The 57,123-nt window shown below is 67.7% G+C and carries 54 protein-coding genes (2 of these 54 running past the window's edge); 14 read left to right on the top strand and 40 right to left on the bottom strand.

The window, feature by feature from the left end:
* On the top strand, positions 1–5 hold the final stretch of the coding sequence (locus MYCSM_RS34795; RefSeq protein WP_015298238.1) for an RAMP superfamily CRISPR-associated protein. Its footprint begins 862 nt before the window's first position; 5 of the gene's 867 nt are visible here — the last part of the coding sequence; its start codon lies off the left edge, out of view; the stop codon is at positions 3–5.
* An 8-nt stretch (positions 6–13) separates the two neighbouring features.
* Positions 14–745 (top strand): hypothetical protein, encoded by a 732-nt coding sequence (locus tag MYCSM_RS34790; RefSeq protein ID WP_015298237.1) that lies wholly within the window; start codon positions 14–16, stop codon positions 743–745.
* Positions 746–797: 52 nt separating this feature from the next.
* Here MYCSM_RS34790 and MYCSM_RS34785 read toward each other — a convergent pair whose 3' ends face one another.
* The 5 genes from MYCSM_RS34785 to MYCSM_RS34765 are packed head-to-tail and all read right to left on the bottom strand — an operon-like array spanning position 798 to position 6,194.
* On the bottom strand, positions 798–1,226 hold the full coding sequence (locus MYCSM_RS34785) for a hypothetical protein (RefSeq protein WP_015298236.1): 429 nt from the start codon (positions 1,224–1,226) through the stop codon (positions 798–800).
* A gap of 9 nt (positions 1,227–1,235) precedes the next feature.
* Positions 1,236–1,901, bottom strand: a complete 666-nt coding sequence (locus MYCSM_RS34780; RefSeq protein ID WP_015298235.1) for a hypothetical protein — start codon at positions 1,899–1,901, stop codon at positions 1,236–1,238.
* Positions 1,898–2,617, bottom strand: a complete 720-nt coding sequence (locus MYCSM_RS34775; RefSeq protein WP_015298234.1) for a hypothetical protein — start codon at positions 2,615–2,617, stop codon at positions 1,898–1,900. Before MYCSM_RS34775 ends, MYCSM_RS34780 begins: the two co-directional genes overlap by 4 nt.
* Positions 2,617–5,802, bottom strand: a complete 3,186-nt coding sequence (locus tag MYCSM_RS34770; protein ID WP_015298233.1) for a hypothetical protein — start codon at positions 5,800–5,802, stop codon at positions 2,617–2,619. Before MYCSM_RS34770 ends, MYCSM_RS34775 begins: the two co-directional genes overlap by 1 nt.
* Positions 5,799–6,194 carry a hypothetical protein gene (locus MYCSM_RS34765; RefSeq protein WP_015298232.1) on the bottom strand — a complete coding sequence of 132 codons (396 nt, stop codon included), beginning with the start codon at positions 6,192–6,194 and terminating at the stop codon, positions 5,799–5,801. The genes MYCSM_RS34770 and MYCSM_RS34765 overlap by 4 nt, the downstream gene beginning before the upstream one ends.
* Before the next feature lie 464 nt (positions 6,195–6,658).
* Here MYCSM_RS34765 and MYCSM_RS34760 point away from each other — a divergent pair, with 464 nt between their 5' ends.
* Entirely contained in the window at positions 6,659–6,994 is a 336-nt protein-coding gene (locus MYCSM_RS34760) for a hypothetical protein (protein WP_015298231.1), read from the top strand.
* Between the two features lie 69 nt (positions 6,995–7,063).
* Here MYCSM_RS34760 and MYCSM_RS34755 read toward each other — a convergent pair whose 3' ends face one another.
* The 6 genes from MYCSM_RS34755 to MYCSM_RS34730 all read right to left on the bottom strand — a co-directional run bounded on the left by MYCSM_RS34755 (position 7,064) and on the right by MYCSM_RS34730 (position 13,390).
* Positions 7,064–8,629: a hypothetical protein gene (locus MYCSM_RS34755; RefSeq protein WP_015298230.1), complete on the bottom strand. Its 1,566-nt coding sequence runs from the start codon at positions 8,627–8,629 to the stop codon at positions 7,064–7,066.
* Positions 8,629–9,111: a hypothetical protein gene (locus MYCSM_RS34750; protein ID WP_015298229.1), complete on the bottom strand. Its 483-nt coding sequence runs from the start codon at positions 9,109–9,111 to the stop codon at positions 8,629–8,631. The genes MYCSM_RS34755 and MYCSM_RS34750 overlap by 1 nt, the downstream gene beginning before the upstream one ends.
* 28 nt (positions 9,112–9,139) lie before the next feature.
* Entirely contained in the window at positions 9,140–10,369 is a 1,230-nt protein-coding gene (locus tag MYCSM_RS34745; protein ID WP_015298228.1) for a hypothetical protein, read from the bottom strand.
* A gap of 110 nt (positions 10,370–10,479) precedes the next feature.
* Positions 10,480–10,734: a hypothetical protein gene (locus tag MYCSM_RS34740; protein ID WP_015298227.1), complete on the bottom strand. Its 255-nt coding sequence runs from the start codon at positions 10,732–10,734 to the stop codon at positions 10,480–10,482.
* Complete coding sequence (locus MYCSM_RS34735; protein ID WP_015298226.1) at positions 10,727–11,599, bottom strand: ParA family protein; 873 nt, start codon at positions 11,597–11,599, stop codon at positions 10,727–10,729. The genes MYCSM_RS34740 and MYCSM_RS34735 overlap by 8 nt, the downstream gene beginning before the upstream one ends.
* Before the next feature lie 126 nt (positions 11,600–11,725).
* Positions 11,726–13,390 carry a ParB/RepB/Spo0J family partition protein gene (locus MYCSM_RS34730; RefSeq protein WP_015298225.1) on the bottom strand — a complete coding sequence of 555 codons (1,665 nt, stop codon included), beginning with the start codon at positions 13,388–13,390 and terminating at the stop codon, positions 11,726–11,728.
* Between the two features lie 560 nt (positions 13,391–13,950).
* On the opposite strand from MYCSM_RS34730, the gene MYCSM_RS34725 reads away from it, so the two are divergent.
* The 6 genes from MYCSM_RS34725 to MYCSM_RS34700 are packed head-to-tail and all read left to right on the top strand — an operon-like array spanning position 13,951 to position 21,081.
* Positions 13,951–14,199, top strand: a complete 249-nt coding sequence (locus tag MYCSM_RS34725) for a hypothetical protein (protein ID WP_015298224.1) — start codon at positions 13,951–13,953, stop codon at positions 14,197–14,199.
* Positions 14,192–15,022, top strand: a complete 831-nt coding sequence (locus tag MYCSM_RS34720; protein ID WP_015298223.1) for an ESX secretion-associated protein EspG — start codon at positions 14,192–14,194, stop codon at positions 15,020–15,022. The genes MYCSM_RS34725 and MYCSM_RS34720 overlap by 8 nt, the downstream gene beginning before the upstream one ends.
* 30 nt (positions 15,023–15,052) lie before the next feature.
* Positions 15,053–16,663, top strand: coding sequence for an AAA family ATPase (locus tag MYCSM_RS34715; RefSeq protein ID WP_041316230.1), 1,611 nt, complete (start codon positions 15,053–15,055; stop codon positions 16,661–16,663).
* Between the two features lie 2 nt (positions 16,664–16,665).
* A complete protein-coding gene (gene eccD / locus MYCSM_RS34710) occupies positions 16,666–18,078 on the top strand; it encodes a type VII secretion integral membrane protein EccD (RefSeq protein ID WP_015298221.1) in 1,413 nt (470 codons plus the stop codon).
* Positions 18,078–19,481, top strand: a complete 1,404-nt coding sequence (gene mycP, locus MYCSM_RS34705) for a type VII secretion-associated serine protease mycosin (RefSeq protein ID WP_015298220.1) — start codon at positions 18,078–18,080, stop codon at positions 19,479–19,481. Before eccD ends, mycP begins: the two co-directional genes overlap by 1 nt.
* Positions 19,465–21,081 (top strand): Protein of unknown function (DUF2984), encoded by a 1,617-nt coding sequence (locus tag MYCSM_RS34700; RefSeq protein ID WP_015298219.1) that lies wholly within the window; start codon positions 19,465–19,467, stop codon positions 21,079–21,081. Before mycP ends, MYCSM_RS34700 begins: the two co-directional genes overlap by 17 nt.
* A 192-nt stretch (positions 21,082–21,273) precedes the next feature.
* On the opposite strand, the gene MYCSM_RS34695 is transcribed toward MYCSM_RS34700, so the two are convergent.
* From MYCSM_RS34695 to MYCSM_RS34555, 29 genes are all read right to left on the bottom strand, one after another.
* The gene (locus tag MYCSM_RS34695) at positions 21,274–21,927 is read right to left on the bottom strand and encodes a TetR family transcriptional regulator (protein WP_015298218.1); all 654 of its coding nucleotides are present in this window, start codon (positions 21,925–21,927) and stop codon (positions 21,274–21,276) included.
* A gap of 159 nt (positions 21,928–22,086) precedes the next feature.
* Positions 22,087–22,374, bottom strand: coding sequence for a WXG100 family type VII secretion target (locus tag MYCSM_RS34690; protein ID WP_015298217.1), 288 nt, complete (start codon positions 22,372–22,374; stop codon positions 22,087–22,089).
* A 47-nt stretch (positions 22,375–22,421) separates the two neighbouring features.
* Positions 22,422–22,751 (bottom strand): hypothetical protein, encoded by a 330-nt coding sequence (locus MYCSM_RS34685; protein ID WP_015298216.1) that lies wholly within the window; start codon positions 22,749–22,751, stop codon positions 22,422–22,424.
* Positions 22,752–22,850: 99 nt separating this feature from the next.
* Positions 22,851–24,215, bottom strand: a complete 1,365-nt coding sequence (locus MYCSM_RS34680; protein WP_015298215.1) for a PPE family protein — start codon at positions 24,213–24,215, stop codon at positions 22,851–22,853.
* A gap of 17 nt (positions 24,216–24,232) precedes the next feature.
* Positions 24,233–24,547: a PE family protein gene (locus MYCSM_RS34675; protein ID WP_015298214.1), complete on the bottom strand. Its 315-nt coding sequence runs from the start codon at positions 24,545–24,547 to the stop codon at positions 24,233–24,235.
* 180 nt (positions 24,548–24,727) lie between these two features.
* Positions 24,728–28,948 carry a type VII secretion protein EccC gene (locus MYCSM_RS34670; RefSeq protein ID WP_015298213.1) on the bottom strand — a complete coding sequence of 1,407 codons (4,221 nt, stop codon included), beginning with the start codon at positions 28,946–28,948 and terminating at the stop codon, positions 24,728–24,730.
* Between the two features lie 16 nt (positions 28,949–28,964).
* A complete protein-coding gene (gene eccB / locus MYCSM_RS34665; protein ID WP_015298212.1) occupies positions 28,965–30,479 on the bottom strand; it encodes a type VII secretion protein EccB in 1,515 nt (504 codons plus the stop codon).
* The gene (gene eccA / locus MYCSM_RS34660; protein WP_015298211.1) at positions 30,476–32,320 is read right to left on the bottom strand and encodes a type VII secretion AAA-ATPase EccA; all 1,845 of its coding nucleotides are present in this window, start codon (positions 32,318–32,320) and stop codon (positions 30,476–30,478) included. Before eccA ends, eccB begins: the two co-directional genes overlap by 4 nt.
* Entirely contained in the window at positions 32,317–32,625 is a 309-nt protein-coding gene (locus MYCSM_RS34655; RefSeq protein WP_015298210.1) for a hypothetical protein, read from the bottom strand. Before MYCSM_RS34655 ends, eccA begins: the two co-directional genes overlap by 4 nt.
* A gap of 152 nt (positions 32,626–32,777) precedes the next feature.
* Complete coding sequence (locus tag MYCSM_RS34650; RefSeq protein WP_015298209.1) at positions 32,778–34,394, bottom strand: hypothetical protein; 1,617 nt, start codon at positions 34,392–34,394, stop codon at positions 32,778–32,780.
* Positions 34,395–34,443: 49 nt separating this feature from the next.
* A complete protein-coding gene (locus tag MYCSM_RS34645; RefSeq protein WP_015298208.1) occupies positions 34,444–35,295 on the bottom strand; it encodes a type VII secretion target in 852 nt (283 codons plus the stop codon).
* Between the two features lie 233 nt (positions 35,296–35,528).
* Positions 35,529–35,972, bottom strand: coding sequence for a hypothetical protein (locus MYCSM_RS34640; protein WP_015298207.1), 444 nt, complete (start codon positions 35,970–35,972; stop codon positions 35,529–35,531).
* A gap of 168 nt (positions 35,973–36,140) precedes the next feature.
* On the bottom strand, positions 36,141–36,833 hold the full coding sequence (locus MYCSM_RS35625; protein WP_157681639.1) for a type VII secretion target: 693 nt from the start codon (positions 36,831–36,833) through the stop codon (positions 36,141–36,143).
* Positions 36,820–37,068, bottom strand: a complete 249-nt coding sequence (locus tag MYCSM_RS34630; RefSeq protein ID WP_015298205.1) for a hypothetical protein — start codon at positions 37,066–37,068, stop codon at positions 36,820–36,822. The genes MYCSM_RS35625 and MYCSM_RS34630 overlap by 14 nt, the downstream gene beginning before the upstream one ends.
* A gap of 12 nt (positions 37,069–37,080) precedes the next feature.
* Positions 37,081–39,060, bottom strand: coding sequence for a bacterial transcriptional activator domain-containing protein (locus tag MYCSM_RS34625; RefSeq protein WP_015298204.1), 1,980 nt, complete (start codon positions 39,058–39,060; stop codon positions 37,081–37,083).
* Between the two features lie 22 nt (positions 39,061–39,082).
* On the bottom strand, positions 39,083–40,021 hold the full coding sequence (locus MYCSM_RS34620) for a hypothetical protein (protein WP_015298203.1): 939 nt from the start codon (positions 40,019–40,021) through the stop codon (positions 39,083–39,085).
* Positions 40,018–40,215, bottom strand: coding sequence for a hypothetical protein (locus MYCSM_RS34615; protein WP_015298202.1), 198 nt, complete (start codon positions 40,213–40,215; stop codon positions 40,018–40,020). The genes MYCSM_RS34620 and MYCSM_RS34615 overlap by 4 nt, the downstream gene beginning before the upstream one ends.
* Position 40,216: 1 nt before the next feature.
* The gene (locus tag MYCSM_RS34610) at positions 40,217–40,609 is read right to left on the bottom strand and encodes a hypothetical protein (protein ID WP_015298201.1); all 393 of its coding nucleotides are present in this window, start codon (positions 40,607–40,609) and stop codon (positions 40,217–40,219) included.
* 15 nt (positions 40,610–40,624) lie between these two features.
* A complete protein-coding gene (locus tag MYCSM_RS34605) occupies positions 40,625–43,390 on the bottom strand; it encodes a type IV secretory system conjugative DNA transfer family protein (protein ID WP_015298200.1) in 2,766 nt (921 codons plus the stop codon).
* The gene (locus MYCSM_RS34600; RefSeq protein WP_015298199.1) at positions 43,390–44,055 is read right to left on the bottom strand and encodes a hypothetical protein; all 666 of its coding nucleotides are present in this window, start codon (positions 44,053–44,055) and stop codon (positions 43,390–43,392) included. Before MYCSM_RS34600 ends, MYCSM_RS34605 begins: the two co-directional genes overlap by 1 nt.
* Before the next feature lie 16 nt (positions 44,056–44,071).
* Entirely contained in the window at positions 44,072–45,220 is a 1,149-nt protein-coding gene (locus MYCSM_RS36645) for a C40 family peptidase (RefSeq protein WP_015298198.1), read from the bottom strand.
* Positions 45,221–45,279: 59 nt separating this feature from the next.
* Positions 45,280–45,909 carry a hypothetical protein gene (locus tag MYCSM_RS34590; RefSeq protein WP_015298197.1) on the bottom strand — a complete coding sequence of 210 codons (630 nt, stop codon included), beginning with the start codon at positions 45,907–45,909 and terminating at the stop codon, positions 45,280–45,282.
* Positions 45,910–45,980: 71 nt separating this feature from the next.
* Entirely contained in the window at positions 45,981–47,822 is a 1,842-nt protein-coding gene (locus tag MYCSM_RS34585) for a hypothetical protein (RefSeq protein ID WP_015298196.1), read from the bottom strand.
* Positions 47,819–48,448: a hypothetical protein gene (locus MYCSM_RS34580; RefSeq protein ID WP_232425906.1), complete on the bottom strand. Its 630-nt coding sequence runs from the start codon at positions 48,446–48,448 to the stop codon at positions 47,819–47,821. Before MYCSM_RS34580 ends, MYCSM_RS34585 begins: the two co-directional genes overlap by 4 nt.
* Positions 48,449–48,468: 20 nt before the next feature.
* The gene (locus MYCSM_RS34575) at positions 48,469–50,970 is read right to left on the bottom strand and encodes an ATP-binding protein (RefSeq protein WP_015298194.1); all 2,502 of its coding nucleotides are present in this window, start codon (positions 50,968–50,970) and stop codon (positions 48,469–48,471) included.
* A 32-nt stretch (positions 50,971–51,002) separates the two neighbouring features.
* A complete protein-coding gene (locus MYCSM_RS34570; protein ID WP_015298193.1) occupies positions 51,003–51,527 on the bottom strand; it encodes a hypothetical protein in 525 nt (174 codons plus the stop codon).
* A 48-nt stretch (positions 51,528–51,575) separates the two neighbouring features.
* Positions 51,576–51,893, bottom strand: coding sequence for a hypothetical protein (locus tag MYCSM_RS34565; protein WP_015298192.1), 318 nt, complete (start codon positions 51,891–51,893; stop codon positions 51,576–51,578).
* Positions 51,894–51,896: 3 nt separating this feature from the next.
* Positions 51,897–52,910 (bottom strand): conjugal transfer protein, encoded by a 1,014-nt coding sequence (locus tag MYCSM_RS34560; protein WP_015298191.1) that lies wholly within the window; start codon positions 52,908–52,910, stop codon positions 51,897–51,899.
* Positions 52,904–53,104, bottom strand: a complete 201-nt coding sequence (locus tag MYCSM_RS34555; RefSeq protein WP_015298190.1) for a hypothetical protein — start codon at positions 53,102–53,104, stop codon at positions 52,904–52,906. The genes MYCSM_RS34560 and MYCSM_RS34555 overlap by 7 nt, the downstream gene beginning before the upstream one ends.
* A gap of 591 nt (positions 53,105–53,695) precedes the next feature.
* On the opposite strand from MYCSM_RS34555, the gene MYCSM_RS34550 reads away from it, so the two are divergent.
* From MYCSM_RS34550 to MYCSM_RS34530, 5 genes are all read left to right on the top strand, one after another.
* Positions 53,696–54,412: a hypothetical protein gene (locus MYCSM_RS34550; protein WP_015298189.1), complete on the top strand. Its 717-nt coding sequence runs from the start codon at positions 53,696–53,698 to the stop codon at positions 54,410–54,412.
* The gene (locus tag MYCSM_RS34545) at positions 54,409–55,767 is read left to right on the top strand and encodes a cutinase family protein (RefSeq protein WP_015298188.1); all 1,359 of its coding nucleotides are present in this window, start codon (positions 54,409–54,411) and stop codon (positions 55,765–55,767) included. Before MYCSM_RS34550 ends, MYCSM_RS34545 begins: the two co-directional genes overlap by 4 nt.
* A 52-nt stretch (positions 55,768–55,819) precedes the next feature.
* Positions 55,820–56,131 (top strand): hypothetical protein, encoded by a 312-nt coding sequence (locus tag MYCSM_RS34540; RefSeq protein ID WP_015298187.1) that lies wholly within the window; start codon positions 55,820–55,822, stop codon positions 56,129–56,131.
* A 586-nt stretch (positions 56,132–56,717) separates the two neighbouring features.
* Positions 56,718–56,981, top strand: coding sequence for a type II toxin-antitoxin system Phd/YefM family antitoxin (locus tag MYCSM_RS34535; protein WP_041316263.1), 264 nt, complete (start codon positions 56,718–56,720; stop codon positions 56,979–56,981).
* On the top strand, positions 56,978–57,123 hold the start of the coding sequence (locus MYCSM_RS34530) for a PIN domain-containing protein (RefSeq protein WP_015298185.1). 259 nt of this gene lie beyond the right edge of the window; 146 of the gene's 405 nt are visible here — the first part of the coding sequence; the start codon lies at positions 56,978–56,980; its stop codon lies off the right edge, out of view. Before MYCSM_RS34535 ends, MYCSM_RS34530 begins: the two co-directional genes overlap by 4 nt.

Below are 57,123 nucleotides of genomic sequence, written 5' to 3'. Positions count from 1 at the left end.
GCTGAGCGCCAGCATGATCGCCCTCCAAATCACCGCCTACACCCCCCACGGCGTCGTGCTCTCGCGCCCGTGGGGCATGGCCCTCGACGGCCTGCTGGCCTCGGTGCTATGGCACCGCCGCAAGTGGGCCGCGCGAGCAGCCGGCGAAACCCTCACCTACCAACATGATCGCGACCCGGAGGTCTTAGAGCTTCCGCTGGCCCGCTGCGGCGACCCCGGCCGCGATCCCGACTGGCACTGGATGGCCACCTTCGCCGACCTACATCCCCATCGTGACGACAGCAGCGAAACCGACATCCGTTGGCGCACCTCAAGAACCGACCGCACACGGCTTCAACACCTCAGTCCGGTCATCGGCAGCCAGGCGGTGTCCGACAGCACCGGCCGCTACCAACGTCGCGTCGTTCCCGTCATGGCTCACCCCGCCACCATGCTGACCTGGCGCGCTGTCGGCGACCCCGATCGCATCCGCGATCTGCTCACCGACCTACCGTCGATCGGAAAGCACCGCGGCGTTGGCGAGGGCCTGGTGACGAGATGGTCGGTGACGGACACTCCAGATATCCCGCACTGGGTCGCGGGGCACGCGCACGAGCCGGGTGTGCTGGGTCGTACCGCGCCAGTGCGCTGCATCAACGACCCAGCATGTGGCCCAGTGAGCGCCGGTGCGGCGGGCGCAGCCACGGTACGCCCGCCCTACCTTCATCCGGCGAGCCGCACCGCGGCGTATTCCCCGGCCCGTTGACCACGGCCCGTGCAACTGGGAATTTTGCCCAGTTGCACACCTGGCGAAGGTTCTACCTGCGCTTACGTTGCCGCTGGTTGAGCCGCGCCCTCTTCGTTGTGTACTGCCACTGCGGCAACTGCCACGGCTCGACCTGCGGCGGCTCGGCAGCAACGCTGGGGTCCTCGGGTCGGGCTGCCGTGAGTGACGCTGGGGCGCCGAGCGGGGAAACATCGACCTCGGTCGGCGGCGATGGGATCTGGGGTTGAGGCGCGACGACGCGCGTCGATCCGCCGGCGTCATGACCCGGCCCGGCCGCGGGCGCTTCAGGTTTCGTGGGAGCGGGCGGTTGAGCGATCACCGGAGGCGGTGGCGGAACCGCACCGGGTGAACGCGCGTCGGGCGTGTCCGGTGCGACGAACATCCTCGCCAGTTCTTCGCGCAGCTCTTCGTGGTACCCAGGGGGCATCTTGAGCCTGCGGTTCCGCTTGAACAACCCCACGGCGTGAGCCTAACCAGCAGAGTCGCCGCTTGCGGCGGTTCTGAGCGAGGCCGCGGCCAGAGTTGCCAAGTCCACGGCGGGAGCATCATCCATCCAGACTTGTGTGCGTCCTGTTGCGAGGCGGTGAGCCGCGGGATGAACCCGCCAGGCCTGCTGACGCGCCATCACCGTGTGCGCGAGCACGATGGCGTGAAACCGCGTCGGCACCACCATGTTGTCGATAGTGGCGCCGCGTCGGTGCACCCAATTCAAAGCTCGTCGACTTCCGTTGGTGACGGCGACCTGATGCCACGGCCGGTGGTGAATGGCGAGCAGGACGACGCTGTGTTGGTCGAGCCAGCCTTGCTCTCGCCACACCGGAACGATCTTGGCCTCGTCGTCGATCGACGCCATCGCCGCCAGCGCATGCCGGTACTGCTGTTCATTGCGACGCTCGACTTCTTCTGGCCCGCACTGAAGTTGACGCAGCCGCAGTTTGGGGATCGCTACTCTGCGTGATCCCGATGACGGCTTGCCCAGCCAACGACGCACCGTCGAGGGCGACACGGCGGCGTAATGCGCCACCGCTGCGACGTCGACCGAGCCGCGCGGGGTTGGTCCGTAGCATTCCAGCAGCATCGCCACGAGCCGGCGACGCGTCCACTGCGGAGCGCGCGCCGGCCGTATCCCGCTCATCCGGGCGTACCGATCCCGAAGTCTTCGATGGTGACGAAATCCCAACCGGCCACGTACTTGTCGTCGAAGAAGCCCGTGAGCCAGTCCCGCAGCCCGTCGTCGCCTCCGTCCTCGTAGGCGCGCAGCATGGCTTCGATCTCGCTGGGGCTGATGTCGGTGGCCACTCTGCGGTCTCGGGCGTATCCCTGGTCGTAGCCGCCGACGCCCTGCTCTCCGCTGACCCAGATCTTGCTTCCCCCGCGCAGCGCTTGGCTGCCCTGGGTGCTGGCCCGGAAGTTCTCCGTGGCCGAGCGGCGGCCTCGTTTGGTGGTGGTGGCTTTGCGTGCCGCCCGCCGGATCGCCGAGAGCCGGTCAGGTGAGGGCTGCTGCGTGCCGGCTGCCCACCGCCGCACGGTTCCCGGTGAGACCCCGAGGGACTGCGCGGCGGCTCGGGCGTCGACGGCACCGCCGCGGGGGCCGCGACCGAACACAGCTTGCAGCATGCCGCGGGTGCTGCGTCCTTCGGTGGAGTCCGCCTCGGTCCGACCGGAGATCCGTCGGTAGAAGGTGTTCGTCTGCGCTGCCTCGGCGCGTCGAACGGCTTGGCGAACTTCGGTTTTGGAGACGCCAAGGCCGCGGGCTGCGCGGTCGACGTTCACGGTTCCCTTGGCGACCGATCCGTATCCGGCGAGGTCGTTGGCGTCGATTCTGCTGCGGCGTCGGTTGTTGCGGGCCATCAGCGGCTCCCGTCATCGTGGGCGGCGGGTGACCATTCCTTCGCGGGGATCAGGTCGCGTTTGCCGCGGTAGTCGCGGCCATTGAGGTAGTCGAGGTGATCGGCCAGCAGGGCCGATCCTTCGTGTTTGTACTGGCCGAAGCCACGTCCGTATGTCGAGGGTTCACCAGGCCAGGCGGTGGTGGGGTTCGGGTCGTCGGAGGCGTAGACGACGGTGTCGGTGGCGACCGCCAGCGGCCAGTGTCCGGTCTTCTCTCCGATCTGTTGTAGCCGGTAGACGATGTTGGCCTTCGCCTTGGCCAGCACGTGCAGGCGCCGCTCGGGGCTGTAGGCCGTCTTGCCCTTGAGGTGTTCGTCGGAGCCGATGATGCCGATGCCGTGGGTGCGGATCACTTTGGCTTGGTTGCGGGCGGCTTGCGCGTCGGGGTCATCGGTGTCCAGGGCGCTGCTCGCGTCGCGAAACCGTTCGTACCAGCCGAGGAGGACGCGGCCGTGCTGCGGCCAGGTCCAGGCTTCCTGAATCTCGGGTTGGTAGCCCAGTGCGATGGCACGCTCCAATGTCGGTGTGGTCACCCATTTGGGTCCGGTGAACTGAATTCCTCTGGGGTTGAGCACATATGGCATGCGCCAATCGCTGGATTCGGGGATGTCAGTGAGCCAGTATCCCGGTGTCTTGGCATCGAAGGCGGTGCCCTCGGGGTGGTGTACGGGCGCGCCGATGGGCAGTTCGAGTCCGGCGATGCCGGCGACGTAGGAGCCGCCGCGGTCGTAGGCGTGCAGGTAGCGGCGCTGCCCTTCGTCGGCGGTGGGTGGGCGTGACCAGTCGAAGTCGGATTCGACGTCGCCGATGCCGAATGGTGGACTGGTCGTCGATGGGGCGAATACGACGGTCTTCCATTCCTGGGGTGACCAGGTCTTGGTGCGGGTCTGCAGCATAAGGTCGACGGCAGTGACCCCCGCGTTGATCTTCCAGGGGAAGCGCAACGCGTCGGCGAGCAGTTGAAGTCGTCGTGCAATCTGGGCAGGGGTGGGATCGTCTGTGAGGATGGGCATTTCGTCGGCGTTGTCGCCCATTCCGGGGATGAGCGCAATCATCACGCCGCGCTTGTCTTCGCGGTAGACCCGCGTCCAGGTGCCGAGTCGATGGGCGGTGGGGTCTTCGCCGGCGCCGCCGAGGCTCCACCCTTCCTTGACGGCCAGGGTCACAAAGTCGATACCTTCGGTCAACTGCCGCAGCGACTTGGCGCGATCGCGTCGGCTGATCGCTTCGATGTCGATGCCGAATGCTTCACAGGCGTCTTCAGTGATCCAGATCTGTCCGGGCTCAGCGAATTTCGGTGTCAACTGGTAGCCGATGTGGTGGGTGTAGGCCAGCTCGGCAACGTGGCCGACATGCTGGATGGGCTCATCGAGGGTGATGTGCGTTCCGTCGGTCAGCCACAATCCGTCGGTGTGCAGCACCGCTGCCGGTGCCCCGCCCGCGACTGCTTTATCGGGGGTCTCCGATCGCCGGCGGGTATTCGTGAGGGGTGTCGCCTCTTCGTCGGCCGGCGCCGCGGCTTCGAGCGCTTCGGGCGCGTCGGTTGGGCCCTGCTCGGCTTCGTCGGTGGCGGAGGCGGGTTCCTCTGTGACCGGGGCGGGGTGGCCGACCGGCGCCGCCGCGGGCACCTCGGGTGCGTCGGCATTCATTCCGAGGGCCCCGGTCAACGCCGCGGCGACGTCGTCGCGGGACTCTGCGAGCAGGATCGCCAGTACGATCTTGTCGGTCAACGTGGCGTGATGAGTGGCCACGAGACGCCCCAGCCGAGTGTGACTGTCCGACAGGTCAACTGACGCGCCGGTGGCCTGGTCGCGTGTGGGTGTGTAGATCATCGCGGCGTCGCGAACGTAGACCGGCCACTCGCGGAACTCGCGGGAGAGCCGCATGGCGGCGCGTCGCCCACGGAACCGGATATGAGTCGCGATCGCCGCCGCCCACGCCGGCTGGTAGTGGTGGGCCCACGCCTCCTCGGTCCACATCTCGGGATCGGCCAGCGACGTGAGGTAGTCGGTCGCGGCGGACTCGACCAACCACTGCAGCGCCGTTTCGTCACGGAACGTTTCTCTGGCTTCCCGCAGTCTGGTCGCCCATGCTTCCAAGACCCGGCTCTGCTGCGGCCAGACGATCGCCTCGTCGACGCCGAGCTTGTCAGCGCTCAGACCTGCTCCCCCGTCGCGGATGTCTTTGGCCAGGCCGTCGAGATCTTCGGTGGTGACCCATGTCTGCACGGCTTCGGCGGCGCGCATCTGCGGGTGCGGGGCCGGAAGCATCGCCGGCACCGTCAGGTCTTCGGCGGCCGGCAAGGTGAGACGCCAGAGTCCGAAGGGGCGTTTCGGTTCGACGGCGGAGGCCGCGGCGGCAGCGCCGTTGAGGACCTGGGGTTGGCCGTACCCGAGGGTCAGCATGCCGGCCGACGCGAGCTGGGGGCACTGCTGGGTGAGGCAGACCAGGTCATCGGAGCGTTCGAATTCCTGCTCGACTTCGGCTGCGGATGCACACCATGTCGGCTGGATGCGGGTCTCGGGGTGCGCCCACGCGGGAAGCGAGCCAGCCGTGGTGACCACGGCGCCGCGCCGGCCGGTGCGGGCCCGCATGATGTGGTCGGCGAGGACCGCAGCGGTGGCCGTACCACTGGCGGCGGGCAACGTGCCGATTGCTTCGTACCACAGCCGCAGGCGTCGACCGATTTCTGCGGGATCATCGCCGCAGGCCTTGTCCCCCGCCGCCAGCCATGGCAGCTGTTCAGCGAGGACTTCCACCGAAACACGTTGCGCCCCTTGGACTCGGGTGAGTAGCAGCGCCGAAGTGGGGCGGGCGCTGAGTTCCCACCCTCGGGTGAGCAGCGGCGCGAGCGTTTGCCCGAGCTGTTGGGCTGTGTCGGCACCGTCGGCCGCCGTGTTGGTGGAGTGCCCGGCCAGCACGTCGCCTGCCCTACCGGTCAGCCAGATCCGCGCGGGCTCGCCCGCGTCGTCGGTGGCGCCGGGCAACGGCTGCAGGCCGCCGCGGCGTATCGCCCAGTCGATCAGCTTCTCTAGCTTGTCGGTGGTGTCGACGGGGCCGGTCAGCCGTTCGCCGGCCGTCGTGAAGGACCCCGCCGCCGTCACGATGACGACGTGGCGATCGACGTCGGTGGAGGCGGGGTTCACGTCACCTCTCCCTCGGCGCTCAGTGCCGCCAAGTACGGGCGGACGCGGGCACTCGCCCCTTGCTGGGTCATCCCCAGTACGGCGCCGACCTCGGTGTAAGTGGCCCCGGCGGCGATCGCAGCGGCTGCCGCCGGCCGTTCATCCAGACCCGCCTTACGCAGCAGCGCGGCGCGGGTGAGTTGGACGGCTTTCGTTTCGGCGGCATGGCCGCGTTCCACGGCGCGAACCAGGCGCGCACGGCCAGCCGCGGTGACCTTGCGCCGCGCGATGCGCCGTAGCCAGATGTCCACGGCCGCCTCTAGGGACGAGTCGGCCATCTTGGCGGCGAAAGTATCGGCATCGCGTTGCGCCGCAGCTTGAATGAGCGCGACGGTGGGGTCTCCACTGGTCACACCATCACCTCCGCGAGCTGGGCCATGAGCACATCGGGATGCTATCGAGCAGCTCGGACACCCACAAGCGATACTTGTGCGTGTCCACAAGTAGGCGTTGTGCTCACGCTCTCGCAGAGGGGTGAGCCTCGCGGCCCGCCACCTCCCGAAATATCGAACATGCGTTCTAGTATTCTCGAGTGGGTGGTGACGCCTCTCGACCCGGAGTCACGCATCCGGCTGCGTAAGACGGCGCGCGGGTGGGCTGAAGAGCGACCCCCCCGCTGTCGCGCCTGTGGTGCCGAGCTGGGCCCGAGGGCGGTGCTGGTCGGTACTCAGGCGTGCGGATGTGGCCGCTCGCACCGCACGCATACGTGCGTGACCTGCGATCACACTCACTTCACCCCAGAGCAGGGGTCAGAATGCGTCGCGTTGGCCTTCGACGAGCGCAACATGCGTGCACACCGGGCGGCGGATCATCTGCCATGACCGAGCCCGACTTCACCGGCTGGTCGGCCGCCGGTCCCTATCGCACCTTGTTCCGGGTCGACCGCCGGCCGGTGTGGATCGACATGCTGCGAGTGTTCCCCGGCCTTGGCTCGTGCGGACGGCGTCAAGACCAATTACCGCTGTGGGTCAAGGGTGGCGGCTTGCGCCTGGAGCCATGGATGGAAGGGACCTTGCGGGCCTGGGTGCGCCGTGCGGACGGCGGCTGGCTCGCGTGGGTGTGCGTACCGGCGACCAGCACGAACGGGGTGGCTCACCTTCCGCTGCAATTGTGGGTGGAGCCCGAGGCCATCACGACCACCCGGCCATGGTGATAGGCCCGTCAGCAGGTGTTTCCTTGTCCCCGACTCCTCGCGCGTGTGCCCCGAGGCTGGCTGGTTGGTTCAGTCGAGGCGTTTGTTGGCCACCGCGAGGAGGCCCAGGACGAGCGCCAGGTGCTCAGGGTCGGCTTTGGGTCGGTTGGCGCGGTCGGCGAGGCTGAGCCCGCCGGGGCCGGGCAGGAAGGCGGTGGGCCGGCCGGTGAGTCCTCCGAAACGGCCGTGGGTGATGGCCTCCATGCCGCATGACAGCAGTTCGGTGTGATGCCCTGGGTAGTCCTTGCCCATGTAGCGATCGGCGAAGCCGTCGGCGACGACCATCTCCCCTTTGGCGTAGCGCTCCGGTGCCAGTCCGGCGGTGCGGCGTTTGAGGAAGGCCTTGGTGGCGACGGAGATCTCGGGGTTACGGTCCTCCATTCGGTGGCCCAGCTCGTGGGTCATCGAAGAGGAATCGCTGAACGTCAGTTCGGCACTCACGCCGGTCACTTCGGTGACGACGCGTTTGCGTGGACCCTTGACGTAGATGACGTCGTAGGGTTCTCCCCCGTCGGCGGGCTCGATGGTCGCGTATTCGATGGTGGCGTGTTGGCGGCGGCCTTCGTTGTGGCGGGCGACCAGTTCCCTCACCTTGCGTTCGTTGTCCTGGGTGCGCGCAACGAAGGCGCGGCCGGTGCTGTAGCGATCGCGGATTCCGCCGCCGCCGCGGGCCGCCTCGTCGGGCGAACTGACAAAGTGATTGAACCGGAATCGCCCGGATTGCAACGCATCTTCCAGGTCGAACACCTCGGTGTGGCTGCGCCGGCTGCGCTGAGCGGCGCCGGCGCTGTAGTGCGCGCGCGCCTTGGAGCGTTTGGCGAGCATGTCGCCCAGTCCGGCGGCGCGCTCGACCATCTCGTCGGGGTACAGGCCGACGCAGCTGGTGAACAGTGCGCGGTCGGCGCGGGTCATCTTTTTGGTGTTGGTGGGCACGAACGCGGCCGCCGCTGGGCCGCCGAACTGCCTCTCCTGTGAGAGTTCGTCGTAGTAGGCCTGTTTGGCGATCTCGATGCGTTGTTCGTTGATTTCCTTGGACCGGTTCATGGCGCGGCGGTAGATCTCTTGCTTCCGCGCGGCGTAGGCGTTGCGAGCGGCGTCGATTGCTGCCGCGCCGTCGGCTGTGAACGAGGCGCCGTCGGCGGTGAGATGGTCGTTGGAGTGCTTGCGGGTTTCGGCCCATTCGTCTTCGAGACGCTTGAGTTCCTCGGCGACGGCTGCGGTTTCGGCCTCGACCGCGGCGTCGTCGAGGCCGCGCGCGGCATAGGCCTGCTCGATTTTGTGGGCGGCGGTGTCACGCAAGACGGTGCCGTGGTCCAGGACTGCCGCGAGGTACGCCTCGCCGACGGCGGGATCGTCGCTGTGTTCGCGTAGCGCGGCCAAGGCGGCGTCGACCGCGGCGGCCGTCTCGGCGCGCCGGTCCTCCGCGGCGAGGCTGGACTCGGCTGGGGCGGTCTGGGCGGCTGTGTCGGTGTGCGCGTCCTGCGTGGCGGTTGCGGCGGCTTGGCGAGCGGCGTAGCGCAGCCGTTGGTAGGCGCGGCGCCGATCGCCACGGGTGCAGGGGCAGCGACGCCCGCCCTCGACTACTGCGCGGCACATCAGTGGATGGCGGGGCTGTCGGGTCCGCGTTCCGGTTGGTCGGTCATCGCGGCGTCGAGGGCATCCCAGCCAGCGTCGGACAGTCTGCCTCTGCCGTTGCCGGCGACGAGCATGGCTGCGGCGACGTCGGCGGCGGTGTCGCGGCCGGGGGTGAACACGTAGTCGAGGTTGGGTTCGGCGACGCGGACTGACTTGGGCAGGCTGCCGGCCAGGATTTCGCGCACGATGGCGACGAGGGCAGGTTCGCCGCCCAGCAGGCCTCCGGCTATGCCGCCGGGTTCGTCGGACTGCGGCCGTTCCAGGGCGCTGTAGGAGATCACTCCGCGGTCGGTGCGGAAGGTGATGGTGGTGGGTGCCATGAGCTGGTGGGTCTCCTGTGCGGGGTGGCGGGGTGAGAATCGGCGGACATCCGAGGGGGGATCTGAGTCGGTGGCCTCGAGTCCGATCAGGCGGTGGTTGACGGCGAGGGTGTCGTGAGTCATGGCGCGCTTTCGTTGCGGGGTTGGGGCGTTATGGCGCACGTAGGGCGAGTCCGTTGGTCGCGGTGGTGAGGCTGTGGCGCAGCGTCGCTAGCCGCGCCGCGAGGTTGGCGTTGAGGTCGGCCAGCTCGCGGGTGGCGGCGCCGAGCGCGCCGGCGTGCAGCTCGTTGCCGGCGGCATCGACGTGCAGCTGTCGGACGGCGTCGTCGCTGATGCGCATGCTGCTCTGTTGCAGCGCTGCGATCTCGGCTCGGATGATGTCGACGGGGATGAGGGCCTGGCGGTAGCTCTGGAGTTGGCGCACCAGCGTCACCAGCGTGTTCCACGCGTCGTCGGCGGCGTCGGTGATCTCGGCGTTGCGGCGGGCCACTGGGTCGGTGGGGTCCTTGGTCGTCGGTGTGACGAGGTTGGCGCGGGCGCGCCAGATTCGGTGTGCCCGTAGATAGACGTCGCGCAGGGTTCGATTGAGGTCGACGCGGACGCGGTGGATGTCGAGCAGCTCGCTGTTCCAGGTCGGGCTGGCCTGGATGTCGCGTGCGATCAGTGCAGCCACTGCGACCAGGTGTGGTTCGCGCCAGACCAGTGCCGCCGCGCCCGGTTGGATTCTGGCCAGCCAGGTGCCGTGCCATTCTCGGCGCAGGACGTCGCCGTTGGCGTAGCGGTCCAGTTCTTCTGGTACGGCGGGCCAGTCGATGGAGGCGGCGTCGAGGGTTTTCAACTCGTCGTCGTTGTAGACCCAGCTCGGGGAGGTTGCCGAGCGCCGGCGGCCCCACCAGGTCAGCAGCGCGGCCGCTGCGATACCGGCGGCGATGTAGTCGAACGGCGCTGCGGCCGTGAGGATGTCGGTTGTGGGCGCTGCGGGGTGATGCCACCGTGTGGCGGCCATTGTGAGCGCTGCTACGACGCCGGCTGCCGGGGCGCCGTACTTGGCGATCGGCGCGGTGAAGCGGTGTGCTCGGGCGATGTGGGCCCATGCGACCTCGCTGCGAGGGTGGGTGGTCAGGTGTTGGGACTCGATGATGTTGTCGAGGTCGTCACGGTGGATGCGGGCTTTGTGTTGCAGGGCGGCAGGGAGGGCATCGACGTCGACGGCCTCAGACCTCGGCAGTGCGGCCATCAGCTCGGTGGCGCTGTAGGAGTAGTCCAGGGGTGCGCGAACGGCGGCGGGGATGGGGGGCGGCTGCGGTGGGTAGCGGTCGGCGCTGTATTCCTGGTCGGCCCAGTCGTGTTCGGCGTCTGGATCGGCACGCTCTGATCCCATTCGTTCCCCTCGTCATGGTTGCGTGCACTCATGATCGGGGCTGCGAGCGACACCGACGGTGATCGCGTGAGCGGCGCTGTTCGCGGGCGGTTGGTTTGGCCCGTCCTGCGCTACTGCCTTCCGCGTTCGAGGGGTTCGGTGTCGGGGTAGATTTCGCGGCCGCCGTTGTAATCGCGGGCGATGACGGCTAATTGGGCGACGAAGGCTTCGGTGACGAACTGGGCAATGGTGTAGCGCCGGCCGGTGACCCGCCGCACGATGCGCACCGCGGCGCGGGCACGTTGGTGCAGCTCGGCGGGAACGTTGAGCTTGCTGTACTTGGCGGGGTCGTGCAGCGGCGGCGTGGTGTCGCCGCGGTCAGGCATTGATGGCGGCGGGGCGGAACATGCCGTGGCGCTTCATGTGGGTGATGACCTTGTCGTAGTCCTTGGCGACGTCCTTGGCGCGGTAGCCGTAGAGCGGGACGGGCAGGTAGTTGGTGTAGGCCTCATCGACGATGGAACTGCGGCGCACAGCGGGGGTTACCTTGTCGCCGAAGCCTTCCTGCAGGTATTCCATCTGTTCGCGGTAGACCGCACCGCTGGCCGGGACGGCGCACGGAACGATGGCCAGCAAGGGGATGTCGATGCGGAAGGTCTTTTTGACGACGGCGAGTTCACGCAACAGCGCTTGAATGCCCTCTGATTCCTTGCCTGCGGGCTTGGTGCAGGTGATGAGGCCCCAGGCGCCCTCCGGGCCGCCCTCGTCGACTGAGGAGGCGATCAGCGCGGTGGTCACCAGCGCGCTGTTGGATCCCGGTGAGTCGATCAGGGTGACGTCGACCGGTGCTGCGGCTTCGAGGGCGTCGCGCAGGCGCATCACTCCCCCGACCACAGCTGGCAGCTCCACCATCAGCTTGTCCAGGGTGGATCGAGCGGCCGGGACGATGGTGAGGTTGTCGATCAGGCCGTCCGGGTCGTCGGTGTATTCGGGGTCACCGTCGTCGGTGTAGCCCTGGATGACGCGGGCGGGTCGTTCGATGTCGTCAATCGTGGCGTCGAGGCGCAGCACGTCGGCGATGGTGGTTCCGCTGATGTCGGGATGGCCGAGCCAGGTGCTGGCATTGGCCTGTGGATCGAGGTCGATGACGCGTACGCGCAGGCCAGAGGCGGCTAGCTGCACGGCGGCGGTGACCACCGTGGTGGTCTTGCCGACGCTTCCGGACATGTTGGCGACGGTGTAAGTGGGCATGTCAGAGGTTCTCCTGGCGGCTAGAAGTAGCAGGGGCGGTGATGCAGCCTGCATCACCGTGACGGGTGAGCCCGGTGATGCAGGCTGCATCACGCGGGGCGGCTGGGGCGGGTGATGCAGTCTGCATCACGCGCGCGCGGTGGTCAGTTGGCGGTTTTCCCACTCGCTGGGCTGGTATCCGACCCGCTCGATGAGCACGTCGAGGTGGGCAACGGCGTCGTCGTCCCAGGTGTTGCCTTTGAGTTCGGCTGTGTGCAGTTCCGCTGCGGCGACGGCGTGGTGCCAGGCGCGGGCGTTGCGCGCCTTCTCCCCCGTGCCGTCTGCACTGGCGTCCCAGTCCCGCAGCAGCGCCTTGACCGCCGAGGTTTGGCTGCGGGCTGCCACCCCGGAGAGCACCTGCCGGACCAATACCTTGAGGAGATCGGCGTTGGATGGCTGGTGGGTGATCAGTGCGGCGCAGGCTTCTCTGCGGCGGGCTTGGGCGGCGGTTGCGGCGGCGTCGTCGGCCTTGCGCTGTTCGGCGATCGCCGCCGCTTCGCGGTCCTGGGGAGTCGGTTCGGTGTCCTGCTCCCCCGCCGCGCCGGCGATGCCGTCGTCATCATCGTCGGCGTCATCGTCGGCGTCTGCGGACGGTGCCGGTTGCTGTTTTCCGGGCTTGTCTGGGACAGCCGGCGGGGTGTCCGGGGCCGCCGTGCTGTCGGTTTCTGGCGCACTGGCTCGCGTGTACAGGTCGAGCGTTCCGGTGTTGGGATTGATGGCCCCGACGATCTGGGCGTCGCCCGACAGTTGGTCCCTGCTGACGCGGCGCTCGGCGTAGCCGGCGCCGAATTCGGCCTCCGGATCGTCGATCAGGTCGATGCCGAGGGCCGCCGCTTCGGCGCGGGCGTCACGTTCGGCGACGACTCGCTTGGCGGCGTTGGCGGCTGTCCACTTCCGTTCTTGAACCAGCCGCAGTGCCTCCAGTTGTTCGGTACGGCGCTGGTCGGTGTCCTGCTCGGGGTCCTTGCGTTTCTGCCACCGCCGCAGGGGTCCGTAGGGCAGTTCGCTGGCGATCGCGGCGGCTTCTGTCCCGGCGAGCTTGTCGTCATCGACCGCAGCGCGGACTTCCGGCGCCAGCAGCAGCAGAGCTAGCCGGCGAGAGACGGTGGCCTGGTCGACGCCCAGCCGTTCGGCGATCGCCCGTTGGGAGAGTCCCATCTCGGAATAGCGCGCATAAAGGTCTGCTTCGGCAAGGTCGGAAAGGTCTTGGCGGCCAAGGTTTTCGGTGGCCATGGCGTCGAGGTCGCCGTTGTTGTCCATGATCGCGTCGTCGACGACGGCGGGGACCGTTTCGCGTCCGGCTTCCAGTGCGGCCGCGCGGCGCCGGTGTCCGTAGATGAGGACGTATCGGGCGTCCGGCGAAATGCTCTCTGCTGCAGCGGGTCTCGCGGCAGCGAACGACTCGCGGGGGACGACGAGCACTGGTAGGCGCACGCCGTTGGCGCGCACGCCGTTGAGCAGCTCGACCCATTTGGGGTCGTCGGGCTGTGGCTGGGAGCGTGCCTCGTTGTTGAACGGATGCGGGGCGATCTCGGCGACGGCGAGGTTCACGACGCGATGCGCCTCGTCGTGCGCGACCGTGGACATCCCGCCGATGAGGCCGGTGTCGGGGACAGGTGACTCGCCTGCGGGGGAGAGGTCGGCCTCGGTGGCGGCGTCTCCACCGGCCAGCTTGGCGAATCGGTTGGCCGTCTTGCGTCCGCCGGGTTTGACGGGGCGGCGGACGGGCCGTGTGGTGGTCGTGTCGGTCACTGGCGTGACTCCTTCCGTAATACCGGTATTAGATTAGGTTGAGAGGGTGACACCGACAAGCAATTGCGGGGCGTGTCGGCCGATCCGGTGATGCAGGCTGCATCACCGGGGCCACTTCGCTATCCGTTGTCACGTTCGACCAATCGTCACGTGACGCTTTGATGCCGGGGTGATGGGGTGCGTAGCCGCAGTGGGGGAGGGGAGCCGAGTTCGCTCATTGGGGTCGAGCATGGCACCACCGATGGACACCTGCCAGACATCGCTGGCCGCGCACTCACTGGGGACACCGGCGGCACGCCATATGCGGCTTCCGCATACCCGCGTATGCGGTGCCTATGCGCGTATGCGCTTCTTACGCGCATACCGCCTACGGCTCCGCTTCGTCTGCTGTGGTGCGTGATGCACGTACCGCATCAGGGCAGACTGTAATCACGCGGATGCCGCGCCTAGTCGCGTGCACCGTAGGGGTGAGCCGGATATGCAATCTATTTGCCGTGTCCATCTTGTGTGCTCTACTGCGAGCGCGCGGGTGAAGACCCAGCAAGAAAGGGGTGAGTCACATGGCGACGACGGAAGCCAAGAGCGCCGGCGGCGCCCTTGTCCAAGAGCTGTCCCAGCAGATGTTGGACCAGGACGAGAAGAGCGCCACCACGCTTCGACTCAAACGCTCAACTCTCAAACGGCTTCGGGCCCAGGAGAAGCGGTGGAATACGTCGATGTCGTTGATCGCCGAGCGAGCGCTGGAGCCCGTGCTCGACGAGTTGGAGCGGGCGACCCCTCCCGTTACCGGTGGTGACGACGATGGCTAGGTTCGAGGCAGTTGAGGTCACTGCCTACCAGGCGTTCTTTTTGGCCGATTACCTCGGCGCCGGCGTGTATCCCTGGAAGCTCGCCATCACCGGCGCCTATGTCGATCCCGCCGAACGTGAGCCGTTCAACGCCAAGTGCATCGAGGAGTTGACCGCAGCGGGGGTAATGGACCCTGAGGGCCGCGTCAAACCGTCTGTGGCGCAGTCTGTTCGGACTGTCTGCAGGCCCCGCCAATGGCTGGAGTGGTACACCGTCGTCGACGCCGACCAGATGCTGCGGGGTGTACTTGCCAGGACCACACCGCCGGATGCGGTCGTCGCTTTGCGGTACGCGCAGATGGTGACGTTCACCCCGCTTCAGCTGATCCACAGCGAGGCCGTCGTGCCGATCATTACTGCGGGCCTCCCGCAGGATCAGCCCCCGGCGCAGTTCGAGGAGTTCGAGCTGCCCATGGATGTCGGGCGACAGATCGACGAGCGCATCGCTCGTGGAGCCGACGTCGCAGAGACGCTCACCGACCTCGGGATCGACGCGCGCGCAGCCGATGTCATGGAGTTGGCCCGCACGGGCAAGCGCATCACCGTGGAGTTGACTGCCCATGACGCCGGCGACAGTGGCCGCCAGCAGACCGATGTGAGCGTGAATCTCATCAGCACAGAGGTGGGACTCATTCTGGTCAGTCCGCCTGCTGGAGAGCCGCGCGAAGGGGGAGTGTCGATCTTCGCCCCCGGTGAACCATTCGCCATCTCCATGGCGATCCGCGATTTGACCGCCCGATTGCCCTCCGGCACTTGGTTTCCTGACGAGAACTACGACATCTGACGATTCGACAGAAACGGATAACGAACTGCGATGAGCACACCATCTGATTTCTTCTCCCCGGACAATGAACCTGGTCCGGGGGAGTCCACCAGCGACGAACGCCACGGCGCTGCCCCATCTGCGTCCGAGCCCGGATCACATCGGGCAGCCCCCTCGTCTGCGCAGCCGTGGGGAGTGCCACCAACGGCGCAGCCAGCCTCCCAGGCAAGCAGTGAGGAGGCGCGGCGCACACCTCCGCCTCCGCCTCCGGCGCAGCCGTCCGCGCCATCGGTGCCCTCTGCCGCGCCTCAAGCTCCGCCGGCAGCCCAGCAGCCACCGCCGCCGGCCGGGCAACAGACCCCGCCGCAGCATTCCGCCGCCCAGCCCCGTCATCAGCAGCCGTCCCACCGACCCAGTCAGGCGGGGCCGCCACCGGCGCCCAACCCGCGCTTTCAGCGCCGCGAGGGCGCGCCGGACATCACCGAACAGACAACGATCCTGTCTCGCCAGCAGATGGACGCTGCCCGTGAACAGGCGACGCACGATCCCGGCGTGGGCGACTTCTTCGGACCACCGTCCGGGCCGAATTCTGCGGTGCCTCATGATGCTTGGCCGCCGGAGCCCTTGGAGCAGGGCTCAGCCTCGCCAGCCCAGCCGTTCGCCGATGCCTTCGGTGGGGCAGGGGAGCCCTTCGGCGGCGGCGGCTACGTCAGTGACGAAAGCTCAGAAGCCTTCGGGCCCTCGCAGCGCAGCACTCCGGTCACTGGTTGGCGCAAGGCTGTGTCGGTGATGACGTTCGGCCTCGTCAAACCGGGTCCGAGCGCCAAGCAGTTGCGCGCTGAAGAGGAGATCCGCGCGATCACGGCGTCTCTGCTCGACGTGTTCGTCGTCGCGTTCGTCAACTCGAAGGGCGGGGTCGGCAAGACCACCATGGCCGTCTCTGCGGGCAACGCGATTGCCCGCGAACGCGGCGATCGGGTGATCGTCGTCGACGTCGATACCGACTTGGGCAATCTGTCGGCCCGCTTCGAGGAGAACGGTGGGCCCAAGGCCAACATCGAGGCCCTGGCGGCATTGCCCAGCGCCGGCAGCTATCAGAACGTGCGGGTGTTCACCGTGCAGAACTCTGACCGGCTGGAAATGTTGTCCTCGCAAAACGATCCGCGCTCCAACTACCGCCTCAACATCCAGGACTTCGAGTCAGCGATGAAGATCCTGCGCGCGCACTACAACGTGATCCTGCTCGACTGCGGTACGTCGATCACCTCGAATCTGTTCCCGGCGATCGCCAAGCAGGTCAACTGCCTTGTGGTGGTGTCGTCCAACGACGCTCCCGGCCTCAACGGGGCCTGGCGAACCCTGGGCTGGCTTGAGGCCCATGGTTTCAGTAATCTGCTGCCGCGCACTGTGATTGCGCTCAACGCCAACAGTGGTGACAAACCCGCGGTCGATATGAAAGAGGCCGAGGCCAGGTTCCGTGAGAAGGTCGAAGAGGTCGTCACCGTCCCCTATGACGCGCACTTGCACGAAGGTGGCTTCATCAGCTTCGACCGGATGACCAAGCGGACACGCAAGGCGGTGACGGGACTGGCCGCCTCGATCGCCCGATACTACCCGACACGTCAACCACGTCAACGTCCTGAAGAACTGGGGAGATACTGACCATGGATCCGGCCTCTGCCACCGGGCAGGTCCGCGTCGCGATCATCGGCGACGGCGCGGCCGCCGACCTCGCACTGCCCACCACACTGGCGATCCGCGAACTCATTCCGCGCATCCGCGCCACCCTGGTATCCGGGCGCGATGACGACGCCCTCGAACCCGACGACGTCACCGCCGGGCCGCGCCCGTATTCCCTTGCGCCCCTGGGCGGCACGCCGTTCAGTCTCGACGCCACGCTGGAAACACTGGCCATCGACGACGGCGAGCAGCTGATCCTCTGCAAGCTGCCGCCTGGCCCGGCCGCCCCGCCGGTCGTCGAGGACATCGCCGATGCGTCAGCGATCCACTCGGCCCGCCAGTTCAAACCGTTCACCCATGCCCAGCTGCCGATGGTCGCCCAAGCGGCCGTCCTTGGGCTCGGTGCGTTGGTGTGCGGTCTGGCCATCGACGGCTGGCACCGCGGCTATCAGTGGTGGGCCGCCGGCGCCCTCGGCGCGCTGTCGGTGGTGTACATCCTGGCGACAGTTCTGCTGCGCCGTCGCGGCAACGCAGTCGCCGCGGGCCGCATGGGGGTGGCCACCACGGTTCCCTTGGCCTTGGCCCTGGCCGCTGCCGTCCCCGGCGACGCTGCCTCCCCGCGGGTGTTCCTGGCGGCCGCCGGCTTGGTCGCCTGGTCAATCCTGCTGCTGACCATCACGACGTCGTGGGTGGCCACCTACACCGCGATCATCGCCGTGTCGGCCACCGTGGCACTGGCCGCCGGTGTGCGCATGCTCGCTCACCTGCCATATCTGTCGCTGGGGTGCGGGGTGCTGGCCATCTCGCTGCTGGTGGCACTCAACGCGCCCACAGCGTCAGCGGTGTGGGCCCGATTCCCGCTGCCCAACGTCCCCGCTCCCGGTGAGCCGACTCCGGCACCATCCTCACTGGCCGAGATCGAGGACCTGCCCCGCAAAACGGCGATCAGCGCCTCCTACCAGAGCGGCATGATCGCTGCCTCGGTGATCCTGGCCGTCATCGGCTCGGTACTGGTGCTGTGGCTGCCCGACCAGCCGCCCCTGTTGGCGTGGTGGCTGGTCATCGCCACCATCACTGTCACCGTGCTGCGGATGCGGATCTGGGATTCGGCAGTTCCCTCGCTGTGGTTCCTGTCCGCACCGTTCGTGACGGCGCTGACGTTGGCGGTGGCGTTCGCCGTGACCGGGCACCTGGAGGCCGGCATGTACGCGACTGCGGCGGTGGCGGGCCTGACGATGGCCCTTCTGGTCGCCTCGGTGCTCAAGCCTCGCGAACTGACCATCCCGCAACGCCGCTACCTCGACTTGTTCGAGAACGCTCTGCTGGTCACCATCGCACCCTCACTGCTGTGGCTGGTGGGTCTGGTCAGCCTCATTCGCAACCGGGGGGCCATCTGATGTTGCGACAGCTCGGTTCCCTCGCCGCGGCGGTGGCTCTGCTGGTGGTGTGCTCACCGCCGCCGGCGGCGCTGGCCCTTACTCAGCCCGTCGTCGACCCGGCAGCCCTGCCACCGGACGGACCACCCTCACCCGAGCAGGAAATGCGTCACAACGACGGACCGCCCACATTCAACGGTGCGCTGCCCGGTTTCGACCCGGCCGCCATCCCGCCCAGCCAGGCGATGCTGAATCTGCCCGAGGCGTGGAAGACCTCTCGGGGCAGGGGAGTGGCCGTGGCGGTCATCGACTCCGGCGTCACGCCGCAGCCGCGTCTGCCCAACCTCAACCCCGGCGGCGACTACGTCGACCCGCCGGCCAATGGATTGGTCGATGAGGACGGGCACGGCACAGCGGTGGCCGGCATCATCGCCGGCCAGCCCGGTCCCGATGGTTTCTCCGGCGTCGCTCCCGAGGCGTCGATCGTGTCGATCAGGCAGACCTCAGCGCACTGGGCACCCCGCATGCCCAGCGGTGGTGACCCGCAGGTGGTCAAGACCGCCGGCGACATCGCCACCTTGGCTCGCGCCGTCCGTCACGCCGCCGACATTCCGTTCGTCCGGGTCATCAACATCTCGATCGTGGACTGCATCGCCCAGTACAAGCAGGTCGACCAGGCGGCCTTGGGCGCCGCGCTGCGCTACGCGGCGATCGACAAGGACATCGTGGTCGTCGCCGCCGCGGGCAACACCGGCGAGTCCGGGTCCGGCACCGGCGGTGGCGGCAACTGCACCAGCAATCCGCTCACCGATCCCAAGAACCCGCAAGATCCCCGCAACTGGGCCGGCGCGACCACGATCTCCACGCCGTCCTACTGGCAGCCCTACGTGTTATCGGTCGCCTCGCTGACCCCCGATGGCCAGCCCTCGGGATTCACCATGGCCGGCCCTTGGGTCGGCGTCGCTGCGCCGGGCGAGCAGATCGTGTCGCTGGGCAACGCGCCGAACTCCGGCCTCGTCAACGGCCAGCCCTCCACCAAGGAACCTCTGGTCCCCATCAACGGCACCAGCTTTGCCGCCGCATACGTCTCCGGCGTCGCAGCTCTGGTCCGCTCGGAGTTCCCCGACTTGTCGGCCCGCCAGATCGTCAACCGCATCGTTGCGTCGGCCCATAATGCCGCCCGCGCGCCGTCCAACGTCGTCGGCGCCGGCGTCATCGACCCGGTTGCTGCACTCACCTGGAATATCCCCGACGGGGAGAAGGTCCCGGCCAACATGCCGGTGGTCCGCGTCGCACCGCCGGCACCGCCGCCACCGGACAACCGACTGCCCCGCCTGATCGCCCTGGGCGGCGGCCTCCTCGTCGTCGCCGTCGCGATCATCGCCGTCACCATGATTGGAATGCGCCGTGGCAACTCCCGTTGACCGCACCCGAGGCCGACTCGCCCCAGCGGTACCGAGTTGGCGTCGCCTGACCGTCCTGGTGTCGCTATTGCTGTTGGGGTGGGCCGCTCTCCTGCCGCCAGGACGCACACCGCAGTGGTGGCACTACGCCATCGGCGTCGCCCTCATCCTGGCGTTCCTGGGGTCTTGGCATGGCCAGCACGTATCCACGACGGTGCGCCGCTGGGCGCCGATGTCGGCCTTCAACCGGCGCCTGCGCAGCCGCAGAGTCACCAGTCGCGGCGACACCGCACCCGAGACGCCGGACGCGCCGGCGCGGGGCTCCAACATCCTGGAAGCACGGGTCGTCATCCACCTTCGTCCGCACCCGCACGCCCTGACCACCCCCGCCGACACCGCCGACCAGCTGCCATGGCGGTTCATTACCAGCTGGCTCGACCGCTACGGCGTGCGCGCCGACGAGCTGACCATCAGCGCCCTCACCAGGACCCCGCCGCCAAGCGGTCTGCGCACCGACGCGGCCGCGCTCTTGACCGGCCGCACTCCACAGCACCGTGACACCTGGCTCACGTACACGCTGCGCGCTCAGAGCAACGTGGGGGCACTGACCGCCCGGCGCACCACGATGGGCCACGCCACAGCCGATTCAACCGGCATCGGAGCCGAGGACGGCTCGACGCCGCAGCAGACCGCTCTGGCCGACACCGTGGAGCGCCGCCTGGTCGCCGAGCTGCGCGAGCAGGGATGGTTGGCCACCCTGACCGAGGTCGACGAGGTTCCGACGTTCGCGCCGGCGTCGGCAACGGTTCGGCGCGAGCATTGGACGGCCACCGAGCACTCCGACGGGTTCCGTGCGGTGTACGCCGTTGAACCTGGGCAGCTGGCACGGGTGCTCGATGCCCTTCCGTCGTTGGCGTCCAAGGCGACGTGGGTGACGATGACGGTGCGCGACCCCAGCAGCCAGTCTGTGACGATCGACGCCGCGGTTGGTGTGGTCAGCAGTGCCAAGCCGGGCCGCAACCCGCTGCCGGGACTTGCGGGATTCCACGGCCTGCACCGCAAAGTCGCCTCGGCCCTGTCGGTGACCGGATTTGACCAGTCACGGTTCGCTTTGCCCCAGGGGCAGCTGTCCTGGGAGGACCTCACATCGCTGCGGTGGACGACCGCGGCCGCCGGGGTGCCCATCGGCTTCAACCGCAATCGCGAGCCGGTGTATCTCGGGTTGGCGTCGCCGGAGCCCGTACGGGTCACCGTCACCGGCACCGGCCAGTTCCAGGTGGGCATCGTCTCGAGGCTGGCGTTGTCCGGCCTTCCGGTGGCGCTGTACGTCACCGATCCTCGACCATGGGCCAGCCTGGGCAATCACGGTGCACCGCAACAGTTCTCTGTTCGGCCGCCCACCTTGTTGCCTGGTTCGATCGTGGTGACTGACGGCAGTGTGGATGCGCCCAGCGGAGCGGCGATCACGGTGACGCTGCGCCGTCCGCAGTCCGCGCAGCCCCCGTCGACGACGGTCGTCATCACCCAGGACGGTGCACGCGCCAACCTGTTCCAGCTCATCACCGCGCATGACCGACAGTGGTTGAGCACCCGCCTCGTCGAGGCTGCGCCCCGGCGGTGACGCGTCCGAGGCCGCATGGCCTGCGACCGGTGTACAGTGATCGGCGTCAGCCCCGAGGCATTCCCGACACCAGCGATGGTGTGTCTGGCCCCTCGGGGCGAAACGCTTTCTAGGGGATCATCATTCGACGCCCACGCACTTTCGCTGGATGCTCCCTACCGCCCAGCTCCAGCGCCGGGCCCCCGAGCCCCGTCAGGGCTCGCGCGGAGGTGCGGGGTCGTCGGCGACTAGCTGGCCTTTTTGGATCATTCTGGTGACGGCGGCGTCCCATCGCGACGTTTGAGCGGGGTCGTACAGCGAGCCGGCCACGTGCCGCTCGATGTGGGGGCGCAGCATGATCGTTCCCACGCGCAGGATCAAGGGCAGCATGTTCGCCCATACCGGGTCGAGGTCGTCGGGGGTAAGGCCTCGGGCGGCGAACGTGGCGCCCTGCTCGGCGCTGATGGCGTAGAAGCCATCGAAGATGACATTGCCGACCTCGCCCCCCTCGGCGAGGGCTCGGCCGACGTAGTCCATGACGTCGGGGTTTTTCGACATCAGCTCGGCGAACCTGCTGCCGGCATCGTTGACGGGGTCATTGGCGGCACCGGTGCCGAGGGGTGCGTCGAGGGCCGCGCTGAAGATGGAGAGCACGTGCCGGTCGATGCAGTCGATCAGCTGGTGCTTGGTGACGTAATAGTGCTGGAGGAGGCCCAGGCTGACCCCGGCTGTCTCGGCGATCATCCTCAGCGACGTGCCGGCGATGCCGTGCTCGGCGAAGCACTTCATCGCCACATCGCGGATCTGCTCTTGCCTGCTGGCCTGCGGGTGGGTGTCCGTGGTCGGGGTGAGCGCGGCGTCGTCCATTACCTGTGATTGTCCCAGAGGTCGTGTCGAATTCCGGCCGACGGGCGCCACCGGTTCTTATCGAGCGCCGGCGCCGGGCCGACGCACGCGTGGGGCGGTCACCGTGTCGGTGACCGCCCCACGTGGTGTGTACGTCGTGCGTTTAAGCCGGGTTCCGGCTCATCCCCACTTGGCGCCCTGGGCGTTGTCGCGGCCCATCATCTGCAGGGTGTTGTTCTCGTGCGCCGAGGCCATGCCGCGCAGTCCCTCGGTGGTCTCCTGCAGCGCCGAGTTCCACTGGGTCATCCACTGCTGCACAGTGGTGCCCGTGTCGCCGACCCAGGATCCGCCCAGGGCGGCCTGCTCGGCTTCGACGTTGCCGCCCATGGCGGTCAGTGCGGCGGCCTGACCGTTCATCTCCGCCGCGGTGCCCAGCATGCCGGGGTAGTTGTAAGTGATCTGTCCCATGATCGAATGTTCCTTTCGGGTGTGAAGTCTGTTGGGCGGGTGAGGGATTAAGCGCGGATGCCGAGGCCGCCGCCGTCGCCGATCGGCACCTGGTTCATCATGTCGGCGCCGGCGGCGTCGGCAGCGGTGTACTCCTGGCCGGCGTCCTGGGTGTTGAGTCCAGCGGTGGCCAGCAACGCGTGCAGCTTCTGCGAGCCCTCCAGGAAACGGGCGTGCGCCTGCTGGAACGCCATCGAGGAGTCACCCTGGTGGAAGGCCAGGGCCTGCTGGGCGGTGGCTTCTGCCTGGTGGAGGGTGGACTGGAACATGGTGGCCGCGTCCTGGACGCCGGCCGCCGAAGCCATCTGCTGAGGAACGTTTGCGTCGAGCATTCCCATTTCGTGTGCCTTCTTTCGCGTGTGTATGGGCTATTCGGTTGCCGCGGTGCGGCGGTGTTCTGTTGGGCTGTGTTGATCCGCGGAGGATGGTCGTAGTCGTCAGCGGCTCATCGCGTAGGCCCCCCCGTCACTGTCGGCGTCGGCGTCTTCGTCGACAGCATCATCATCGGAGTACGTGGTGATCTGTTGAGATCCCTTGCCGCGGCGGTTGTTTGCGCCGTGGCCCATCATGCCGCTGCCGCCGGTTCCAGATCCTCCGGCGCCGGCGCCGGGCATACCGGCAGCCGCTGGCGCCAGGCCCCGAGCGCCGGCCTCTTCGACGGCCACACTGCTGGGTGCTGATCCCCATGAGGAGGGCAGCATCGGCCGGGATGGGCCGCCGCCGAGTGCACCGCCGGCCAGGCTGGTCATGCCGGCCGGGTTGATCCCGCTGACCGGCGCGGTGCCGGCGAACCCGATCTGACCGAGGCCCTGGCTGGCGAGGTCACTGCCGCCGAAGCCGCTGGAGAATTGGCTGAGCATGCTGCTGAGCTGCTGGGGAGCCGACGCCAGCTGTTGCGGGGCCTGCATAAGCATGTTCGCCGGCCCCTGGATCGCCGAGGACGCCGCCTGTGGGGCACTGGAGGCGATCTGGGTGAATTGCTGCATGATGCCGTTGCTCATTTGGTCGGGCTTGAGTTGCTGGCCTGACTGTTCGCCACGGTTGGCCGCGGATTGGGATTGTGAGGCTCCCTGCGTGGCACCCCGCTCGGCGGCCGACGCCGGTTGGCCCGCGGCCTGGCCCGCCAGCAGCTTGCTGCCGATGGCGTCGCCCAGGTCGAGCTGAGCACCGCTGACACCGGCGGCGATCGTGTTGCTGAACGACGCGGCACTCGCGGCGATGTCCCCACTCTCGCCCACGCCCACCATCAGGGTCATGGGGGAGGGCGGGGTATCGGGGATCTCGTCGACTGCCAGTGTGGAGGTGGTGTCGTAGGTGGTTTGCGTGACCGCGGCCTGGTCCCACATCCGGATGTAGTCGGCCTCGTTCATGCCGATCGGAATGGTGTTGACGCCAAAGAAGTTGGTGCCCACCAGAACTCCGTGCACAACATGGTTGGTGATGAGTTCGAGCATGGTGGGCATCATCGCGACGGCGGTGTCGTAGGCGATGGCGATCTCGCCGTGCGCCACCGCAGCCAGCGTCGCCTTCGCAGCGACGTCAGCCATCCACATCAGCAGCGGCTGGTGGGCCATCACGAACTGTTCCGCCGACGGACCCTGGTAATTGGCCTGAACCGAAGCCAGGATCGCTTCCAGTTCAGCCATTCCGGCGACGTACTCGGCGGCTACGTGCGACCACGACGTGCCGGCGGCTACGATTCCTGCGGCAGTGGCGCCGGTGTTCAACAGCGTCGAGTGCACCTCGGGGGGCGCCGCCCCGTAGATCGGCGGCGTGGGAGGGATTGCTCCTACGGCTGGCATGCAGGCATCTCCGGGGTTTAGACGAACCCGCCGGCCGCGGTGTAGGTCGCGACATTCTCGGCGTCACCGGTGGCGTAACTGACACCGGACTCGGCGACACCGTAGGACGAGGCGGCCATCTGGAAGTTGCCCATCGCGGCCATGGCGTCGTGGTCGACGCCCTGGGCCTGCAGGGAGGCGGCCGTCTTGATCGAGGCGATGTCCGAGCCGGGCGGCAGGATCATGTGGTTGGCGACCATGTGCGAGGCGTTGACCGCGAGCAAGTGCCCAGTCAGCGCTGCGACCTGTGCGCTTGCTGCTTCGAGCGCTTCGGGTGTTACGTCGAGTTGCATGGGTAGCGTCCCCTCTTCCGCTGTGACCTATGTGTTCCAGTATCGCCGATGGTTGGCGGTGCCCAATACAGCTTTATTGCCGTCTAGAAACACGGTACCGACAGCAAACGACACCTGCCACTGATTGCAGCAGGCCTTTTACCTGCTCAACACCCCCTAGATGCTCATTTAACATGGCCGTTACATACCGTCTGGATCTGCAGCCAACTGGACGTACCCGCCGTTGTCGTCATTGGTGGCCAGCACGTTTGCTCGGCCAGGGGCCAATCCGGCCTCGAATTTGACGCCGGCCACCTTCTCGTTGTGCGCCCGCGAGGCGAGCATGATGCGGGTCGACGGTTGCGTGGCGATCTGGTGCGGAATCGACGTCGGGGAGATCTCGGCGGTCGAGACGTCCGCGGCGCGGTGCGTCACGATCACACGCAGACCGCGGTCCGCTGCGTTGGCGAAGTGCCGCAGCAGTGGCTCCCAGGTGACGACCGTGCGACCGGCCCCCGGTACGGGCGGGCCGCCGGCTGTGACTGGTGCATGCACCTGGATGCGCGAGGGAACGACGTCCAAGTCGTCGACGATCAGATAGATCTTCGGCCCCTCGAACGACCATGACCGGCGCTCCTCCCAGCTCATACCCGCCGGCGGTTGCCGCTTGTCGAGGATGGCGGCGAGGGACTCGACGTAAGTGGCCATCTGGGCGGCGTCGGTGGCGTAGTAGTCGGCATTGCCGGCGCTGTCGGGGTGCGACTCGGTCAGGATGCGGGTCAGATCACCCTGCCTGCGCTTGGGGTCGAACAACAGGATGCAGGCCTCATCCACCGACGTCCGCTCCGTGACGATGCTGGTCACCATGTTCCGGATGAAGGTCGACTTGCCCTGGTGGTCATCGCCGTAGACCGCCAGCAGCGGCTCTGCGGCGAAGTTGATGACCAGCGGCTGCAGATCCCGTCCACGCAGGCCGATCGCGTGCCGTTCCCCGCCGAGCCCACGAGGGAGGCGGTCGATCGGGATCCGGGTGGGCAACAGCCGCGGCCGCGGCGCCGGCCGCTGTCCGTTGGATTTGGCGACGATCTGGGCCACAGTTTCGCCGATCTTGAGGTCGAGATCCTCCATGCTCGCCACACCATCGGTCCGCCCCACCGCAAATCGGATGACGTCACCCTTGAAGGTGATGCCGCGCCCCGGCTGATCGGCAGGGATGCGGTCCTGGGGCCGGATCATCTTGTCTTCGATCCGCGCACGGACCTGGGAGTTGGTCGACTGAGCCAACTTCAGCTCGTAGCGGGTGTTGATCTGGCCTTGGATGGTGGTGCCCAGGCCGATCCAGTCCGAGGCGGTCACCATGATGTGCACACCGCGGCCGCCACCCGAGAGCGCCTCCACGTTGCGCATCTGAGGGTTCTTAGGGTTCATCAGCGACGTGTTGTCTTTGATGAAGTTCTCCCACCCGTCGACGATGACGAAGATGTCGGTGGGATAGCCGTCGTCGAGGGCGGCTTCGCCGTCTCGGCGGCGCTGGCGCCATTGCTCCAGCGACAGCACATTGTTCTCGTCGAAGATCCGCCGCCGACGGGCCAGCATGACCTCCAGGTCGCCGAAGATGCGCAGATTGAGCTCGTTGCGGCCCTCGCCGCCGATCGCGCCGACGTGGGGCAACTCGCGCACCGCGGCCACTGCCGGGCCACCGTAACCGAGGATGTAGAAGCCGATGTCCTGCGGCGAGTACCGTGCCGCGGCGGACAGCACGAACGTCTGCACCACCGTCGAGGCCTCGTCCTTGCTGGCGGCCAACAGCGAGATGTTGCCCTCGTCGAGCCCGTAGCTGAGCAGACCGTGACTGAGCTGGCGAGGCCGGTCGATCTCGCCGAGCGGCCACCACGGAGTGGAGCCACGCCGCGGCGTCGCCTGGGCCTCACGCAAGACACTGTCCAGCGGGATCGGCTCGTCGAGCGGAGGGGCCCACAGCTGGGCCGCCTGCTTGCCGTAGTAGGCCTTCAGCTGCGGACCAACCGTCAGCGCCAGCGATCGCGGTGGGCCGTCGATCACCGACTCCGCGGCCACCTCCTCCTCGATCACCGTGTCGGGATCGGGTTCGACACGGCCGGCCGTGAACAGCCGCGCACGCGGATTGGCGCTGATCACGCGGCGATTGATCGTGGTGGGCGGCTCGTAGCGCGAGGGCAGCATGAAACCGCGGTACTTCACCGGCTCGGCGCCAGGTGCGCGCACGAAATAGCCTGTGCCCTTTACGTTTTTGCCGTCGGGGATGTGGTAGGCGTCGGGTGCGCCGATGACGCGGCGCGAGATCGACTCCGAGGCCACCTTCAGACCGATGCGGTACTGGGTGTTGTTCGGAATCTGCTTGATCACGCCCTCGTCGAGGGTCTGGCTGGCGAACAGGAAGTGCACACCCTGCGAGCGCCCCTTGCGCGTGACGACGTCGAACACGTCGGCCATGTCGGGATGATCGCGCAGCAGCAGCGAAAACTCGTCGACGATGACCATCATGTAGGGCACCGGCGGCAGGTGCGCGCCGGCCGGGGTGGCGCGGGCCTCGTTGTATTCCAGCAGGGACGAGAATGCCGCGCCTTTGATCTGGTTTCCGGCTTCATGGAAGATGCGCCCTCGTTGGTCGAGCAAACCCAGCAAGGTGTCGCCGAAGCGGTCGACCAACGACTTCTTTTCCTCCATGTTGGTGACAAGGCCAACGACGTGGGGATAGTCGGCCAGGGCGTCGAAGCCGGCGCCGTCCTTGAAGTCGGCGAGGAAGGCCTGCACGACATCGGGGGAGTGTTGCAGGAAGAGGCCGACGACCAGCGCCGCCAGGGTGGTCGACTTCCCCGACCCCGTCATGCCGATCATCAGACCGTGCGGCCCGTTACCACCGTCTGCTTCGTCCTTGAGATCCACGATCAGCGGTGCGCCGCTGGGCTGCAGCCCGATCGGCACCCGCAACAGCGGCTCCAGATCAACCGGTTCTCCGGTGCCGACCGGCAGCATCCGGGGCTTCCACAAGGCCGCGACGTCGAGGTTGGCGGCGTTCGTGATGCCCAACAGCGACAGATTAGTTTGTGCTGCAGCCGATTCGGCGTCTTGGCGACCAACCGAAGCGCTATCCCATTTCGACAGCTGGCGAGCCAAGTGGCGGATCGCCGGGATGTCGAGCGTGTCGGGCTCCGCGCAAAACGTCTTCCACCGGAAGTTGTCCCAGTAGTCCATCGTGGCCGCGGCGTCGGTGGAGTGGCCCTGCCGGATGATGCGCAGCAGCAGCTCGCGCTGATGCACCGCGTAGTCGGGGTCGGGTCCGGCGCCGTGCCGGTAGGCGATGACGGTGACACCGTCACGTGCGGCGATGCGTCGCACCGACGCCGCGGGAGCATCGGGATCGTCGATGACGACCACGACGTGCTTGTTGGCCTTGCTCACCGAGGCGGCGTTGACGGCACCTTTGTCGTCAACGGTCTTGGCTCGTTCTTTCAGCAGCGGTTCGAGCATCGCCTCGACATCGCGCAGCGACGTCGACAGGAAGCGAGCGGGGCCAGCGCCGTCGATATCTTGACCCTCGGTGTGCGGTATCCACTTGGCCCAGCCCCACCGCTTCTCCAGGTGCGGTGAGACGATCGCCAAAGCCGTGTCGTTGGGGGTGTGCCAGCACACCAACTGCGCAATCCACGCACGCACCGCTCCCTCGAACAGTTCACGGTCGCCGTGCACACCAATCATGCCGATACCGGCGAAGTCGATGGCCTTGGGGCAGTGTGGGATTGACTGCTGGACGGCACGCATGTGCTGCAGCGCGGTCTTGGTGACCGGTTCGAGGTCCAGTTCGGATTCGACCGGCTTGACTCGGATCTTGGCGGCCAGCTTCACCTCGTCGCGACCCACGCGGATGTGCAGGTAGTCGTCGTCGCTGGCGCCGCGTTCCCACATCCGCTGGCTGCGAGCGGCACTGGCGGGAGCCGACGGGTCGAAGGTCGGATCGGCGAGCACGGCTTCGAGCAGGTCGGGGTCGGGGTGCGACCATTCGGCTTTGGCCTTCTGGGCGTCGGCGGCGGCGCGGATCTCCTCGGCTTTGCCCGACAGGTAGCGCAGGTATTCCGCCCGTTCGGAGTCCACCTCCGCCTTGGTCATCTCGGTGTTGGCGCCCTGGCCCTGCAACGAGGAGAACAGGCCGAGAGCCATCATGGCCATGAAGAACAGGTACATCGGGTTCATCTGACGGAACCCCATGACGAACATCATCACGACCATGCCGACGATGACGATGCCGAACACCAAGGGCAGCGCCTTTTTCCACGCCGGGACCTCGATGGTGCGGGGCAGCTCCGGCGGCGGCTCGAAGTTGAAATCCTTCGGCTTGGCGACCGGCCCGCTGACGCGGCGCCGCTGGGGGAATCGTGTGCGCATCGCTTGATTCCTTCGGTTAGTGCGCTACCAGCGCATCGTCTTTGGACAAGGTGGGTCCCGCGGCGAACAGGCTCAGTAGAGCCCAGGGGATGGGTAGCGGCTGGTTGGTCATTCCCAGTGCCTGTGCCGGGGATGCGGCCTCACCGGGCCCGGAGGCTTCCATGCCGTAGCGCACGCCGAGGTCGGAGACCCAGAACATTGCTTCTTTGGTCGTGGAGGCGGGCTGCTGGCCGGTGACCTGAACGAAGTAGCCGGTGCCCTTGGGCAGGATGACCCGTTGCGCGGTCCCGGCTGCGCCGTTGAGCGCAACGGGTTTGGCATCGGCGGGCACGGGCAGGGATTGGCCGGCCAACAGGGTCAGTTGTGAGGTCGGGGCGCCGTCGAGCTTGACCCACTGCCCGCACGACACGGGATTGGTGGTTGGGTCCAGGATCTGCAGCGCATTGGTCGGGTAGTCATCCACGGGTACGACGTTGACCTTGGGCGCTTTGTTGATCTGGTCGGGGGTCAATGCGGGCGGTTCGACGAGTCCGTAGGCATCGTTGGCGCGCAGGATGGCGGCGATGACCGGTGAGATGGGTTGCATGCCCTCGGCGCCGACGACGTAGTAGCGCAGCTGGTTGTTCTCGTCGTGGTCGACGACGACCGAGCCGATCAGCGGGGCCGCCTGACCGGGCACCGGCCACGGAAAGCGCGGCGGGTCACCGGCGTTGGCGATGAAGGGCACCACTATCGGGGGCGACTGCGGGATGAGGTTGAGCAGCGCCGGGTTGATGGGGCGAGGGCTGGGGGTGTCGACGTTGATGCCGACTGCGGCGGTCGCCGCGGCGTTGTTCAGGTCGATGGCGCTGCGCTTGCCGTCCCAGATGAGCCAGGTGGACCCGTCGGTCCTGTCGGTGGCCAGGATCGCCGTGTTGTCCGACAAGGGGGTGGCGTGGCCGGGGCCGGGCACCGGATCACCGGAGGTGATGGTGGTGCCGGTCTCGGGGCCGGCGGCGACGTTGTCGCACAGCATCCAGCGGGCGTCTCGGGCCGGGTTCTGTTGCATGCGTGTGGGCGCGTTGGGGATGCCGAGGGTGTTGCCGAGCGGGAACTTGTCGATCTCGGCGGACTTGACGACGGTGGGGGCGTCGGGCTTGCCGACGATCAACCGGGCGCTGGCCAGGTTGAGCACGGGGTGCAGCTCGTCGTTGACCTTGACGTAGAGCGCATTGGACGAGCGTTCGGCCAGGATGACCTGGTTGCCGCTGGCGCCGGCTGGTTTGAGGATGGACAGGATGAAGGCGCCGGCCAGCAAGACCACGCCCAGCATGAGTCCGACGCTCAGTGCGCGGCCTTGACGACGCAGCGGGTCGGTGAGCATGCGGGTGTCGCGCAGTGCGACGCCGTTGCTGATGCGCCGGATCAGGAAACGCCACCCCGAGATCTGGTGTTTGGTGACGAAACCCCAGGGGCGGCTGCGCTGCGAAGTGGGGCCGGGTTCGGCGCTCTTGGAACGGAATCCGCGCCGCGGCTGGGTGGGGGTGGTCATGACGATGCGCCTCCTGCTGATGCACCGCGGGACACTTCGATCTGCTCTTCTCGGTAGGCCCGGTCGAGTTCGCGGTTCACCGCGGCCACCAGATCATCGGCAGTGATGGTCTGCAGGTCCTCTTCCGAGGCGTCGGGGCCGAGCTTGCCGGTGACGTCGAGCCGGTGATCGCGTTCTTCCTCGGCGAAGCCGATGAGATTGTCGGCCAGGCGTGCGTTGCCCAGGACGTCGAGAGCCGGGCGGCGGCGACCCCGCTTGTCCAACGCGGTGGATCTGGACAAATCGGTGTAGGCCTGGCGTAGCGGCTCGGTGTCTTCGATGATGCTGCCGCCCTTGGCGGCCTTGCGGATGGTGATCTCGATCAGTTCGTCGACGGTGTAGGCCGGCAGGACGATTGATCGGGTAAACCGTGAGCGCAGACCGTCGTTGGATTCCAGGAAGGCCTGCATGTCGTCGGGATAGCCGGCGGCGATCACCATCAGCTTGTCGGCGTGATTGGTCATGGCGCGGATGAGTTCGGCGATGACCAGTGGCCCGTAGTCGTTTTCGGATCCGGAGCTGGTGAGCGCGTACGCCTCGTCGATGAACAGAACACCGCCGCCGCTGTCGAGAATGCGGTCCAGGATTTCGCGGACCTTGCGCTCTGAACCGCCGATGACTTGGTCAACGAGGTCGGCGCGGCCCGCCTCGACGAAGGTGTCTGACGGCAGTACGTCGGCGGCGGCCAGCTTTTTGGCGATGACCCGCGCGATCGTCGTCTTACCGGTTCCGGGTGGGCCTTTGAGCAACAGGTGCAGTGACTTGTTGCGATTGGGCAGTCCACGAGCTTCGCGCGCCTTGCCGGCCCGGACACTGGATTCGAGTCGGTCGATCTGTTCCTTGACGTCGGTCATGCCGACGAACTCGGCGAGTTCGGCGTCGGCTTCGGCGCTGAGTTCTTCACGGCGGGCGGCGCCGAGCTGGCGGACGAAGTCACGCTCGCCGGGTTCGGTGGCGGGGTCCCAGTAGCTGGTGCGGGCGTCGATGCGGGCGGCGGTGGTGGCGTGGATTCCGTACCCCTGATCGCTGAGTGCGGTGCCGATGGTGGTGCGCAGGTTCTCGGCGATGCCGGGGACCCCGTAGGCCTCGTTGAGCAGTGCGGTCGCGGTGTCGGGTCGGCCCAGCACCCGCGCGCACAGCGCGGCGGTCAGAAGGGCCTCGGCGCTGGCTGCGGCGATCGGCCCTCGTCCCTGGCTGCTCAGCTGGTCGAAGGCCGGTTCCCACAGGCCCAGGTAGGCCGAGGCTTGTCCGAGGGCGACGGCCATCGCTTGGTGCAGGTAGGGGTCGTTGCTGGCTTGGCTCAGCAGGGGGTCCAACGTCCGGCGGACATCGTGCCAGCGTTTAGCGCGGAAGTAGATGACGGCTAGGACCCAGCTCGCGTAGAGCCGCTGAGTGCTCAGCAGGCGGTCGTCGAGTAGGGCTCGGGCGCCTTCGTAGTCTCCGGCCATCGACCGTGCCGCCGCGCACGCCATGATGACGCCGTCGGCGCCGCGGGCATAGAGGGTGATGTATAGGCCGGTGTCGAATGGGAAGTCCACCGCATCGGCGGTGACGTCGGCGGCGGCGATGAGTTCGCCGGCGGTGTCGATCGAGGCGTAGGCCTTCTCGAGAATGCCGCGATCGGGGGCGCCGCTGGCAGCCAGGCCCAGCCACCCGTCGCACAACTCGGGGTGTTGCGTGGTGAGCCGTTGGAAGCCCACGCGGGCTTGCTGCTTGTCGGCGACCTGCCGGCGGCCGTAGACCTCGGCGCCCAGGGCCGCGCAGCTGCTCGCGAACAGCTCCACCGCGTCGTGGTCGATCACGGCTTCTCCACGATCGCCGCGACTTCGGCGGTCACCTTCGACGACACTTGCGCGAAGCCCTCCTCCGACATCGCCAACAGCAGCTCGCCGAGCTGGTCGCCGGGGTAGCGGTCGAAGATCTCCTCGACGAAGGTGGCGTCGGCGATCATTCCGTCGCCGGCGAAGACGATCTCGTTGTCGCCATCGGGGCAGGGCACGGTGACGCGCAGGCCTTCGACGTTGCGCCGCGCGGATTGGACGCGCTCCAAGAATTCGCTGCCGCGTTTGATCTCGCCGGCCACTTGGGGGTGAAGGGGGATATCCATCGTTTGGCCCTAACGCTGGTCGGCTGCGGTCGTGGGGGTGCGGCGTCCGACACCGGGCGTTCGGCGCGCCGGTGGTGCAGCCACGGTCGGTAGCTGATCGGTCATGCCATCAGCGTGGCACAGAAGTGGGACACGGGGGGCAACGTGTCTGGCTACTGCTCGACGGTGCCGGCAGCATCCTTTTTACGGCGCTCCATACGCGCTTTGACCGCGTTCTGCGCCTCGGGATTGACCACGGGTGCCGTCGGCCGGGACACCTCGCCGACCACGCCGTCGCGGCCGGCGCTTTCCACCTCGGGCAGCGGCTGCTCGTAGCTGTCGATCTTGGAGCCCTTGCTGTCGCCGCCGGGTTTGTGACCCATCGGCATCATTCCGCCACCCATACCGCTAGCTCCCGTGGAACCAGCGGCGGCCGGCTTGATCGGCGCCGAAGCACCAGAGGGAGTCGCGGGGGGCGCTCCGCCCAGCGAGGCCGCTCGGGTCGCGCTGGGCAGGTTGCTCGACGGATGGATGGGGCTGCCGCCGCCCTTGCCGCCACCTCCGGCACCCTTTCCGGCGGTGGGTAGATGCTGTCCCAGGGAAGCAGCCTTGAGGGGTGCCGCGGCTTTCTTGGCGGCATCGCCGCTGAGCTTGCCGACCTGTTGGCCGATCTGCTGGGCCATCTGGCCCACCTGCCCGAGCGACTGCAACGGGTTGGCCTTGCCCAGCGATTGGGTCAGCGGTCCGAGAGCGCCCATGAGCGGCTCCAGCATGTCTCCGCCGGCGGGAGTTGAGGGGTCGCCCGATTTGGCGTTCTTGCCGTCTTTCTTGCCCTTGTGCTGATCGTCGTCGGACGTGCCGTGGCCGTTGGGATCCAGGCCGGGGTCGGTTACGCCGCCCGGCGGGGTGCTGACCGCGGTGCCAGCGTTCTGGTGGCCGGTCGCCGCAGCTCCTTTGAGCTGTTCCTTGTCGTCGAGTGCCTGCTTGAACGCGTCGACCTTGGCTTGGGACAGGCCGCCGTTAAGTGCGTTCTCCAGTTGAGATTCGGCGTAGCCGGTCTTGAGGGCTTGCCACCCCGCGGACGGCCCGACCTGGCTGTAGGTCAAGGTGTGCAGGTTGCCGGCGGCCTCGTAGTGGCCGGCCAACGTCGTGGCGTGCTCGGAGACGGCCTGGGTGAACGCCATTCCCTTGGTCAGCTTGTCCGCCATACCCGGTGTGGGTTGCGATTCCCCGGTGGCCAGCAGCGCGGCGTGGGCATCGGCGAGGCTGAGGTGGGCGGCCTGAGCGCGTGCCGCCAGCGTGGCCAGCTTCGCTCCGGTCGCCATCGCCGGGGTGGGTCCGGCCCCGGCTTCCAGTTGCAGCGCCAGGGCTTCACCCTCGGTGCCGCTGATATCGGGAATGGGTTCGACGTTCGGCATTGCCGGCGGGGCTGCCCCGTCCGATTGGGGCTGGCTCGCGGGTGCCGCAGGGGCGGTGCTGGAGCCACCACTAGCTCCGCCACCGAACTGGTTGTAGTTGGCGGCGAGGTCCTGGTCGGTGGTGTCGTAATCGGCTGCGGTGTCCCTCATTCCGGACGCTGCGTTGGCCGCTTGGCGTGCCCCGTTGCGCACGTGTTGCAGCAGCCAATCGTGGCGGGCGTTGAGGTTGCGCATGATGGTTTCCGACGCAGGATCGGAGGCGCAGGGCGGCGTCGGCGTCGGATCGTCGAAGTCGGACCCGAGTAAGGCGCCGGCCAAGTCGACGAGGTCGCCGGTGCGGCGAAACCCGTCGGTGTCGACGTTCAAGGCCATGGCTTCATTGTCTCCTGGGTGCGCCGCATGGTGGCGCAGCGATTTTCAGCTATCGCGGATTGATCACCGACGGCGGGATGGCAGGTCCAACGTTGGGGCCGGGCTCGGCATAGGGGAGGTTGTAGGGGTTGGGGTTGGGGTTGACCGGCATCGGCCCCGCACCTTCGACGCTCTGGCTGAAGCTGACGGTCTGGTACATGCCGGCGCCTTCGCGATCGCCGGCCTGGTACTCCGCGGCGTGCTCGGTGAACCGTTCGGCGTAGCGGCCGAAGTCGGCGGCCTTGCGATCTAGCTGCGCCTGGCGGCGAGCCAGCCCGGCGACGACGCCGACGGCGACCGGGTAGCCCATCGCGCCGTGGGTGGCGATGATGCGGTTGACCTCGTCGACGGCCTGCGGCCCGATCGCCGCGGCCGCGGCTTGCAGTTGGGCGTACTCGTCGGCGGCGTTGTGCAGGTCCGCTGGGTTGACGTCCAGCTTGCCCGCACCTTGGGCGGCGGGATCGTGCTTGCCGTCCTTGTCGCCGTGGTAGGCGGCGGGGTGAGTGGAGCCGGGTGCGTCGGGACGGTGATCGGGCCACCACAGGTTCGGGTCGGTCTTGTCCTGCACGTAGTCCTTGGTCCAGTACGGCGGGAGTTCTCCGGGGTAGCTGGGCGCCCAGCGCTCGGGCTCGTCGGCTCCGGTGCCGTGGATGCCGTCCAATGTCGAGCGGGGCGCACCGCCGGAGGTGTCGAACTGCTGCTCGGGAATGTAGGGCGGGTACTGCGGTGTCTGCCACGTGCCGTCGGGCCCCACGTTCCCTTCGGGGTACATGGGGTACGGCGCCAGGCTGTCGCCTCCGGGCGGGCCCGACGGGTAGGTGATGTGCGGAGGCGTGGGTTGCGGCTCGTTCGGCTGCGTCATGGTGTCGTCCTCACTGTGATCGGATCAAGCTCGGGGGCAGCGCGGGCCCGGCGCGAGCGGTGTGGTCATCGGTTCCCCTCCCTGGCTTCGGCAAATCGCCGGCGGCTTGATGGGTTGCTCCTCGATGAGCACACGGGTCGGCGAATATCCTCTAGTGCCTTTGTACCTGGCAGGGGCGCTGATCGGCGAGCGTTGGGGCGAGTTTGCCGCCCTCGGTGTGCTGCGGAGTTGGTTCACGGCAGGTAATGGACCTCGAAGCACCGTTTGGCATCCCAGGAATCAGCGCCGTTCGGCGAGGGGTCGTCCCAGATCGACGGGATCGCCGGCGACGGGGCCGGCGGGAGCCAGTCGGGGTTGTCCGACGTGGGCGGGTGGTCGGCTTGCCATTGCATTCTGTCGATCGCGGCCAGGGCCCGTTGGCGAGCTGCGGCGCGTTCTTCTGCTGAGTCGTAGCAGTGCACGCCAGCGCTCAACAGGTCTTGCACCGTTTGATCGTGGTTGGTCGGTTTCGGCTCTGTCCTGGGGCCTAGGAACGCATCCAGGACCACGGCCAGGATGACGGAAGCGACGAAGGCCGCCAGCGCCCAGCCGATGTAGGACACATCGCGACCCACCCGTTCGATGCGTTTGTCGAGCGCGTCGAGGCGTTCGTCGGTGGTCTGTGCTGTCTCGGTCATGTTCCTGCCCCTGCGGTGAATTCCTACCCCGACCGGACTGTATCGCGGGATGAAGACACCGAGCGCGGCCCCAAAACGCTGGCTGAGGTGTGGCTCGCGGCGCGCAGCTGCGTGGGGCAGTTAGTGACCACGAGATGCGCCGGCAGGGCAGAGTCGCTGTCGGCGCGGTTACCAGCTGATCTGTCCTGGCGGCAGCACTTGGATTAGCGGCGGTCGGTTGGGGTCGGACTGCTGTTCGAGGACGAGGTTGCCGTGCTCGTCGGGCCACAGCCGCGCTTTCGTGCCCGGCGCCGGCGGGCCGGACGGTGGGCCGGGTAGGTATTCGGTGTCGGGCAGGGAGCCGTTGAGAATGACCTGGTTGGCGCCGGTGCCGATGTCCTTCTGGATCCACTGTCCTTTGTCATCGACGTACTCGATGCGGGTGGTGTCGGCGGGGCAGTACTTCGCGGGATCGGCGTCGGGGCTGGGCAGCCAGCACACCACCCAGGGCTTGTCGGAATCCTTCGGGGGAGGCTTCGGGTCGACGTGCATCTGCGGGAAGTGCAGGGCGTCGTATACGGCCGCGGCCCGGCGGTCCTCGTCGATGTAGGCGCCGGCGTGGGTGGTGAATCTGTCGGCGTACTCGCCAAATTGGGCGGACTTGGTTTGCACGGAGCGTTCTCGGGCGGCCATGCCCATGGCGATGCCGACGGCGATGGGATACCCCATGGGGCCGTGGGTGGTGGCGATACGTTCGATCTCGGCGGCTGCGCGTGTCGACAATTGCGCTGTGGCGGTGGCCAATTCGGTGTAGTCGTCGGCCGCGCGGTACAGGTCGGCGGGATTGACGTTGAGTTGGCCCATGCTGCTAGTCCGCGTCAAGCAGCGGGTCGTAGCGCTGGACGAACGCTGCCTGGGCGCAGGTGACGAAGAGTTCTTTGAGCCCATCGGCGCCGAGGGATTTCAGTCGTGCGGCCTGGGCGTCGACATCGACGATCTCGCCGGTGGTCCGCACCGACACCGATAGCGCCTCGGGGTCGGTAGCCGCGGTGGTGATGACTTCGTCGTCGTCGTCTTTGAACTGCGTCACGACGATGGAGTGCATGGCGGAATTCATGGCTGGGGGTTCCTAACCTGCTTGTTTGGTGAGATCAGCGACTGCCGGGTCCCGGTCGGGGCCGGGCACGGCGCTGAGGTATTGGCTGCGCAGCGTCTTGAACGCGTCATTGTCGTGGCCGTCGAGCGCTGCTTGCATCCCGATTTGCCATAGGTCTTGGCGGGCGTTGTCGTACCAGAGGCCCTTGCGGGCGATTTCGACTGCGGCCGTGAAGTTCTTGGCTGCGTGGTGCCGCCGGGCCAGCACGACTGCGGTGCCGGCGACGCGGTCACGGATCTCGTCGCGTAGGTCTTTGGTCCATTCCCATTCGCGTGTGGACACCCCGCCCAGCGGTGGTCCGGTGACCAGGTCCATGGCGGCGATGAGGTGGGGGGTGGCGGTGGCGTCGACCAGGATCTCCACCAACCGCTCGAACTCCATCCAGTCCGATCGCACCGCCTTGTCCAGGACGTAGCCGCCATCACGCATGGGGGGCAATGCTTTTGGGCCTCCCGCATGCACGACGCCGAGGCGCGCACGTAGCAGCGACAGCTGCTGGGTGACTGTCTTGTCCGAGGCTGCGCCTCCGTACACGGCGCGCACGATGTCACTGCTGTCGGCGAAACGGTTGTGCTGCAGGAATACCGTGAGTTCGTTGAGCCGCTTTTCCCGCGGGCCGGGCTGCTGGGTGCTGTGCGGGGGACGCAGGTCGACCTGGCCCAGAATGCGGTTCCAGATCGGGGCGACTTCGGGGGCCGGGGAGCTGTCGCCATGGCCGCTGGGGGCAGCTCCGGAGTACGCCGGTGTTGGGACCACCGCGGCGGGTGCCGGAACGTCCCCGGCAGCTTGTGGGTCCTCCACTGCGGGATCAGTGGGCGCCGGCGGGCCGGCGGCCTCGGCCCAGACGGGTGCGGCGCCGACAGCCGCGGCAGGCGGCGCGGTGGGTTCGGCGTCGTCGGTGGACCAGGGCGGCCCGTCGGCATCGTCGAGCGCCGGCGACGCTGCCGCCGCGAAGAAGTCGATCGGCTCGCCGGGCGCCGCATCGGGGGTGGCGGCGGGATCGCTCCCGGCGGCCGGCAGCGGGACGGGCAGGCGGGGGGCGGTGTCGGGCTCATCGAACTGATCGACTGCGATGGGCTCGTCGAGCGGATCGAACGATTCGTCGCCGAACGATTCGTCGCCGGGAAAGACCTCGGGCTCGTAGCTGGGTGTCGGGGGTGGCGCTGGCTGGTCGGTCAGCAGATCAGCGCACCGGTCGACCACCGCGGGCGTGGGCAGGATCAGGGTGGCCGTCATTGCCCGGCTGCCACCGCTGCTGGAGTCCCGGCTGATCTGGCCGAGCCGGTCCGGGCCGCAGGTGATCGTCCACTTCGCGTCGACCGCGGCGTCGCGGCCCAGGTCGATCATGATCTTGCTGGCGGCATTGGACACGATCTGAGCGCGGTCGGTGTAGGTGAGGTCGGGGCCGCACACCAGAACGTCGACAGCGGGGACATGTCCCACCGTGACGGCCTGCACGCGGGTGGTCACCGGCCCGCGCCACACATCCGGTGTCACGCCGATCGTGATGTCGGGGTGGGTCGCCAACAGTTCGAGCACCCACCGACTGATCAGCGCGGTGGTGACGGTCGGGTCGCCGTCAACCCGGATGCGTTGAAAGGCAGCCAGATTGAGCGCGACGAGCGCACCCTCGTCGGTGGTGCCGAACGCGACGAGGTAGACCGGACGCTCCGGGTCGGGCTCGAGGCCGGGGTCCACCACGTCCCAGGGGATGCGGACTTCGTTGGCTGTGGAGTCCGCGGCCCGCCACGGATGCGGCAGCGGCGACTTGAGCCCGGTAACGAAAGTGACCGTCAGCTCGTCGCGCCGTACGGTCACCAACCCGGCGGGCCCGGCCGGGGCCGGGTTGAGGGTGTACAGCGACTCCAAGCGCCGCACGACGTCGACCGCGCGTCCTTGCCCGTACCACCAGGAGGTGACCGGTGCGCTGCTGACCGCGGTGCTCGACGTCATGACGGGGTTCTAGCCTCGCTTCCTAGTTGGAGCCGCTGCTGCTGGTCGATGCCGCTGCCGGGTCGGCCGGCACGGCAGCGCCGTCGGCGCTGGAGAACGCCCCGGCGTCCACACCCGAGGTCGACGACTCGCCGGCGCCGTTCTCCTCCTGCTCGCCGTCGCCCTTGGCGTCGGCGTGCTTGTCGGAGCCGTTGTTGTTCTTGTTGTCGGCCGTGGAGAACGGGTTGGCTGCGTCGCCGCCGCCGGTTGTGGTGGTGTTCGACGCCGTGGTGGTCGTGCCGGTGGCGCCGGTGCCGCTCGACGGCGTGGTGGCGAACGGGTCCGCCGACGGGTTGTAGGAGGCCGCGGTCGCCGGCGCGGCCCCGCCTGGCGAGGCCAGCGGGTCGGAGAACGGGTTGGCCGCCGCGCCGGCGCCGCCGGCGCCCTGCTGACCGAAGGCGTCGCCGAACGGGTTCATCCCGCCGCCCATGCCCTGGCCGAACGGCATTCCACCCATGCCCTGGCCGAACGGGCTGCCACCGCCCATGCCACCCAGACCACCGCCGGAGCCGAGCAGCTGCCCCAGGATGTCCTTGAGGCTGCCGCTGCTGCCGCCGTCGCTACCCAGGTCGCCCTCGTCATCTTTGTGGTGGTGCTTGTCGCTGTCGCTGTCCCCGTCGTCGGCGGCCTGGGAGCCGTTGGCCTGTTCGGTGGCCGCAGCGCTCTGGACGGTGCCGCTGCTCTTGCCGTGGTACTTCTCGATGATCGCCAGGATGGCTGCCTGACCGGCGGGGGACTGCGGGTCGGGCACGGCGGCGATCTCTTGGGCTTCCGCCGAGGCGTTGGCCGCTACGTCGTTGGCGCCGTTGACGTTTACGTTGGCGCTGTTGTCGGTGGCCGCACCGCCGGCGTCGGCGGTGCCGCCGAACTGATCCAGCGGAAGGTTGTCCAGGCCGGTGGCCTGCGCGAAAGGCCCGCTCATCCGGTCACCGCCGTGGAGAAGTTGAGGTTGATGACGCCCTGGCGCACTTCACGCTCACGCTGGGACAGCTCCCGCGCGGAGCGGGCGAGGTCGCGCAAGCCGTCACCGCCGACGGGGTTGAGCCCGAACAGTTCGTGGTAGCGGCGATGCTGTTCCTGAGATTCCATGGCCAGCAGTTCGATTGGGCTGCTCATGTCAGTTTCCCTCCCCTTGGGCGCCGGTGGACGCCAGTTGCGGTGCCGCCGCGGCACCATTGGTCGTTGAGTCGGGGGCTGGCGCGGCTGCACTGCCGTTGTCGGCCCCGGAGGTGTCGGCGTTCTTGTCGGCCGGCTTGACCGGCGGCGCCGGCAGTTTCGAGGTTCTCTTGTAACCCATCTGGTCGAGCTGGTCGTTGGTCACCGCGCCACCTTTGACCGCGGCCGCGCGAGCTTCCTCGTAACGCTCACGCGCGGCGGCGGCTTGCTCCAGTGACGCAACGAAGGCGTCGAAGGCTTCTCCAACGTCACCGACCAATGCCGTGTTCTCCTTCAGCAGGTTGGCGTAGGCCGCCTCTGCGGCGGCCCGGCCGGTCTTTCTCCTCGGGGGCATTGCGGCTCTCCTTCGCTAGCTCATGTGCAGTCGCCGAGCCTGCATCACTTCGTAGGGATCGACGTCGATGTCGCCCGCGTCCCGACTGTCGTCGAGGTCTCGGTAGGGGATCACCAGCCGGTCACCACCTTCGACGTCCTCGGTGAGGTAGGGCTCAGCGTGAACGTACTTCCACCGACAGACACCGTCAACGTCGGAGACATCGACCAGATCACCGTGGGCAAGCTCGTTTGCCGCGACCGGAAATGCGGGCCCGTATTCGTCGTCGATCGAGGGCAGATAGTCATCGTCGAAGCCGTCGACCGCGGCACCGAATTTCGGGATCGGAACGGCGTTGTTTGACGACCCGGTAGACCCGGTAGCAGGCACGGCATCCGTGTCGTCGTAGTCGGCGTGATCGTCGTCCATCGTGGGGCGGCGAAGCGCCATCATTGGCCGCACGTACTGGTCGCTGAGGGGGTCCAGATCGGGTCGTTCCGAGGCCAGGACAACCGGGGACTCGCGGATCATCTTGAACGACATCTCCTGCTCGTCGTCTTCGGGGTCATATCCGCGCAGAGCACTGTCCACAACGCGTCGAGGCCAGAAGCTGTCCACGTTGCACAGCTCGGTCAGGATGGCGCGCTCGTGGTCGCTGAGGGCGGCGTCTTGTTCGGCGGTGGCGGGCACTCGCGGGGTGTAGAAGGCCTGCATCTCGCGGAACGTCCCGTCGGGCAGCTGGACAGTGCCGCGGCCCTTGATACCGGGCTGCAGGCGGGTACCGGCCACGGCGTCGTTGAACATCATGATGGCCGCATCCTTGGACCGCAGCCGACCCATTGCCACGCGCAGCGCGGTGTTGTCGCGAGCCTCACCGGCGATGAACATGGTGTCGGGACGCTGGATGCCCAGGGCCATGTGGATGCCGACCGCGCGCGCGGTGCGCAGCAAGATGCCGATGTCGGTCGCCGTGGGCGGTTCCCCACGTTCCTTGGACGTCTTGTACGTCTTGTAGAACTGGCCCAGTGCGACGGCCAGGTTGGAGAACTCGTCGGTGATCACGATGATCGGGTCGAAGTCGTCGGCGCGGTTGGGGTTGATCTTCACCTGTGACAGACGGTCGGTCATGGTGTCGGCGATCAGCCGTAGCGCGGCTGTGTGACCGACCAGGCCGTCCTCGTCGGTACCGGCGGTCACCAACGACACGTTGGGCCAGTTGCGCATACCGGGGGAGTCGAAGCCCTTGGGGTCGACCCACACCACGTTGAATCCGCGACGCGCGCACTGGGTGGCCACGGTCATCAGCAGCGAGGTCTTACCCGTGGAGGTCGCTCCGGCAATCAGGAAGTGCGGGGACTGCTTGAAGTCCCAGCCGATGACGTTGCCGTAGGCATCGACGCCGAAGGGGATGACGGTGTCTTTGTAGAGCGCCCGAACCTTGGCGCGCGTGACCTCGGGGAAGTCCAGCGGCGGATCGACCATCGTGGGCAGGCCGGGGCTACGCACGAAGCGCACACGCTTGGAGGCCATGCTCCACTCGGCTTCCCACGATCCGCCCAGCGCGTCGGAGACCATGCCTTCGATGACGCCGCGCCGGTAGGCGGAGCTGACCTTGAGGTTGTAGGCGAAGCCCACGGTGAACTCCCGGATGCGCGCGGCGATGGCGTCGTTGGCGGTGGACGCTGACCGCGCCGCCAGCTCCTCGTCCATGTCTACCTGGGAATTCCTTGTCCCCTCGATGTCAGTGTCGGGGTCTTCGATGACGGCCGGCGCTTTGTCGACGGTGACTGAAGCGATGTGCGCGGCGGCGTCGAACCACGACAGGACCAGCGGGGTGAGGACGGATTCGGCGTCGACGACGACGTCTTCCTCGATGACCACGGTCTCGGTCGCTAGTAGCGCCCGCGCCAGGGGGTCGTGCTCGAAGACGTAGGTATGCCCGGTGACCTCGTGCAGCACTGCGGCGATCTCAGCGGTGAGGTCTTCTCCAACCGAGCGGGGGTGCTGGCCGTAGAGCAGTTTGATGACCTTGGGGAACGCTGGTGCGCCGTGCGGATAGGCACACCGCACGGCGCGGACGCGCCCCGCGCGCGGGTCCGGCCATCCCAGCGCAGGGGAGGCCAGGAATGTCACCTGGTTGAGTTGGCGGGTGATGGTGCCGCGGGCGTAGGCCCAGCGGGCGAACTGCCAGAAGCCGAACAGCAGGACCGCCATGATCGCGACGACGAGCAGCCGGCCGGGTAGATGCGCGGCGGACGGGGATGCCCACCGCAACAGCACGCCGGTGATGGCCAAGAGGAGCGCGCCGCCGGCCAGGATCAGCGGCACCGTCGGGTACTGCTCTCCGGGCCAGGGTTGACCTGGGCGCACGTGCCCGAGGTGCCCGGTGCGTGCCCGGCGGTTGTTCACCGCCAGCATCGCCCACCACAGCAGCGCGAGCACTGCGGCTGCGGCCGGGGCGGCGATGAACAGGACCCAGAACCACCCGACTCCGACGCCGACGATCACGTACACCGGGTCCGGTGATGGTGGCAGAAGGTAGTCGCGTGCCGGGGACGGTGTGTACAGGAAGTGCTGGGCGGCCGGCCATCCTTTGGTGTAGCCGAAGATGGCGGCCACGGCGAGCGCGGCGAGCAGGATGTAGCGCCATCCTTCGGCGGCTTGCTTCTGCTCGGCGGCGCTTTCACCGGGGACGTAGGGCCGGTTGAGTTCGGCGCTGCTGGTGGCGTAGGGACGCCCGGTCGAGGCGGCGCCGGCGGGGGCTGCTGCGGCCTTGCCGGGGACGGTCTTGCTGGTGGCCATCAGGGGTGGTCCTCTCCGGTCGGGGGCGCGGCCGGCGCCGGTTCCTCGGGTGCATCGGCGGTAGCGGCGCCGCCTTCGGTGCTCAGGGGGCGGACGTCGATGACCTTCCACCCTTCGGTGCCCGTTTCGAGTTGGATCTCGATGCGCGATCCGTCGTCGTATCCGACGTCGAAGGTGGCCGTTCCGGGGGCCTGGCGGACCGGGCCGGTGACGTCGGTGACCGTGGCTTGGGTGACGTTGCGGATGTCGGTGAGCCGGTACTGCCGCGCCAGCTGCAGCGAGACGTCGGGGGTGATTCGGGCCAGCCAGTCCTCCCGGTTGCCGTTGGGGGTCGCGAAGTTGGTGGCGAAGCGTTGTGCGGTGGCGCGGGCCGCGTCCTCGGCGGCGGGATCGGTAGCGCTGAGGGTGGCCGGTGGTAACTGCTCGACGTTGGGGTCGTCGCCGAGGTTGGGACTGACCGATGATGGCGGCGGTGGGCCGGCGGTGGTGCTGGTCGTCGGTGGGGGTGTCGCTGGCTGCTGGGCGGTGGGGCTGTTGTAGTGCTGCCAGACCAGGGCTCCGATGGCCAGGACCGCGACGACCAGGCCCAGCAGGACCCTGCGGGGAATCCGCTGCCACCAGCGGCGCGGCTGGTGCGAGGTCTGAGTGGAGCTGTAGGGCTGCATGGTTTGAGTTCCTTTGTCAGAGAACGCGTTTGATGACGACGAAGCGGTTGGGGAACGGTGAGAGTTTTACCGGGACGCCGAACGTTTGCGCCTCCACGATCGTGGTCGGGTTGACGACCATCGCGACGTGGCCGGGGCCTTCGGAGTCGGGGTTGAGGAACACCAGGTCGCCGGGTTGCACGGCGTTTCGGGGCACGATCTGGCCGACGTGGACCATCTCGTAGGTGCGTCGTGGTAGCACGATGCGATGCCCCGAGGCCTGGAATATGGCGTAGCGCACCAGGCCCGAGCAGTCGAACCCGCCGCCGGTGGGGCCTTCGAGGGAGCCGCCGCCCCAGATGTAGGGCAGCCCGATCTGGGCCTGGGCGAACTTCGCTGCGGCGGTGCCGGCTGGAGTGCCGGGGGCCAGGGTGGTGGCCTTGGGGTCGACGACGACGCCGCAGACGTCGCGGCCGCCGCCGGCGGCATCATCGGAGGCCGGCGGCGATCCCGACGGGTCGGGTGGCGCCGAACCGCCGGAGGTTGCCATCACTTCGCGGAGGTGCTGGCGGTAGAACACCGTCGCGGCGGCGACGTCGTCGGCGTAGGCGTCGGGAAATGCCGAGCGTTGTACCGCTTGGGCGGCCACCGTGGGCGCCATGTTCTGCCAGCCGCCCACCTTCAGCAGTGCGCTGAAGAACTTTTGAGCGGCCACCGCCGGGGTCATCAGGTCGCGCAGGTTCCCCCACCACGGCTGCTGTTGCATGATGCCCACCGACAGGTGGTCGTGCCCGACCCCTTCGTGCGGAATCGCCATCGAGGCAGGCACATTCGGATTCGCCAGGTTGCGGAGCCCGGATTCCTGCAGCGCCGTGGCCAGCGCGACGATGATTCCCTTTTCGGGGATGTTCATCCGGATGCCGGCGGCGATGACGGCCTTGCCGTTGTTGACCGGTCCCGGACCGAACGACGCCCCGGTGTCGGCGCTGATGCCCTGGGACTGCAGCTGCTGCTGGCACTGCGGGGTCATCACGGCCCTGGCCGGTCCCGTACCTCCGCCGCCGGCGGCGAACAGCACGAAGACGACCATGAGCATGGTCAGGAAGAACGGGGCCATCACCGCGAGGGCGGCGTAGACCTTGCGGCGGTGCGCCCACACGGTGCGGGCGATCACCGCCCATTCCATGGGTTCCACTGATCAGCCCCCCAGGCGGCCCGCGAGGCTGGTGATCACCGGATGCGTGGTCACGGCGTGCTCGCGACCAGGGGGATGACGCCGCTGGGCGGGTTGTCGGGTGCCGGGGCGGGGGCCGGCGGCGCGGAGTGCTCCACGGGGATGACGCTGCTGACTTTCCAGCCGGCCTCGCCGAGTTCGAGAGTCGCCTCCAGTCGTGACCCGTCGGCGTAGTCGATCTGGAAGGTCGCAACACCAGGATCGGCACCCATCGGGCCGGTGACCTGCGACACGGCCGTCTGCGGCACGGTGGCGATGTCGGTGCTCTGGTATTGGCCGAGCAGCTCGGGGGAGACGTCGGTGGACAGGCGGGCCAGCCAGCCGTCGCGGTCGCCGTTGGGGGTCGCGAAGTTGGTGGCGAAACGCTCAGCAGCGCTGCGGGCGCCGGCGCTGGATACGTCGACCGGCGCGGACGACTCGCTCGGGCTGGGCGTGACGCTCAGCGTGGGTGGCTCGGTGAGCGCCGGCCCGGTGGGTGCCGCGTGCTGTTGAACCGCAGGCGCGGTGGTGGTGTCGGTGACGTTGGTGTGGTGCTGCCAGGCCAGTCCAGCGACGGCCATCACCGCAATGGCGACGCCCATGCGGGTGCGGGCGGGAATGCGCCGCCACTGGCGGCGCAGGTAGGCGATTCGTTGCCTCATGGGTCAGCTCCGATGCACGGGTCGACGATGATTGCGACGGAAGGTGCTGGGCGGCATGGCTTTTGGTGTCCTCACGCAGCCTCTGACAGCGCGTGTCTGCTGGAGGCGGCGCTGCCGCCGGTTGCCCCGCCGACGTCGCCACGGGTGGCGCGATAGAGCCGGATGGCGGTTTCGAGCTTGTCGCTGACCCGGTTGGCGTCGCTGTGGGCTGCCGCGGGCTCCGGTTCGGGTACCGGGCGCCCGGTGCGTTCGGGAGCGCCGGCGTCGGCGCCCTCGGATCCGGCCGCACTGCCGCCACCGGAGGGTCCGCCGGCAGGGTCACCCACCGCGACCGGGCCTTGCGGTCCGCCGCCCCCGTCGCCGCCGCCGTCGGTGCCACCCCCGCCGTCGGTCCCCCCGCCGGTGCTGCTCGACGAATCGGCTTCAGGCTCGATGCGTCCGGGAGTCCGTTCGGCAGGAGAGCCGCTCTTGCCTGATCCCAAGCCTTGGCGGATGGACGTCAGGTCGGCGGCCTTGCCGAGCAGACCGCGGCCGCTGCGGCGCCCGCCGACCGCACCGCCGCCGAGTTTGGCGGCCATGGTGTCGCGTTGACGGTCGAACATGCGGCGCAGCGGCCCGAACACCGCGAACCCGAAGGCCAACACCAGCGCGGTCATGAAAATCGACTGGATGGCGTTCGTTGAGTCCTTGAAGACCTGGTCGAGGATGACGTTGTAGGCCCCGAACGCAGCGGTGTAGATGACCATCGCCGCGTAAGCCATCGCGCAATCCAGGACGGTTTTCCAGGCGAAGGTCTGCGGTCCGCCGGGGATGACGCCGATGGCGAACGCCGGCGGGGCCAACGCCGCGTAGAGCATGGCTTGCACGGCGGCCTTCACCACGTGCCACACGAAGTAGCAGGCGAACGCGACGAGGAACATCGCGAGCAGCCCACAGATGTTGAGCGGCACGAGGATTGCCGCCGGATTGCCCATCGACTTCTGGTGCATCGTTTCGCCTTTTTGCGAATCGCAGCCCTTGATGTCGTCTTTGAGCTTGTCTCCGCGTTCGTCGTTGATCCCCTTGGACCACGCCTCCCGGCATTTGCGCGACACCGAGTCGCTGACCATGCCGAAATTGATCATCTGGGTGGGGGAGCGCAGGAACCGGTCAGCGAGCCGCGACACCATCGCGTCGACGTTCGCGCCGTCGCCCTGCTTGCTCACCGCGCCGTCTGAGACCGAGGTGGCGATCTCCAGTCCGGTGTCACGCCCCTTGGCCAGCAGCCCATCCGGGCCCACCAGTTCACCCAGCGGGTTGGCGAAGATCGTGGCGGCGATGCCGATCATGAGCATGCCCATGGCGATGTTGGAGAACGCCTTAGCGGTGCGACCAGCCAATGCGGTGCACACCACGATGATCGCCAGCACGGCCAGTGCGGTGGCGGCGAGCCCGAAGCGGTCCATTGCCGAGTCGACGCCGCGCCCGATGGTCTGGAAAGGCACGGTGAACAGCGCCATCCACTTGAACTCGAGAACGAACTTGATCAGCCACAGCGCGGTCGCGGTGATGCAGAGGTAGATCTCGTAGCAGATGGAGGCGACCTTGGCGAACATCGTCGAGGCGGGGTCATCCCATCCGCCCTGGTTCATCGTCAGCGTGTATTTGGCGACCGGCACGTTGTCGGAGTCCTTGATGCCCATCCAGGAGATGAGCACGTTGCCGCCGTCGGAGCTCGATCCGTTGGTTCCTGGGTCCGCGCCGGCTCGGGCCGCGCAGATGAGCAGCAGCACCAGGCCCGCACCGATCACCGCGGTCAGCACGCGGTGCCGGCCACACCACCGCAGCGGCACCGCTGGGCTCCACGCACCGATCCACGCGCCGCACCGCTGAAGCCGTTCGTGCGCTGATTTCGTTGTCGCGGTGGGGATCACGAGGGTGCTCCCGCCGTGATCGCGGTCCCGTCGCAGTGCGTGGCGAGCACTTCGTCGAGGTGTTCGCGGTAGAACACGCGGGCGGACGGCACGCGGGTGGCGTAGACCTCCGGCCATGCTGAGCGTTGCACCAGGCTGGCCAGGAACTGCGGTTCCATGTTCTGCCAGCCGTCGATGGTGCGCATGACCGCGTAGAAGTGCTGGGCGGCGGCCGCGGGCGTCATCCGCGCTGTGGTGGTGCCCCAGGCAGCTCGCTGCTGCAGAATCCCGAGGGCGTCGTAGTCGGCGGCGAGCCCGTCGTGGGCGGTGGTCAGGGAGTCGGGGACGTTCGGGTTGGCGAGGTTGCGCAGCTCGGTGTCCTGCATGGCTGCGGTCAGGCCGGCCAGGATGCCGGACTCGGGGACGCCGGTGGCGACGCCGGCGGCGATGACGGCCTTGCCGTTGTTGACCGGGCCAGCGCCGAACATCAGGCACGGCGCGGGGCGGCCGGTGGCCTGCGGGGTCGGCCAGATCACGATCAGCGTGACGGCGGCGATCGCGAGCGCGGTGAGCGCGCCGATCAGCCACAGACGCAGGCGGTGACGCTCAGCTTCGACGACCTCGCCGGCGTCGGTGCGTTCGTTCACGGGGAGGTCTCCGTTTCTGGTCATGCGACGTCGGCCTGTTCGGGGGGAGTGGTGTTCATCGCTTCGCGTCGCATCGGAGACGAGGGGCCCAGCACCTTGATCCGGCCGATGGCGCCGCGGGCGTCGCGCAGATAGCCCTCGCCTTCGCGGCCCGGAATGACTTTGTTGTTGCTGCCTTTCGGGCTGGTGTTGCGGGTCAGGTCGGTGACGATGTGCGGGTTCTTGTCCGGGTCGATGCCCAGCCACTTCAGCGAGCGCCGGGCCAGTGATTCGTCTCGGTGTCGCATGACGATGCGGATCGGGATCAGGTCCAGGGCCGTGCCGGCGGGGTAATCGCTCACCGGGTCGTGGCTGCCGAGGATCAGCGCGGTGTTGTCCTTGCGGCCGTCGCGGACGATGCGGGTGACGCTGGCAAGCCCTCGCGGCGTCGAGGTGACGTGGTACGCCTCGTCCATCACGACCGCACCCATGCGGCGCTTGTTGGAGCCGAACGCCTGGCGGCCGATCTCGGTCGACAGCCCGTACATGGCGCGGCCGAAGATCTTGCTGGGGTCGATCGGATCGCCGGAGGCAACTTCCTCGGCAGTCGGGACCTCGACGCGGTTGGTGCGGATGACGATGCCCTCGGCGTCAAGGTTCAGCGGCGGCAGGTTGGGGTCCATCAGGGCCGCGGCGTACCGCTTGGTCGCCCAGTACCCGAGCAGGCGGTGCAGCTCGGCCCAGCCGGCGGGCAGCGGTTTGGCGCCGCCGTCGATGCCGCCGTCGTCCATGCCGCGTTGCAGCACGTGCAGCATGTCGGGGATTGAGCGCACACCGCGCTCGGGGTGCAGCAGCTCACCCAGGGTCAGACCTTGCGGGGAGTCCGGGGTGCAGCCAAACAGCGGGGTGAGCAGATCGACGGCTTTGTCGACGCTGATGTCGGCAGGGAAGATGCGCAGCGGATCCATCGACCACCGCGGCCGCAGCATGTCGACGACCACCGAGCTGCGCAGCGTCGACACCGGGGCGGCGTACTCGCCTTGGTCGGTGCGGTCGATGGCCAGAAATTGGCCCCCGACGTCGACGAGCTGGAACATCATCGTCAAGATCGCCCAGGTCTTGCCGGCACCCAGTTCCCCCGCGAACGCCACCGAGGGCGATGCCCCGCGTGAGGCCTCCCGGAACCACTCCAGGTGCACGGGTTGGTTGCGTCGACCCGACAGGTTCAGCGCGAAGATCGGTCCGCTGACGTCGCCGACGTCGTTGGTGGCGCATGGCACGCTGGCCGCGGCGTACTCACTGATGGTGACGTGAGAGAAGTCGTCGACGGCACGCAAGTTGACTCCGCCGGGGTTCATCGCGGCCCACAGTTCGCGCTGCCCGCCGAGCGGGGCAACCACCTTGATGCGGTTGCGCTCGAAGGCCTGCACCAGTTTCAGAGCACCGTCTTCGCACTGCGCGCGTGTCGTGCCGGCGACGGCGAAGATCGGGCACAGCGACACTTCGATCTCGTCGTCGTTGCCTTCGAGGTGCCCGTTGTATTCACCGAGCAGCATCACCTGTTCGGAGAGCGTGTCGTGAGCGAAGGAAATCTCGGTGTCGCGTTCACCGACCTGCTCGTTGAGCCGCCGCAGGTTCTTGGTGTTGCGGGCGATGGCTTGCTCGCGGCTGGTCTTGCTGATGCGCACAGCCCAGTCGACGTCGAATCCGGCGACGCGATCGGCGATGGTGAAGAACTCCGAGCCGGGGAATTGCAGCCCCTCCAGGGGCAGCGCTTCGATCGCCAGCAGTGTCTGCCATGACTCGGTGGTTCCGATGCGGCCGGGCTGGGTGATCTTCACCAGCGGTGCGAAGCTGCTGGGACTCCACCGCTTGCCCTCCCGGCGCCGTTCACCTTCGTCGAACTCGGCCATCGCGAAGGCCCCCGCTGGCGAGGACACGTTGGAGGCGACCGCTGTGGGGAACACCTCCGGTGCCGAGCCCCGCGACAGTGCCCGGTTCCACAGCCACACCATCTGGGCGGTGGTCAACGGCTCGAAGCCGAACACCGAAGGCAGCCGAGTGACGATGGCGGAGGCGAGATCGGCGGCCTTAGCCATCTCGGTGCGGTCGCGTTCCTTGGAGCGGCGGCTCGCTGATCCCCATCCGGTGAGGTCGGTGACGACGTCGGAATCGACCACCGGAAACGACACGGTGAAGATGCGTTCAGTCGCGCGCACGGTGGTGGAGAAGAAGTCGTGCTTGCCTTCGCACTCCTCTCGCCACATGGGCCGGGAGTTGACGTCGGTTCCGGCCATGGCGCGGGCCACGATCTCGTCTGGGTTCATCGCGGCGATACGACCGGCGATGACGGCGTTGTTGGGCAGCGCACGGAACAGGTTCTTGTGGTGTACGAGGGTGTCGTACTTGCGTTCGTCAGAGGTGTATCCGTACGGCAGGCCGGTGATGCGGTAGTCGGCCCAAATGGACCCGTCGCGCATGCGGCGCAAGTTGCCGAACACCGAGACGGTGGGTTGCAGGCTTTGATCGAGTGGATTGGCCATCGGAGTGAGCGTCCTTGGGTCGGGTTCTGAGATCAGCTGGCGAACAGATCGGATGCGGAGCTGCGCTGCGGCGCGAAAGCATCGGTCCAGGGATCGGTATCCGGCGTCGCGGCGAACAGGTCTGGCTCGCTGGGCGTGCGCTGGTGGCGCGGCTGTCGGGCGTAGGGACTGGCGGGCTCGGTCCAGTCGAGAATCTCGATCTGTGGCCGCACGGTGCTCACCGTGTTGAGCGCGTGTGTGTCGTCACCCCCGCTGATGCTGACCGGGCTGGTGTAGAGCCGGTAGATCCGGTGAATGCGTGTGCCGAACTTGACGGGGGAGTAGGGCATCTTGCGCATCACGCCCACCGCTATCGCTGTGGCCGCCAGGCCGACCACAGCGGTCATCAGCGGCTGACCGAGTCGGGGGAGCAGGAACAGGGTGACCAAGATGCCGCCGACGAGCGCGACCAGTTCGGGGATGGGGTACGGCCCGCCGGGCAGCTTCCATCGCCCATCGAACTTGGCGATGACGATGCGCACTCGGCTGGCGCGGGTGTACCACTTGGCGACGAACATTGCGGTCGGTCCTTACCGGTTGGTGTGGCGGTCGGCGGGCATCGGTGGCTATCGCGTTCCGCTGTTTGTCAGACCGGTGATGGTGTCTTTGGAGATCACACCGAGAGATGGCAATGCGCCGACGATGCCGATCAGCACGACACCGATAGCGACGGCTTTTAGTGCGCCGGTCTTGTTGCGTCCGACGAAGTACATGAATGCCGCTACGAGTGCGGTGCCACCCATCAGGATGTAGACCGCGAAGGTGATGCCCTGGTTCTTGATGTTGGCGCCGATATCCCAGATCGGTGCGGCCACGTAGGAGACGTGCTGGGCGGCCGTTGCGGCGGTGCCGTCGAGGACCATGGGGGCGAGATGGTTGATCATTTGTTAGCTCCCTTCCGGAGTGCTGTTGATGTACTTCTGCGGGGTTGTTGTCGGGGTGGATGTGGTGGTGGTTGGGGTCGACGTCGATCCCGAGTCAGAGGGCGCGACGATGCTCGGCGCGTCGTTGATGCGGTCGACTTGCCAATGGCCCCCGGCGACCGACATCACCAGGGGGAAGTCCATCGGCATCAGCACCCCGCTGGCGGTTTGCATGGTGGCGCGCACGGTCACTTCGACGTGATCGGCTTTCGCGGGGACGTCCTGGGCGGTAGCGAGGTCTGAGTTTGTTTGCACTCGCTCGATCGCCATGGTGGTGAATCGCGGTGGATTCGCCGCCGTCAAACCGGACCCGGCCGACACGTACGGGGTGATGTCTCCCTGGCCCGTCAACATGGCGGCCAGGAACCCGTCAACCGTCTTGTAAACCGGACGATCCTCGGATACTGAGGTTTGCGTTGCGAGTTCTACCGGAGCGCCCGACGGTCGGTCGGGTCGAGCGTGCGGAAGGGTGAACGCTTTGAACAAGTTCTTGCGGTCAGCTGACACGTCGACCTGCAGGCGCATGAACACCATGGACGACGAGTTGGCAGCCTTGGGAATCTCAGCGTCGACAACCACCGAGTACGTCTGAAAGCCGTCGACAACGACGCCGGGTAGAGCCGATGAAGCGCGTAGTGCACGCCCGCCGGCGGGCAACGCCGAAGCGGGCACTTCCCCGTCATAGAACTGCTTGATAGCCGCACTGTTCGACGGGTCTTTGAGGTACACATCCACGTAGTGGATGGCGTACGCCTCGACGGCCGAAAGCTGGTCACGTTCGATGGCTTCGTTCACCGCCGCTGGACGGTTCAATGCCAGCACGATGACGACCGCGATCAGCGGGATATAGCTGACCAAGACGAACGCCATGAGCGAACCGGTGACACGCATCCGAAGCTCATCCGCTCGGATGGTGTCGCCGCCACTGACCCGCAGGAAGATTCCATCGAGCATCCGGTGCAGCGGGTGGGTCAGCATGACACCCCCAGCGCGCGGTCCTGGAGGTCGTCAAGCAGTGCAGCGGCGGCCTGCCGGCGCTCGACGATGTGGGTGACCAGAGCATCCGACAGGTCCTCGTTGAGGGGGTCGGCCGCCAGGTGGCTCATCAGGACGCGCAGCTGGTCGGAGTAAGCGCGTACCGCGCTGGCGTTGCGGCGGATCGGCTGGGCCATGAGCGGGCCTCTCGGGATCGGTGGACATTGGAGCGGCCTCTTATGACCCCTAAACACCCCGAAACCCGACAACCGCATAGGTAACGAATTGATAACGCATACGCGCATATGCGCCGCATATGTTCGCTACTACGCTTGACAAGGGGAGTACGCTCGGCTTCGACTGAGGAACGAGGGAGGAAAGCCGAGCGCCCCCCCTCATATCAATTAGCTCGACAACTATTCGCCGACCGCATCACCAGGTATGCGCTTCGCGGCGACCAGGGCGAATACGCCCAGAACCCCCACGTATCGCAGCGCGACGTCACCACCGCGTCTCCGCACGCACCGCATGCGCACCACACCCGCTTCCGCGCGCCACATCACGCGCATCGCCAGCAATGCACAGCAACGTCGCGGCTACACCGCACACCCATTGCCTGACAACCGCATTGTCAACACCAAACCGCCACGTCGAACACAGCAATAGTGAGCCAGGTCACATGTTTTCAGGTGCTCTGACAAGCCCCTAGGCAACTCCACTGCAAACCGCTGCAACAACCCAGACGGATTCCATAAGCGCGTCACCACCCCGCGACGCCAAGGACTCCGATGAACACCTGGGACCACCTCGCCGAGAACGCCCACCGTCTTCTCACCCAGCCCCGGCGCGGCGACCTCACCCCCGCCGTGACCCTCGTGCAGATGCTGCACAAGCAGCCCCCGCCCTCGCCGGCGGCCATCTGCGCCCACATGGAAACCGTCTCCACCGCGCTCCCACAGCTCGCCCGCTATGCGCGCAGCGGTGATCAGCACGCCCTGCTGATGGCCGCCGTCCTCATGCGCCACCCTCTGCGCCGCATCGCCGCCATGGCCGATCCCGACGGCTACCGCTCCAGCGATCCCGACGCCCGCGACAACGACACTCTGCGCATCTTCTTCGAGATCATCCGCACCGCCGCCGAACCCCAGATCCTCACCGCCCGCTACCTCTACGGACAAACCCTCAAGCGCGTCCTCAAGGCCCGGCCCGAAGCGACCTCACCCGCCGCCGCTTACCGCGTCGACCCCCACGCAGCCGTCCTGGACCGGCCTGATCTCGGCGCCGACCGCGACCACACCGCCACGCTGCTTGAGCAAGCCCGTGACCGCCGCATCATCACCGCCCTCGAACACGACACCCTGCGCGCGCTGTACCTCAACTCCGATGTGTTCAGCCCCGCCGCCGCGGCCCGCGCCCTGGGCGCCAACGTGAGCGCTGTCGAGCGCCGCGCCCAGCGCGCCATCCGCAAGCTGTGCGCCTACGTCGACGAGGCCGTCGCCGCATGACCCCGCGCCGCCGGATCGCCGCCACGGTCACCGTGCTGTCCGTCGGCGCCACACTGCTGCTGCACTCCGCGCCCTCAGCCCTGGCGGCCAGCTGCCCGGCGGTGGAAGCGATCGCCGTCCCAGGCACTACCCAGACCAGCACCCAGGCCGATCCGAACAAGCCAGTCGGCGTGCTCGGAACCATCCTCGAACCGCTGCGCGAACACGCGCCGGTTCGGATGGCCACCTACTACACGCCCTACCCGGCAACCATCGTCGGAGGCACCGAAGGTGGCGGCTACAAGGCCTCCAAAGACGCCGGGATCGACGCCACCAACGCCCGCCTCAAGAGCGTGTCCGCGGCCTGCCCCCGGACGGTGTTCCTGCTCACCGGATACAGCCAGGGCGCCGACGTAGCCGGAGACGTCGCCGCTGCGATCGGCCACAACCGCGGCGTGATCCCCGCCAACAAGCTCCTCGGCGTCGGACTGGTCGCCGACCCTTCCCAATCGCCCATCGGACAGCCCACCATCGGCCTCAGCGATCCCGGCATGGGCTTCGCCGGCGTCCGTTCCGGCGGCTTCGGCTCCCTCACCCAGCGCAACGGCCTGATCTCGGTGTGTGCGCCCCAGGATTTCTACTGCAATCTGCCCCAGGGCGACCTGGTCATGCGCATGATCGGCCACCTGGGCTCCCAGCTCGACGCGTCCGACCCTGCCGGCTCTGCACAGAAGCTCGCCACCATCTTCATGGGTGGGCTCATCGCCCCCGCCGTCGCTGCCATCAACCAGATCCTCGCTCTGGTCAACGATCCCAACCTGATCCCGCACCTCGTCCAGCGCGGCGTCGCATTCGCCCAGGCTCTTGCCCAGCAGTTGTTCTGGCTGGCCGGCCCCCAGGTCGCCGGCGCGGCGTCGGTCGTGGTCAACGCCGTCAACACCGTCATCAACCTGGTCGCTTCGCGATCCTGGGCCGCCATCCCGGCTGCCATCGCGAGCATCGCGAGCAATGCGACCGCCGTGGCCGCCACGCTGTCGCAAATGAAGGATCGGGCCACCACCATCAACGTCAGCGGATTCGGACCGGTAGGCGCCGGCCTGGCCCAGCCCCACGACTTCGGTGACCTGGTAACCGCGGTCCTCAACGCGATCAGCGTCGCGACCGGAGGCGTCGGAACGCAATCCACCGGGATGTTCGGACCGACCTTCTCCCAGTTCTCCGCAGCCAACGTCGCCTCAGCCATCAAGCACTACGCCGACTTCATCAAAGGCGGCTTCCACGAGAGCTACACCTCAACCGGTCTCGACCCCGCCGGACACACCGGCGCCCAGATCATCCAGCGGTACATGGTCAACCAAATCAACAAGCTCGTCTAACCAGGAAGAAGCTCATGCCCATTCACCACGACGACACGATCGAGCACCGCTGATGCAGAAGGGGACGCTCTACATGGACTACGGGCTGTGGCTGCTGGCCGACGAGACCGGACGCATCACTCTCACCGGCTGGTCGGAAGCCGACAGCGCCGATCCCGGCGCTGCGCCGAAGACCGATCACTGGCCCATCTACACCCTCTGTGACAGCCGCGACGAGCTGCCCAGCCGACTCACCGAACTCGGCCTCGACCTTGCGCCTGGCGCCGACCTCAACGATCTCGATCGCGCATGGGACGTCTACGTTCAGCACCCCGACATCGCCACCCTGCGGGGCGCCCTCGACCGCCAACGGACACGCCAGTAGGACCGCCCACCGCAACGGCGCTCCACGCCGCGCCAGCACGCTCCAGCGTCACGATCAGAGCGGCGTGTGAGTCTTCCGGAGTGCGACGCTGGCGGGGCTCGGAGCACAGTGTCTGCCGGTCGACCGCGACGCCCCCGGAGGCCCGCATTCATTCGCGCGCCATGCCCCCGCACGGGCCGAACTCAGCGCCCGAATCGCCCGTCGAAAGCTCCCAGTGCGGCCTCACATTCGGGGCGCGACAACAGCCGCACCATCGTGCTCCACCGCCGATGGCGACCCCACCACCAGACACCCCACGGCTCATCGCCACAACCCCCGCAGCGTCGCCCTCCGCCCACAACGCGACATCGTCGTACCAGGGTTCGCCAGCGCGCGCCACGGGTGCGCCAGCTCCGCCGATGCCCACCGCGACGGGCTCCGCATGTGTTGGCTCATTGACCCGTCACCGGCCCTCTGTACGTCGCCGCTCCACCTGTCGGCGCAGCATCGGTGGCCCCTCACACCGGAACGACTGGTGACGCCGATCCCGGAGCCGGGCCACCTCGGTGTGTACACCGTGTGCTACAGCGGGGGTACAGTGTGCTACATGAAACGTTACGGTGTCCGCGACCTGCGCCAGAATGCAAGCATGCTTCTGCGCCAGGTCGCCGCCGGGGAGACCATCGAAATCACCAACAACGGCCAACCCGTCGCCCAGCTGATCCCCGCCGTCTACGACTCCTGGGCAGCACTGGTCGCCAGCAAGGAAGTCACCCCCGCCCGCACCAGCGTCACCGACATCCTCGCCCGTCCCGCCCGCCCCTACCGGCTCCCCGCTGCATCCACCACCGAGCAGCAGGGCGACCGGTGATCTACCTCGACGCCACCGCCATGATCAGACTCATCGCCCAGACACCAGAAACCCCGGCGCTGACCGCCTACCTCAGCGCGCACACCGACACCCGGTGGATCAGCTGCGCACTGACCCGCGCCGACCTGCTGCGAATGACAGC

The organism is Mycobacterium sp. JS623 (genome assembly GCF_000328565.1).
GTDB lineage: Bacteria > Actinomycetota > Actinomycetes > Mycobacteriales > Mycobacteriaceae > Mycobacterium.
This window is presented reverse-complemented; position numbering and strand designations above follow the sequence as displayed.

Coding starts and splice junctions, on each gene's coding strand:
- MYCSM_RS34535 (WP_041316263.1), top strand. CDS start 56,718: ATGAAACGTTACGGTGTCCGCGACCTGCGCCAGAATGCAAGCATGCTT.
- MYCSM_RS34655 (WP_015298210.1), bottom strand. CDS start 32,625: ATGGATATCCCCCTTCACCCCCAAGTGGCCGGCGAGATCAAACGCGGC.
- MYCSM_RS34610 (WP_015298201.1), bottom strand. CDS start 40,609: ATGCCCCCGAGGAGAAAGACCGGCCGGGCCGCCGCAGAGGCGGCCTAC.
- MYCSM_RS34560 (WP_015298191.1), bottom strand. CDS start 52,910: ATGCTGACCCACCCGCTGCACCGGATGCTCGATGGAATCTTCCTGCGG.
- MYCSM_RS34775 (WP_015298234.1), bottom strand. CDS start 2,617: ATGGCCCGCAACAACCGACGCCGCAGCAGAATCGACGCCAACGACCTC.
- MYCSM_RS34685 (WP_015298216.1), bottom strand. CDS start 22,751: ATGGGAATGCTCGACGCAAACGTTCCTCAGCAGATGGCTTCGGCGGCC.
- MYCSM_RS34715 (WP_041316230.1), top strand. CDS start 15,053: ATGAGCACACCATCTGATTTCTTCTCCCCGGACAATGAACCTGGTCCG.
- MYCSM_RS34755 (WP_015298230.1), bottom strand. CDS start 8,629: ATGTGCCGCGCAGTAGTCGAGGGCGGGCGTCGCTGCCCCTGCACCCGT.
- MYCSM_RS34670 (WP_015298213.1), bottom strand. CDS start 28,948: ATGCGCACACGATTCCCCCAGCGGCGCCGCGTCAGCGGGCCGGTCGCC.
- MYCSM_RS34640 (WP_015298207.1), bottom strand. CDS start 35,972: ATGACCGAGACAGCACAGACCACCGACGAACGCCTCGACGCGCTCGAC.
- MYCSM_RS34690 (WP_015298217.1), bottom strand. CDS start 22,374: ATGGGACAGATCACTTACAACTACCCCGGCATGCTGGGCACCGCGGCG.
- MYCSM_RS34680 (WP_015298215.1), bottom strand. CDS start 24,215: ATGCCAGCCGTAGGAGCAATCCCTCCCACGCCGCCGATCTACGGGGCG.
- MYCSM_RS34620 (WP_015298203.1), bottom strand. CDS start 40,021: ATGAGCGGGCCTTTCGCGCAGGCCACCGGCCTGGACAACCTTCCGCTG.
- MYCSM_RS34630 (WP_015298205.1), bottom strand. CDS start 37,068: ATGAATTCCGCCATGCACTCCATCGTCGTGACGCAGTTCAAAGACGAC.
- MYCSM_RS34545 (WP_015298188.1), top strand. CDS start 54,409: ATGACCCCGCGCCGCCGGATCGCCGCCACGGTCACCGTGCTGTCCGTC.
- MYCSM_RS34550 (WP_015298189.1), top strand. CDS start 53,696: ATGAACACCTGGGACCACCTCGCCGAGAACGCCCACCGTCTTCTCACC.
- MYCSM_RS34725 (WP_015298224.1), top strand. CDS start 13,951: ATGGCGACGACGGAAGCCAAGAGCGCCGGCGGCGCCCTTGTCCAAGAG.
- mycP (WP_015298220.1), top strand. CDS start 18,078: ATGTTGCGACAGCTCGGTTCCCTCGCCGCGGCGGTGGCTCTGCTGGTG.
- MYCSM_RS34555 (WP_015298190.1), bottom strand. CDS start 53,104: ATGGCCCAGCCGATCCGCCGCAACGCCAGCGCGGTACGCGCTTACTCC.
- MYCSM_RS34735 (WP_015298226.1), bottom strand. CDS start 11,599: ATGCCCACTTACACCGTCGCCAACATGTCCGGAAGCGTCGGCAAGACC.
- MYCSM_RS34780 (WP_015298235.1), bottom strand. CDS start 1,901: ATGAGCGGGATACGGCCGGCGCGCGCTCCGCAGTGGACGCGTCGCCGG.
- MYCSM_RS34625 (WP_015298204.1), bottom strand. CDS start 39,060: ATGACGTCGAGCACCGCGGTCAGCAGCGCACCGGTCACCTCCTGGTGG.
- MYCSM_RS34760 (WP_015298231.1), top strand. CDS start 6,659: ATGACCGAGCCCGACTTCACCGGCTGGTCGGCCGCCGGTCCCTATCGC.
- MYCSM_RS34605 (WP_015298200.1), bottom strand. CDS start 43,390: ATGGCCACCAGCAAGACCGTCCCCGGCAAGGCCGCAGCAGCCCCCGCC.
- MYCSM_RS34600 (WP_015298199.1), bottom strand. CDS start 44,055: ATGCAGCCCTACAGCTCCACTCAGACCTCGCACCAGCCGCGCCGCTGG.
- MYCSM_RS34750 (WP_015298229.1), bottom strand. CDS start 9,111: ATGACTCACGACACCCTCGCCGTCAACCACCGCCTGATCGGACTCGAG.
- eccB (WP_015298212.1), bottom strand. CDS start 30,479: ATGACCACCCCCACCCAGCCGCGGCGCGGATTCCGTTCCAAGAGCGCC.
- MYCSM_RS34740 (WP_015298227.1), bottom strand. CDS start 10,734: ATGCCTGACCGCGGCGACACCACGCCGCCGCTGCACGACCCCGCCAAG.
- MYCSM_RS34590 (WP_015298197.1), bottom strand. CDS start 45,909: ATGAGGCAACGAATCGCCTACCTGCGCCGCCAGTGGCGGCGCATTCCC.
- MYCSM_RS34790 (WP_015298237.1), top strand. CDS start 14: ATGATCGCCCTCCAAATCACCGCCTACACCCCCCACGGCGTCGTGCTC.
- MYCSM_RS34565 (WP_015298192.1), bottom strand. CDS start 51,893: ATGATCAACCATCTCGCCCCCATGGTCCTCGACGGCACCGCCGCAACG.
- MYCSM_RS34720 (WP_015298223.1), top strand. CDS start 14,192: ATGGCTAGGTTCGAGGCAGTTGAGGTCACTGCCTACCAGGCGTTCTTT.
- MYCSM_RS36645 (WP_015298198.1), bottom strand. CDS start 45,220: ATGGAATGGGCGGTGATCGCCCGCACCGTGTGGGCGCACCGCCGCAAG.
- MYCSM_RS34570 (WP_015298193.1), bottom strand. CDS start 51,527: ATGTTCGTCGCCAAGTGGTACACCCGCGCCAGCCGAGTGCGCATCGTC.
- MYCSM_RS34540 (WP_015298187.1), top strand. CDS start 55,820: ATGCAGAAGGGGACGCTCTACATGGACTACGGGCTGTGGCTGCTGGCC.
- eccD (WP_015298221.1), top strand. CDS start 16,666: ATGGATCCGGCCTCTGCCACCGGGCAGGTCCGCGTCGCGATCATCGGC.
- MYCSM_RS34650 (WP_015298209.1), bottom strand. CDS start 34,394: ATGGCCTTGAACGTCGACACCGACGGGTTTCGCCGCACCGGCGACCTC.
- MYCSM_RS34575 (WP_015298194.1), bottom strand. CDS start 50,970: ATGGCCAATCCACTCGATCAAAGCCTGCAACCCACCGTCTCGGTGTTC.
- MYCSM_RS34695 (WP_015298218.1), bottom strand. CDS start 21,927: ATGGACGACGCCGCGCTCACCCCGACCACGGACACCCACCCGCAGGCC.
- MYCSM_RS34615 (WP_015298202.1), bottom strand. CDS start 40,215: ATGAGCAGCCCAATCGAACTGCTGGCCATGGAATCTCAGGAACAGCAT.
- MYCSM_RS34675 (WP_015298214.1), bottom strand. CDS start 24,547: ATGCAACTCGACGTAACACCCGAAGCGCTCGAAGCAGCAAGCGCACAG.
- MYCSM_RS34645 (WP_015298208.1), bottom strand. CDS start 35,295: ATGACGCAGCCGAACGAGCCGCAACCCACGCCTCCGCACATCACCTAC.
- MYCSM_RS34745 (WP_015298228.1), bottom strand. CDS start 10,369: ATGGGATCAGAGCGTGCCGATCCAGACGCCGAACACGACTGGGCCGAC.